This is a genomic window from Streptomyces sp. NPDC058457, assembly GCF_042720695.1.
Classification (GTDB): Bacteria; Actinomycetota; Actinomycetes; order Streptomycetales; family Streptomycetaceae; genus Streptomyces.
This window is the reverse complement of the sequence record NZ_JBHXLU010000023.1, coordinates 57672-114571: the sequence shown is the minus strand read 5'-3', so window position 1 is coordinate 114571 and position 56900 is coordinate 57672. Positions and strand designations below refer to the sequence as shown.

Annotated in this window: 52 protein-coding genes (2 of these 52 cut by a window edge); 30 read left to right on the top strand and 22 right to left on the bottom strand. The window is 71.2% G+C overall.

The window, feature by feature from the left end; all coding sequences use genetic code 11:
- Positions 1-875 carry the 5' portion of a mechanosensitive ion channel family protein gene (locus tag ACFWPS_RS20305; protein WP_383706976.1) on the bottom strand. 244 nt of this gene lie to the left of the window's left edge, so 875 of the gene's 1119 nt are visible here — the first part of the coding sequence; its start codon is at positions 873-875; its stop codon lies off the left edge, out of view.
- A 138-nt stretch (positions 876-1013) separates the two neighbouring features.
- Between ACFWPS_RS20305 and ACFWPS_RS20300 the strand changes: the two genes are divergently transcribed.
- Positions 1014-1583 carry a dienelactone hydrolase family protein gene (locus ACFWPS_RS20300; RefSeq protein WP_383706942.1) on the top strand — a complete coding sequence of 190 codons (570 nt, stop codon included), beginning with the start codon at positions 1014-1016 and terminating at the stop codon, positions 1581-1583.
- A 7-nt stretch (positions 1584-1590) separates the two neighbouring features.
- On the opposite strand, the gene ACFWPS_RS20295 is transcribed toward ACFWPS_RS20300, so the two are convergent.
- From ACFWPS_RS20295 to ACFWPS_RS20275, 5 genes are all read right to left on the bottom strand, one after another.
- The gene (locus ACFWPS_RS20295; protein WP_383706940.1) at positions 1591-1884 is read right to left on the bottom strand and encodes a hypothetical protein; all 294 of its coding nucleotides are present in this window, start codon (positions 1882-1884) and stop codon (positions 1591-1593) included.
- Positions 1885-1927: 43 nt separating this feature from the next.
- Positions 1928-3598, bottom strand: a complete 1671-nt coding sequence (locus ACFWPS_RS20290) for an alkaline phosphatase D family protein (RefSeq protein ID WP_383706938.1) — start codon at positions 3596-3598, stop codon at positions 1928-1930.
- A gap of 105 nt (positions 3599-3703) precedes the next feature.
- Complete coding sequence (locus ACFWPS_RS20285) at positions 3704-4522, bottom strand: thioredoxin domain-containing protein (protein WP_383706936.1); 819 nt, start codon at positions 4520-4522, stop codon at positions 3704-3706.
- A 100-nt stretch (positions 4523-4622) separates the two neighbouring features.
- Entirely contained in the window at positions 4623-5315 is a 693-nt protein-coding gene (locus ACFWPS_RS20280) for a hypothetical protein (RefSeq protein WP_383706934.1), read from the bottom strand.
- 67 nt (positions 5316-5382) lie between these two features.
- Positions 5383-6732, bottom strand: coding sequence for a DUF2252 domain-containing protein (locus ACFWPS_RS20275; protein ID WP_383706932.1), 1350 nt, complete (start codon positions 6730-6732; stop codon positions 5383-5385).
- Between the two features lie 328 nt (positions 6733-7060).
- On the opposite strand from ACFWPS_RS20275, the gene dnaE reads away from it, so the two are divergent.
- Entirely contained in the window at positions 7061-10600 is a 3540-nt protein-coding gene (gene dnaE / locus ACFWPS_RS20270; RefSeq protein WP_383706930.1) for a DNA polymerase III subunit alpha, read from the top strand.
- Between the two features lie 112 nt (positions 10601-10712).
- Here the strand turns inward: dnaE and ACFWPS_RS20265 are convergent, their stop codons facing one another.
- Positions 10713-10889, bottom strand: coding sequence for a hypothetical protein (locus ACFWPS_RS20265; protein ID WP_167449920.1), 177 nt, complete (start codon positions 10887-10889; stop codon positions 10713-10715).
- A gap of 220 nt (positions 10890-11109) precedes the next feature.
- Here ACFWPS_RS20265 and ACFWPS_RS20260 point away from each other — a divergent pair, with 220 nt between their 5' ends.
- The 4 genes from ACFWPS_RS20260 (at position 11110) to ACFWPS_RS20245 (ending at position 15147) form a co-directional block, all read left to right on the top strand.
- The gene (locus ACFWPS_RS20260; protein ID WP_383706928.1) at positions 11110-12330 is read left to right on the top strand and encodes an NYN domain-containing protein; all 1221 of its coding nucleotides are present in this window, start codon (positions 11110-11112) and stop codon (positions 12328-12330) included.
- 226 nt (positions 12331-12556) lie between these two features.
- Complete coding sequence (locus ACFWPS_RS20255; RefSeq protein WP_383706926.1) at positions 12557-13531, top strand: ABC transporter ATP-binding protein; 975 nt, start codon at positions 12557-12559, stop codon at positions 13529-13531.
- A gap of 88 nt (positions 13532-13619) precedes the next feature.
- On the top strand, positions 13620-14447 hold the full coding sequence (locus tag ACFWPS_RS20250; protein ID WP_383706924.1) for an ABC transporter permease: 828 nt from the start codon (positions 13620-13622) through the stop codon (positions 14445-14447).
- 34 nt (positions 14448-14481) lie between these two features.
- On the top strand, positions 14482-15147 hold the full coding sequence (locus ACFWPS_RS20245; protein WP_383706922.1) for an AAA family ATPase: 666 nt from the start codon (positions 14482-14484) through the stop codon (positions 15145-15147).
- A gap of 888 nt (positions 15148-16035) precedes the next feature.
- Here ACFWPS_RS20245 and ybaK read toward each other — a convergent pair.
- From ybaK to ACFWPS_RS20225, 4 genes are all read right to left on the bottom strand, one after another.
- Complete coding sequence (gene ybaK / locus ACFWPS_RS20240) at positions 16036-16542, bottom strand: Cys-tRNA(Pro) deacylase (protein WP_383706920.1); 507 nt, start codon at positions 16540-16542, stop codon at positions 16036-16038.
- A gap of 17 nt (positions 16543-16559) precedes the next feature.
- Positions 16560-17300 carry an LON peptidase substrate-binding domain-containing protein gene (locus tag ACFWPS_RS20235; RefSeq protein ID WP_383706918.1) on the bottom strand — a complete coding sequence of 247 codons (741 nt, stop codon included), beginning with the start codon at positions 17298-17300 and terminating at the stop codon, positions 16560-16562.
- 11 nt (positions 17301-17311) lie between these two features.
- Entirely contained in the window at positions 17312-18364 is a 1053-nt protein-coding gene (locus ACFWPS_RS20230; protein ID WP_383706917.1) for a hypothetical protein, read from the bottom strand.
- A 174-nt stretch (positions 18365-18538) separates the two neighbouring features.
- The gene (locus ACFWPS_RS20225; RefSeq protein WP_383706915.1) at positions 18539-20116 is read right to left on the bottom strand and encodes an oxidoreductase; all 1578 of its coding nucleotides are present in this window, start codon (positions 20114-20116) and stop codon (positions 18539-18541) included.
- 234 nt (positions 20117-20350) lie between these two features.
- Here ACFWPS_RS20225 and hisD point away from each other — a divergent pair, with 234 nt between their 5' ends.
- Genes hisD through hisF form a run of 8 tightly spaced genes read left to right on the top strand, consistent with a single transcriptional unit; the run spans position 20351 to position 26063 of the window.
- Entirely contained in the window at positions 20351-21676 is a 1326-nt protein-coding gene (gene hisD / locus ACFWPS_RS20220; RefSeq protein WP_383706913.1) for a histidinol dehydrogenase, read from the top strand.
- Entirely contained in the window at positions 21673-22782 is a 1110-nt protein-coding gene (locus ACFWPS_RS20215) for a histidinol-phosphate transaminase (RefSeq protein ID WP_383706911.1), read from the top strand. The genes hisD and ACFWPS_RS20215 overlap by 4 nt, the downstream gene beginning before the upstream one ends.
- Positions 22779-23372: an imidazoleglycerol-phosphate dehydratase HisB gene (hisB, locus tag ACFWPS_RS20210; RefSeq protein WP_089101053.1), complete on the top strand. Its 594-nt coding sequence runs from the start codon at positions 22779-22781 to the stop codon at positions 23370-23372. The genes ACFWPS_RS20215 and hisB overlap by 4 nt, the downstream gene beginning before the upstream one ends.
- Positions 23373-23376: 4 nt before the next feature.
- Complete coding sequence (locus ACFWPS_RS20205) at positions 23377-23541, top strand: hypothetical protein (protein ID WP_383706909.1); 165 nt, start codon at positions 23377-23379, stop codon at positions 23539-23541.
- Positions 23538-24179 (top strand): imidazole glycerol phosphate synthase subunit HisH, encoded by a 642-nt coding sequence (gene hisH, locus ACFWPS_RS20200; RefSeq protein ID WP_383706907.1) that lies wholly within the window; start codon positions 23538-23540, stop codon positions 24177-24179. Before ACFWPS_RS20205 ends, hisH begins: the two co-directional genes overlap by 4 nt.
- The gene (priA, locus tag ACFWPS_RS20195) at positions 24176-24910 is read left to right on the top strand and encodes a bifunctional 1-(5-phosphoribosyl)-5-((5-phosphoribosylamino)methylideneamino)imidazole-4-carboxamide isomerase/phosphoribosylanthranilate isomerase PriA (RefSeq protein WP_383706905.1); all 735 of its coding nucleotides are present in this window, start codon (positions 24176-24178) and stop codon (positions 24908-24910) included. Before hisH ends, priA begins: the two co-directional genes overlap by 4 nt.
- A complete protein-coding gene (locus ACFWPS_RS20190) occupies positions 24907-25311 on the top strand; it encodes a RidA family protein (RefSeq protein ID WP_383706903.1) in 405 nt (134 codons plus the stop codon). Before priA ends, ACFWPS_RS20190 begins: the two co-directional genes overlap by 4 nt.
- Entirely contained in the window at positions 25308-26063 is a 756-nt protein-coding gene (gene hisF / locus ACFWPS_RS20185; protein WP_351704910.1) for an imidazole glycerol phosphate synthase subunit HisF, read from the top strand. Before ACFWPS_RS20190 ends, hisF begins: the two co-directional genes overlap by 4 nt.
- 250 nt (positions 26064-26313) lie before the next feature.
- On the opposite strand, the gene ACFWPS_RS20180 is transcribed toward hisF, so the two are convergent.
- Both ACFWPS_RS20180 and ACFWPS_RS20175 read right to left on the bottom strand, forming a co-directional pair.
- Entirely contained in the window at positions 26314-26712 is a 399-nt protein-coding gene (locus tag ACFWPS_RS20180; protein WP_383706901.1) for a VOC family protein, read from the bottom strand.
- Between the two features lie 10 nt (positions 26713-26722).
- Positions 26723-27358 carry a TIGR03085 family metal-binding protein gene (locus ACFWPS_RS20175; RefSeq protein ID WP_383706899.1) on the bottom strand — a complete coding sequence of 212 codons (636 nt, stop codon included), beginning with the start codon at positions 27356-27358 and terminating at the stop codon, positions 26723-26725.
- 73 nt (positions 27359-27431) lie between these two features.
- On the opposite strand from ACFWPS_RS20175, the gene hisI reads away from it, so the two are divergent.
- The 11 genes from hisI (at position 27432) to lgt (ending at position 36548) form a co-directional block, all read left to right on the top strand.
- Complete coding sequence (gene hisI / locus ACFWPS_RS20170) at positions 27432-27872, top strand: phosphoribosyl-AMP cyclohydrolase (RefSeq protein ID WP_383706974.1); 441 nt, start codon at positions 27432-27434, stop codon at positions 27870-27872.
- 11 nt (positions 27873-27883) lie between these two features.
- A complete protein-coding gene (locus tag ACFWPS_RS20165; protein WP_383706897.1) occupies positions 27884-29362 on the top strand; it encodes an anthranilate synthase component I in 1479 nt (492 codons plus the stop codon).
- Positions 29363-29434: 72 nt separating this feature from the next.
- Positions 29435-30079 (top strand): TIGR02234 family membrane protein, encoded by a 645-nt coding sequence (locus ACFWPS_RS20160; RefSeq protein WP_383706895.1) that lies wholly within the window; start codon positions 29435-29437, stop codon positions 30077-30079.
- A gap of 296 nt (positions 30080-30375) precedes the next feature.
- Positions 30376-30636, top strand: a complete 261-nt coding sequence (locus ACFWPS_RS20155; protein WP_383706893.1) for an HGxxPAAW family protein — start codon at positions 30376-30378, stop codon at positions 30634-30636.
- Positions 30637-30715: 79 nt separating this feature from the next.
- Complete coding sequence (locus ACFWPS_RS20150; RefSeq protein ID WP_383706891.1) at positions 30716-31165, top strand: DUF2752 domain-containing protein; 450 nt, start codon at positions 30716-30718, stop codon at positions 31163-31165.
- Positions 31166-31304: 139 nt separating this feature from the next.
- Positions 31305-32114 (top strand): indole-3-glycerol phosphate synthase TrpC, encoded by an 810-nt coding sequence (gene trpC, locus ACFWPS_RS20145; protein WP_383706889.1) that lies wholly within the window; start codon positions 31305-31307, stop codon positions 32112-32114.
- 21 nt (positions 32115-32135) lie between these two features.
- Positions 32136-32363: a tryptophan biosynthesis modulator TrpM gene (gene trpM, locus ACFWPS_RS20140; RefSeq protein WP_383706887.1), complete on the top strand. Its 228-nt coding sequence runs from the start codon at positions 32136-32138 to the stop codon at positions 32361-32363.
- A gap of 76 nt (positions 32364-32439) precedes the next feature.
- Positions 32440-33723 (top strand): tryptophan synthase subunit beta, encoded by a 1284-nt coding sequence (trpB, locus tag ACFWPS_RS20135; protein WP_383706885.1) that lies wholly within the window; start codon positions 32440-32442, stop codon positions 33721-33723.
- The gene (trpA, locus tag ACFWPS_RS20130; RefSeq protein WP_383706883.1) at positions 33720-34538 is read left to right on the top strand and encodes a tryptophan synthase subunit alpha; all 819 of its coding nucleotides are present in this window, start codon (positions 33720-33722) and stop codon (positions 34536-34538) included. The genes trpB and trpA overlap by 4 nt, the downstream gene beginning before the upstream one ends.
- A gap of 131 nt (positions 34539-34669) precedes the next feature.
- The gene (locus tag ACFWPS_RS20125; protein ID WP_383706881.1) at positions 34670-35446 is read left to right on the top strand and encodes a thioredoxin domain-containing protein; all 777 of its coding nucleotides are present in this window, start codon (positions 34670-34672) and stop codon (positions 35444-35446) included.
- Positions 35447-35537: 91 nt separating this feature from the next.
- Positions 35538-36548 carry a prolipoprotein diacylglyceryl transferase gene (gene lgt / locus ACFWPS_RS20120; protein ID WP_383706879.1) on the top strand — a complete coding sequence of 337 codons (1011 nt, stop codon included), beginning with the start codon at positions 35538-35540 and terminating at the stop codon, positions 36546-36548.
- A gap of 149 nt (positions 36549-36697) precedes the next feature.
- On the opposite strand, the gene ACFWPS_RS20115 is transcribed toward lgt, so the two are convergent.
- From ACFWPS_RS20115 to ACFWPS_RS20085, 7 genes are all read right to left on the bottom strand, one after another.
- On the bottom strand, positions 36698-37519 hold the full coding sequence (locus ACFWPS_RS20115) for an HpcH/HpaI aldolase/citrate lyase family protein (RefSeq protein ID WP_383706877.1): 822 nt from the start codon (positions 37517-37519) through the stop codon (positions 36698-36700).
- On the bottom strand, positions 37516-38730 hold the full coding sequence (locus ACFWPS_RS20110) for a CaiB/BaiF CoA transferase family protein (RefSeq protein ID WP_383706972.1): 1215 nt from the start codon (positions 38728-38730) through the stop codon (positions 37516-37518). The genes ACFWPS_RS20115 and ACFWPS_RS20110 overlap by 4 nt, the downstream gene beginning before the upstream one ends.
- A 71-nt stretch (positions 38731-38801) precedes the next feature.
- Positions 38802-39695 carry a ribokinase gene (rbsK, locus tag ACFWPS_RS20105; RefSeq protein WP_383706875.1) on the bottom strand — a complete coding sequence of 298 codons (894 nt, stop codon included), beginning with the start codon at positions 39693-39695 and terminating at the stop codon, positions 38802-38804.
- Positions 39692-41257 (bottom strand): ADP-ribosylglycohydrolase family protein, encoded by a 1566-nt coding sequence (locus ACFWPS_RS20100; protein WP_383706873.1) that lies wholly within the window; start codon positions 41255-41257, stop codon positions 39692-39694. Before ACFWPS_RS20100 ends, rbsK begins: the two co-directional genes overlap by 4 nt.
- Positions 41245-42420: an ADP-ribosylglycohydrolase family protein gene (locus ACFWPS_RS20095; RefSeq protein ID WP_383706871.1), complete on the bottom strand. Its 1176-nt coding sequence runs from the start codon at positions 42418-42420 to the stop codon at positions 41245-41247. The genes ACFWPS_RS20100 and ACFWPS_RS20095 overlap by 13 nt, the downstream gene beginning before the upstream one ends.
- An 8-nt stretch (positions 42421-42428) precedes the next feature.
- Complete coding sequence (locus ACFWPS_RS20090) at positions 42429-43547, bottom strand: ADP-ribosylglycohydrolase family protein (protein WP_383706869.1); 1119 nt, start codon at positions 43545-43547, stop codon at positions 42429-42431.
- Positions 43544-44926 carry an ADP-ribosylglycohydrolase family protein gene (locus ACFWPS_RS20085; protein ID WP_383706867.1) on the bottom strand — a complete coding sequence of 461 codons (1383 nt, stop codon included), beginning with the start codon at positions 44924-44926 and terminating at the stop codon, positions 43544-43546. Before ACFWPS_RS20085 ends, ACFWPS_RS20090 begins: the two co-directional genes overlap by 4 nt.
- Positions 44927-45223: 297 nt before the next feature.
- Here ACFWPS_RS20085 and ACFWPS_RS20080 point away from each other — a divergent pair, with 297 nt between their 5' ends.
- The 5 genes from ACFWPS_RS20080 (at position 45224) to ACFWPS_RS20060 (ending at position 55078) form a co-directional block, all read left to right on the top strand.
- The gene (locus ACFWPS_RS20080) at positions 45224-45955 is read left to right on the top strand and encodes a VIT1/CCC1 transporter family protein (protein ID WP_383706865.1); all 732 of its coding nucleotides are present in this window, start codon (positions 45224-45226) and stop codon (positions 45953-45955) included.
- A gap of 431 nt (positions 45956-46386) precedes the next feature.
- On the top strand, positions 46387-50952 hold the full coding sequence (gene gltB, locus ACFWPS_RS20075; RefSeq protein WP_383706863.1) for a glutamate synthase large subunit: 4566 nt from the start codon (positions 46387-46389) through the stop codon (positions 50950-50952).
- On the top strand, positions 50945-52405 hold the full coding sequence (locus tag ACFWPS_RS20070; RefSeq protein ID WP_383706861.1) for a glutamate synthase subunit beta: 1461 nt from the start codon (positions 50945-50947) through the stop codon (positions 52403-52405). Before gltB ends, ACFWPS_RS20070 begins: the two co-directional genes overlap by 8 nt.
- 181 nt (positions 52406-52586) lie before the next feature.
- On the top strand, positions 52587-53312 hold the full coding sequence (locus tag ACFWPS_RS20065) for a vWA domain-containing protein (protein WP_383706859.1): 726 nt from the start codon (positions 52587-52589) through the stop codon (positions 53310-53312).
- Positions 53313-53416: 104 nt separating this feature from the next.
- Entirely contained in the window at positions 53417-55078 is a 1662-nt protein-coding gene (locus ACFWPS_RS20060; RefSeq protein WP_383706857.1) for a cytochrome bc complex cytochrome b subunit, read from the top strand.
- Positions 55079-55190: 112 nt separating this feature from the next.
- Here ACFWPS_RS20060 and ACFWPS_RS20055 read toward each other — a convergent pair whose 3' ends face one another.
- The gene (locus ACFWPS_RS20055) at positions 55191-56150 is read right to left on the bottom strand and encodes an acyl-CoA dehydrogenase family protein (RefSeq protein WP_383706855.1); all 960 of its coding nucleotides are present in this window, start codon (positions 56148-56150) and stop codon (positions 55191-55193) included.
- 1 nt (position 56151) lies between these two features.
- On the bottom strand, positions 56152-56900 hold the 3' portion of the coding sequence (locus ACFWPS_RS20050) for an acyl-CoA dehydrogenase family protein (protein ID WP_383706970.1). Its footprint extends 391 nt past the window's final position; the window shows 749 of its 1140 coding nt (coding positions 392-1140); the start codon falls outside the window, past its right edge; the stop codon is at positions 56152-56154.

The following is a 56900-nucleotide window of genomic DNA, read 5'->3' as shown; positions in this document are numbered from 1 at the left end:
GTGCTGTCGGTGACCACCAGGCCGTGGTCCCGCCCGTCCCAGGCCGGGCACTCCCGCAGGATGTCCCGGAGCTTCTCGCGCATCGGCCCGATCGGCGCCGAGTGGTCGAGGTGCCAGAAGACAGTCCCGGTCATCTGCGGGGTGCCCCGCGACCAGTTCTCGAAGGGTTTGGAGGTGAAGTACGAGACCGGCATGGTGATCCGGCGCTCGTCCCAGGTCCGTACCGTCAGAAAGGTCAGGGTGATCTCTTCGACCGTGCCCCACTCGCCGTCGACCACGACCGTGTCACCGAGGCGCACCATGTCGCCGAAGGCGATCTGCAGACCGGCGAACATGTTCGCCAGCGTGGACTGGGCGGCCACACCGGCGACGATGCCGAGGATTCCGGCGGAGGCCAGCAGCGAGGCACCGGCCGCGCGCATCGCCGGGAAGGTCAGCAGCATCGCCGCCACGGCCATCACGCCGACGATCGCCGTCACCACCCGCATGATCAGCGACACCTGGGTGCGCACCCGGCGGACCCGGGCCGCGTCGTGGTGGACGCGGGCATAGCGGTCGTAGGTCGACTCCACGACAGCCGCCGTGATCCGCACCACCAGCCAGGCTGCCGACCCGATCAGCACCAGGGTCAGGACCTGGCCGACGGCCACCTGGTGCTCCCGGATCAGCTCGGCCTGGTCGTAGGACCCTCTGAGCAGGGCAGCGCACAGCACCAGCTGGTAGGGGACGCGGCCGCGGCGCAGCAGGCCCCACAGGGGCGTCTCGCTGTGCCGTGCGTCGGCCTTGCGCAGCAACAGGTCGGTCGCCCAGCCGATCAGCAGGGTGAGGACGACGGCGCCGCCGACCACGATCAGCGGGCGGAGTACGTTCTCCATCTCCATGGATCCGAACGTAACCGGATCTGCGGGGTCCTGAACACGCCGTCCGGTGACAAGGGCGTCACGGTCGTGGCCGGGACCGTCGGCGCGCCGGGTACGGCGGGCGTTGTCGGTGGTGGCTGGCACCATGGGCGCATGAACATCATGCTCTTTCACTCGACCTATGGCCTCAGGCCAGCGGTGCGCGAGGCCGCCGACCGGCTGCGTGCCGCCGGGCACGAGGTGTGGACGCCGGACCTGTTCGAGGGGCGCACGTTCGACACGGTCGAGGAGGGCATGGAGTTCAACGAGTCCATCGGAAAGGACGAGCTGCTGAAGCGGGCCGTGCTGGCGGCGGCGCCGTACTCGGAGCGCGGGCTGGTGTACGCGGGGTTCTCGCTGGGTGCCTCGATCGCACAGACGCTGGCGCTGGGTGACGAGCGGGCGCGGGGGCTGCTGCTTCTGCACGGCACGTCGGACATCGCGCCGAGCGCGTCGGTGGACGACCTGCCGGTGCAGCTGCATGTGGCCGAGCCGGACGCCTTCGAGACGGACGACTGGCTGAGCGCCTGGTATCTGCAGATGGGCCGGGTCGGCGCCGATGTGGAGATCTACCGGTACGCGGGGGCCGGTCACCTCTACACCGACCCCGGTCTGCCGGACTACGACGAGGAGGCCGCCGAGGCCACCTGGCGGGTGGCACTCGGCTTCCTCGAGACCCTCTAGAGCGCTGTCAGCACGCCTTCGGCGGGTTCACCAGCGACTGGAAGTGACCGGACCACACCCAGGACACCGGCAGGGAGTCGTAGATCCTGAACCACCGCTCCCCCGAGGGGGTGTCGGTGGTCGAGCACGCGATCCGCAGGGTGGTGCCCCTCGGCTCCACGCGGTACCTCGTCGACGAGGACGTGGGCTGGGCGTATATGGGGGCGCTCTCCAGCGTGGTCAGGTTGACGTAGGCCGGTGCCGCGGAGGTCCTCGACACGATTGACGGGCCGCCCGATTGACGGCCCGTCAGTCCGGTCATGCTAACCACGCGTGATCGGAAACGTGATCGATTATTGGGGGCCCTACACCGGGTCGTAGGTGCGCTCGACCTTCTGGGTGCCGCTGCGAGTGCGGTACGACCGCTCCCAGGACGAGGTGGCGTCGGCCTTCGTCTTGTCGGAGAGGACGTAGTAGTCCATCTGCGCCCGGTCGGCGGTGATGTCCAGGACGCCGTAGCCGTGCCGGTCGGTGTCGACCCAGTGGACATGCCGGTTGGCCAGCTGGATGACCGGCGCGGCGAGCGCGGAGACGACGCCCGGGGAGACCTTGAGGATGTCGTCCAGGTTGTCGGAGGTCACCGAGGTGACCACGAACTCCGTGGCGGCGGAGGCCGACAGCGGGTACGTACCGGCGTCCACCGGCACGTCGTTGGCCCAGGCCATGTGGATGTCGCCGGTCAGGAAGACGGTGTTGGAGATCGCGTTGGAGCGCAGGTGGGCCAGCAGCTCGCGGCGGTCGTCGGTGTAGCCGTCCCACTGGTCGGTGTTGAGGGCGAGGCCGTCCTGCGGCAGCCCGAGCAGCTTGGCGAGCGGCTTGAGCAGGTCGGCGGAGAGCGAGCCGATGGCGAACGGCGAGATCATCACCGAGTTGCCGACCAGCCGCCAGGTGGTGTCGGAGGCCTTCAGTCCGGCCTTCAGCCAGTCGAGCTGGGCGCGGCCGGTGATGGTGCGGTCCGGGTCGTCGACCGAGCCGCTGCCCGTGGACACCTGCTGGGAGCGGAAGGAGCGCAGGTCGAGCAGGGAGAGGTCGGCGAGCTTGCCGAAGCGCAGCCGGCGGTAGGTGGTGCCCGCGATGGCCGGGCGGACCGGCATCCACTCGAAGTAGGCCTGCTTGGCCGCGGCCTGACGGGCCGTCCAGGTGCCTTCGGCGCCCTCGGTGTGGTTCTCGGCACCGCCGGACCAGGAGTCGTTGGCGAACTCGTGGTCGTCCCAGATCGCGATGACCGGCGCCTTGGTGTGCAGGGCCTGCAGGTCGGTGTCGGTCTTGTACTTGCCGTGCCGTATGCGGTAGTCGGCGAGGGTGATGATCTCGTGGGTGGGCGCGTGCTCACGGACGACCGTGTCGCGGGTGCCGTACTCGCCGGTGCCGTACTCGTAGATGTAGTCGCCCAGGTGCAGCCAGGCGTCCAGGTCGTTGCGGGCGGCCAGATGGCGGTATGAGGCGAAGTAGCCGGCCTCCCAGTTGGCGCAGGAGACCACGCCGAAGCGCAGGCCCGGGACGGTGGCGTCCGTCGCCGGCGCGGTGCGGGTACGCGCCACCGGGGAGTCCGTGGAGCCGGCCGAGAAGCGGAACCAGTAGTCGGTGGCCGGGGCCAGACCGCGGATGTCTGCCTTGACCGTGTGGTCGGAGGCGGCGGTAGCGGTGGTGGAGCCCTTCGAGACGACGTTCGTGAGCGCCTTGTCGGTGGCGACGACCCAGCTCACCTCGGTGTCCGGGCCGACCCCGGAGCCGGGCGTCGCGTCGGCGGTCGGCGTCACCCGGGTCCACAGCAGGATGCCGTCGGGCAGCGGGTCGCCGGAGGCGATGCCGTGCAGGAAGGCGGGCGCGTCCGAGGCGGCCCGGGCCGGCAGCGCGGCGGCCAGCGGGGCGGCCAGGACAGCGGTCGCCGCCGCGGCCTTGACGACCGTACGGCGGCGGGGGAAGAGGGGGTTGGCACCCTCGGAGGCCTGAGTTGATCGGTATCGACTGGTCACGTCCGATGAGGTTACTGACCAGTATGGACAAGAGCAGGCGAACGAAAGAAAGTTCGCCTGCTCTTCACGCGGAGGTGCTCCGGTCCCTGTGCGCAGGGACCCGGGTCACGCCTTGAGCGCCGCGTCCACCACGGTGTTGAAGGCGTCGACCGTCATCGGCGGGTTGCCGCTGGAGTCGGCCGTCAGCATCTTGCCGTTCATGACGAAGCTCGGGGTGCCCGTCACGCCGTCCTTGTTGGTGTTGAAGAGGTTCGACATGGCCATCGCCCAGGCGTCGTAGGTGCCCTTCTTGACGGCGTCGTCGAACTTCGCGTTGTTCTTCAGCGCGGGAACCGTGTTCGCGACCTTGATGAGGTACGAGTCGTCCTTGAACGTGTCGGTGGTCTCGTCCGGGTGCCACTTGGTCGAGTACAGCGCGGTCTTGTACTCGAGGAACGCCTCGGGGCTGACGTTCAGCGCGGCGCCCAGGGCGCTCAGCGCGTTCTTGGAGCCCTGGCCGTTGTCCTTGTCGTCGATGAACGTGCCACCGATGTACTCGATCTTGAACTTGCCGTCGTCGATGTCCTTCTTCACGGTCGAGCCGACGGTCTGCTCGAACTGGGCGCAGACCGGGCAGCGCGGGTCCTCGTAGATCTTGAGGGTCTTCTTGGCGCTGGCCTTGCCGATGACGACCGTGGTGCCCTTGGTGCCGGTGGTGTTGGCCGGAGTGACGACCTTGGCGTCCTTCAGGCCGTTCCAGTAGCTGGGCTTGTTGGCCTGGACGACGGCGTAGCCTATGCCGCCCGCCGCGGCCAGCACGGCCACGACCGAGCTGGCCACGATGACCTGCCGCCTGACCTTGGCGCGCTTGGCCTGCTTCTCGCGTTCGACGCGCAGCCGCTCCCGGGCCGCGTTCTTGGCAGCTGCGCTGTTCCGCTTGCTCATGTTGGTGATCTCCATAGAGGACGCGCACATGTCGTACGCGGGATACGTGTGGGGGCCTCGTCGTGCTCGGACGAGGGGCGTACTCGGGTGGGAGGGGCGCTCAGGCGAAGGACGGGGCGAGCGCCCCGGAGCACGGCGGTCCACGCCGTCCCAGGGAGTGCACGAGGAGCAGGCCGCGGGCGGCGGCAGGGCGCGGCGCCGGGCGCGGCAGCCGTCGTACCGGAGCCGGCCGGACCGTGCCCGCGGCGACCGCGAGGAGCAGCGGGCGGAAGGTGGTGGCGGCGACGGCGCGCAGCAGCTGGGTCAGGGCGCGCTCGCCACGGCGCAGCCAGGCGGCGGCGAGCAGGCCGACGCAGACGTGCGCGGCGAGCAGCAGCCAGGCGGCGGCCGGGTCGGCGTGCGCGAGGGCCGTGGCGGCGCGGGAGCCGCCGGTCATCCGGGCCAGCGGGGTACCGACCGTGCCGCCGTGACACAGCACGTCGAGGCCGACCGCGCGCAGCGGGCCGGCGACGGGGCCGCCCGCCCGGCCGTAGCAGGCGTGCTGGCCGGTGGTGAAGACCGTGTCGGCGGCCAGCTCCAGCGGGATCAGCAGGGCCGCGATCCGGCCGAAGCCGCGCTCGCGACCCGCCAGCGTGTAAGCCGCGACGAACACGCCGGCGGCGACCGCGGCCACCGTCGTGAACGGCAGCGGGGCCCGGGACAGCAGCACGTGCGACGCGGTGCTGAGCGTCACGACGAAGGCCGTGAACAGCGCCGCGCGCACGGCTCTGAGCTGGGTCCCGGATATGTCCATAGCGGTGGAGAGTCTGTCACGTACTCATGTAAGGGACCCCTAAAAAGGCCCTGAGAATCGGCGAAGGTTACAGCCCTGGAATGCGGCCGTTGCGGAAGAGGTCGACGAAGATCTGGTGGTCGGCACGCGCACGTGCGCCGTAGCTGTGGGCGAAGTCGGTGAGCAGGCCCGCGAAGCCGTCCTCGTCGGCGGCGATCGCCGCGTCGATGGCCCGCTCGGTGGAGAACGGCACCAGGGACTCGCCGGACTGGTCGTCGGCCGCCGAGTGCATGGACGCCGTGGCCCGGCCGAGGTCGGCGACGACCGCCGCGATCTCCTCCGGGTCGTCGAGGTCGCTCCAGTCCAGGTCCACCGCGTACGGCGACACCTCGGCGACCAGCTGCCCCGCGCCGCCCAGCTCGGTCCAGCCCAGCCACGGGTCGGCGTGCGCCTGGAGGGCGCGCTGCGAGATCACCGTGCGGTGGCCCTCGTGCTGGAAGTAGTCCCGGATCGCCGGGTCGGTGACGTGCCGGGAGACGGCCGGGGTCTGGGCCTGCTTGATGTAGATCACCACGTCGTTCTCCAGGGCGTCCGTGGCACCCTCCAGGAGGATGTTGTACGACGGCAGCCCGGCCGAGCCGATGCCGATCCCGCGGCGGCCCACCACGTCCTTCACGCGGTAGGAGTCCGGACGGGACAGCGACGACTCGGGGAGGGTCTCCAGGTAGCCGTCGAAGGCGGCCAGGACCTTGTAGCGGGTGGCGGCGTCCAGCTCGATGGAGCCGCCGCCTGAGGCGAAGCGGCGCTCCCAGTCGCGGATCTCCGTCATCGAGTCCAGCAGCTCGAAACGGGTCAGCGAGCGGGCCGTGCGCAGCGCGCCGAGCAGCGGGCCCTCGGCGGTGTCCAGGGTGAACGGCGGCACCTCGTCGCTCTTCGCGCCCGTCGCCAGGGCGTGGATGCGCTCGCGGTACGCCTCCGCGTACACCTCGACCAGCTCGGTGATCTGCTCGTCGCTGAGCGCCTTCGCGTACCCGATCAGCGCGACGGAGGCGGCGAAGCGCTTCAGGTCCCAGGTGAACGGGCCCACGTAGGCCTCGTCGAAGTCGTTGACGTTGAAGACCAGGCGCCCGTTGGAGTCCATGTAGGTGCCGAAGTTCTCCGCGTGCAGGTCGCCGTGGATCCACACGCGCGAGGTGCGCTCGTCCAGGTACGGGCCGGTGTATATCCGCCCACCGCCCAGCCCGGCGTGCTCCACGTCCAGGTCGTGGTAGAAGAGCGCGGCCGTGCCCCGGTAGAAGGCGAAGGCCGAGGCCGCCATCTTCCGGAACTTCACGCGGAACGCGGCCGGGTCGGCGGCCAGGAGCTCGCCGAAGGCGGTGTCGAAGACGGCGAGGATCTCCTCGCCGCGCTGCTCGCCGTTGAGCTGGGGGACCGGCATCGCTGGGTGCCTCCTGGTACGGGTGGTGCCTGACATGTGGCGCGGATCTCTCGCCCGGACCAACGCGCGAAGGTCCCCGGGAGTGCCCGCTTTCTCCGCACGAAGGTACGCGGGGGAGCCCGCCGGGTGTCAGTGCCGAGGCATAGGATTCCGCTGTCCCACCAGACTGTCCGCAGCCGGTCGGAAGATCGTCGACGCCTGCCCACCCGCCGCCCGACCACTGCCCCGCAACGAGGCGCTTCGCGCCGCACCCGCCCACCCGCCGCCCGACCACCGCCCCTCAACGAGGCGCTTCGCGCCGCACCCGCTTAATTTGGAGGCCGAAACCGTGTCAAAGCCGCCCTTCACGCACCTGCACGTCCACACCCAGTACTCGCTGCTGGACGGTGCCGCGCGGCTCAAGGACATGTTCAACGCCTGCAATGAGATGGGCATGACGCACATCGCCATGTCCGACCACGGCAACCTGCACGGGGCGTACGATTTCTTCCACACGGCGAAGAAGGCCGGGGTCACCCCGATCATCGGGATCGAGGCGTATGTCGCCCCCGAGTCCCGGCGCAACAAGCGCAAGATCCAGTGGGGTCAGCCGCACCAGAAGCGGGACGACGTGTCCGGTTCGGGTGGTTACACCCACAAGACGATGTGGGCCGTGAACAAGACCGGCCTGCACAACCTCTTCCGGCTCTCCTCCGACGCCTACGCCGAGGGCTGGCTGCAGAAGTGGCCCCGGATGGACAAGGAGACGATCTCCCAGTGGTCCGAGGGGATCGTCGCCTCCACCGGCTGCCCCTCCGGCGAGCTCCAGACCCGGCTCCGCCTCGGGCAGTACGACGAGGCACTGAAGGCGGCCGCCGACTACCAGGACATCTTCGGCAAGGACCGCTACTTCCTGGAGCTGATGGACCACGGCATCGAGATCGAGCACCGGGTCCGCGACGGCCTCCTGGAGATCGGCAAGAAGCTCGGCATCCCGCCGCTGGTCACCAACGACTCGCACTACACGTACGCGCACGAGGCGACCGCCCACGACGCCCTGCTGTGCATCCAGACCGGCAAGAACCTCTCCGACCCGGACCGCTTCAAGTTCGACGGCACCGGCTACTACCTGAAGTCCACGGACGAGATGTACGCCGTCGACTCCTCGGACGCCTGGCAGGAGGGCTGCGCCAACACCCTCCTGGTCGCCGAGATGGTCGACACCACCGGCATGTTCGAGGCGAAGAACCTCATGCCGAAGTTCGACATCCCCGACGGCTACACCGAGGTCACCTGGTTCAAGGAGGAGGTCCGCCGGGGCATGGCGCGCCGCTTCCCCGGCGGCGTCCCGGACGACCGCCAGAAGCAGGTCGAGTACGAACTGGACGTCATCATCCAGATGGGGTTCCCCGGCTACTTCCTCGTGGTCGCCGACTTCATCATGTGGGCCAAGAACAACGGCATCGCGGTCGGCCCCGGCCGAGGCTCCGCGGCCGGCTCGATCGTCGCCTACGCGATGGGCATCACCGACCTCGACCCGATTCCGCACGGCCTGATCTTCGAGCGGTTCCTCAACCCCGAGCGCGTCTCCATGCCCGACGTCGACATCGACTTCGACGAGCGTCGGCGCGTCGAGGTGATCAGGTACGTGACCGAGAAGTACGGCGCCGACAAGGTCGCCATGATCGGCACCTATGGCAAGATCAAGGCCAAGAACGCGATCAAGGACTCCGCGCGCGTGCTGGGCTACCCGTACGCGATGGGCGACCGGCTCACCAAGGCGATGCCCGCCGACGTCCTGGGCAAGGGCATCGACCTCGACGGCATCACCAACCCCTCGCACCCGCGGTACAACGAGGCGGGCGAGATCCGCGGGATGTACGAGAACGAGCCGGACGTCAAGAAGGTCATCGACACCGCGAAGGGCGTCGAGGGCCTGGTCCGGCAGATGGGTGTGCACGCCGCCGGCGTGATCATGTCCAGCGAGCCCATCGTCGACCACGCCCCGATCTGGGTGCGGCACACCGACGGCGTGACCATCACCCAGTGGGACTACCCGCAGTGCGAGTCGCTCGGCCTGCTGAAGATGGACTTCCTCGGCCTGCGCAACCTGACGATCATGGACGACGCCGTCAAGATGGTGAAGTCCAACAAGGGCGTCGACCTCGACCTGCTGGCCCTGCCGCTCGACGATCCGAAGACCTTCGAGCTCCTCCAGCGCGGCGACACCCTGGGCGTCTTCCAGTTCGACGGCGGCCCCATGCGCTCCCTGCTGCGCCTGATGAAGCCCGACAACTTCGAAGACATCTCCGCCGTCTCCGCGCTGTACCGTCCGGGCCCGATGGGCATGGACTCGCACACGAACTACGCGCTGCGCAAGAACAAGCTCCAGGAGATCACCCCGATCCACAAGGAGCTGGAAGCGCCCCTCGAAGAGGTGCTCGCGGTCACCTACGGCCTGATCGTCTACCAGGAGCAGGTGCAGAAGGCCGCCCAGATCATCGCCGGGTACTCGCTCGGCGAGGCCGACATCCTGCGCCGCGTGATGGGCAAGAAGAAGCCCGACGAACTGGCCAAGAACTTCACCATCTTCCAGGCCGGCGCCAAGAAGAACGGCTACAGCGACGAGGCCATCCAGGCCCTGTGGGACGTGCTGGTCCCGTTCGCCGGATACGCCTTCAACAAGGCGCACTCGGCCGCGTACGGCCTGGTGTCGTACTGGACCGCCTACCTGAAGGCGAACTACCCCGCCGAGTACATGGCCGGTCTGCTCACCTCGGTCAAGGACGACAAGGACAAGTCGGCCGTCTACCTCAACGAGTGCCGCCGCATGGGCATCAAGGTGCTCCCGCCGAACGTCAACGAGTCGGTGCACAACTTCGCCGCGCAGGGCGACGACGTGATCCTCTTCGGCCTCGAAGCCGTACGCAACGTCGGCACGAACGTGGTGGATTCGATCATCAGGAGCCGCAAGGCCAAGGGCAAGTACGGCTCCTTCCCCGACTACCTCGACAAGGTCGAGGCGGTCGCGTGCAACAAGCGCACCACGGAATCACTGATCAAGGCGGGCGCCTTCGACGCCCTGGGACACACCCGCAAGGGCCTCACCGCGCACTTCGACTCGATGATCGACAACGTGGTCGCGGTCAAGCGCAAGGAGGCCGAGGGCCAGTTCGACCTCTTCGGCGGGATGGGCGAGGAGGAGAGCGACGAGCCGGGCTTCGGACTGGACGTCGAGTTCACCACCGAGGAGTGGGACAAGACCTACCTGCTCGCCCAGGAGCGGGAGATGCTCGGTCTGTACGTCTCCGACCACCCGCTCTTCGGCCTGGAGCACGTGCTCTCCGACAAGGCCGACGCGGGTATCGCCCAGCTCACCGGCGGCGAGCACGCCGACGGCGCGGTGGTCACCATCGGCGGCATCATCTCGGGTCTCCAGCGCAAGATGACCAAGCAGGGCAACGCCTGGGCGATCGCCACCGTGGAGGACCTCGCGGGTTCCATCGAGTGCATGTTCTTCCCGGCGAGCTACCAGCTCATCTCGACCCAACTCATCGAGGACGCGGTGGTGTTCGTCAAGGGCCGCCTCGACAAGCGCGAGGACGTGCCCCGGCTGGTGGGGATGGAGCTGGCGGTCCCGGATCTCTCCAACGCCGGCACCAACGCGCCCGTGATCCTCACCATCCCGGCCACCAGGGTCACTCCGCCCATGGTCAGCCGACTCGGCGAGATCCTCAGCCACCACAAGGGCGACAGCGAGGTCCGGATCAAGCTCCAGGGCCCGACCAAGACCACCGTGCTGCGCCTCGACCGGCACCGGGTGAAGCCGGACCCGGCGCTGTTCGGCGACCTCAAGGTGCTGCTCGGCCCGTCCTGCCTGGCCGGATAGGTCCTCACCCGGTACGGACGGTCGTACGCGCGCGGAAGGGGCGCACCCGCATCGGGTGCGCCCCTCCTGTGTGCCTGGGCTTCAACAGCCCGGTGGGACCTGGTCAGTCCGCTCAGTTGTGACCGAAGCTCTTCTGCTTCTTCTTCGCAACGTCCGCAGGGCTGCCCTGGATGTGCGACACCGGCGAGTCCTGGGACTCCGTCGACGTACGCTGCGGGTGCTCGTGGGTCTGCTCGGTCTGCGAGGTGCGGTTCTGAGAGCCACCCTTGCGATTCTTGTTCTTGGCCATGGTGATCTGCCTCCTGTGGGGGATCTAGGGGCCGAATTCAGATTCACATAGGCTGACAACGGACGCATTTCGGATAATTACCGTGTGTGACGCGGCTTGTCGGAGAGCGAGGTCCCGAAACGCCACGCCGAAGATCGAGTTCGGGCCGTTAACGCCCGCGTGGTCGGGCAGACTCGAAGGAAGCCCCGAAAGCAAACCTCCCGGAAAGAGGGTGAGTCGCGTGGACCGCTGCATCGTCCTGGTGGACGCCGGGTATCTGCTGGGTGCCGCCGCCAGTCTCCTCGCCGGTGAGCCCTCCCGATCCCGGATCACCGTCGACCACGCCGCGCTGATCCAGGCGCTGCGCGACCGCGCGGAGTCCGACACCGAGCGTCCACTGCTGCGCATCTACTGGTTCGACGGCGCCCCCGACCGTGTCCCCCAGCCGGAACACCGTCGGCTGCGCGTGATGCCCCGGGTGACCGTCCGGCTCGGCGCGCTGACCCGCAGCGACGGACGCTGGGCACAGAAGGGCGTGGACGCGGCCATGCACGCCGAGCTGACCGAGCTGGCCAGGAACCGGGCTTGCTCCGACGTCGTCCTTGTGACCGGCGACGGGGACCTGCTGCCGGGCATGATGGCCGCCAAGGAGCACGGGGTCGCCGTACACCTGTGGGCCGTGCAGGCCGCCGACGGGGACTACAACCAGTCCGAGGACTTGGTCGCCGAGGCCGACGAGCGGCGGGTCCTGGACCGGGCGTGGATCACCCAGGCGGTACGGGCCAAGGAGCTGACCGCGGTCTGTGCGCCGCCGCCGGTGCCGCGGCCGGAGATCGCCGCGATTCTCTCGGCGCCGCCCGAGTCGTCGCTGGCGTCAGCGGCGGAGGCGGTGTCCGAGGGCGCCGACCGGGCGCCGGTGGCGGGCGTGGCGGAGAACGGGGCGCCGGAGCGGATGCCGGCGCCGAAGGGGGTGCCGACGCCCAAGGATCTCGCCGCGCTGCGGGCGCCGGGCGCGCAGCCGGTCCAGAGTCCCGCGACGACGGCCACACTGCGGTGGTCCTCCGACAAGGGGTGGGTGGACCGGCCGGGGGGTGCGGCGGAGTCGGCGGAAGCGGCCTCGATGCCGACGCTGGCGCAGCTGACCACGGCGGAGCAGCGGTGGGCCGACCGGGAGGAGGACATCACGACTGTCGGCGGGGATCCGTACGAGGTCGGGCAGGTGTTCGCCAAGCGGTGGATGTCGCGGCTCGGGGACCAGAGCCATCTGCACAAGCTGTCGGGGATGTATCCGCGGATTCCGCACCGGATCGACGGGGAGCTGCTGCGGTACGCGGCGCGGTTCGGGTTGCTGGCGCACAAGGACGACCAGATCGACGAGCATGACCGGTACGCCATTCGGGCGGGGTTCTGGAGAGAGTTCGATGTTCCGGCGGGGGCCGGGGAGCATGCGTCGGTGGAGTGATCGAGGGAGGGCGGAGGGATGATTTCGGCTGCGGGCCGGTGGGGGTCGTTCGCGCCCACGCGGCGGCAGCCGCAAATTGACACGGCCCCGCGCCCCTTACGGGGCGCTGTACCTCGCGGGGGCACAAGCTGGGGCGCCCCAAAGGCGAGTAAACGGGGGCGACCCCGTAGTCTCGTCCCTTGTGAGTACGGGCGTGGGTCGGGCACTTCGGCAGCAGGGTGACGTCGTGTGTGCCGTGCGTGGGCTGACCAAGACCTACGCCGCGGTCAGAGGGCGGCGTGGCGCCCCCGCCGTGCCCGAGGTACGGGCCACCGACGGGGTGGAGCTCGATGTCCGGCGTGGGGAGATCTTCGGGCTGCTCGGGCCGAACGGGGCCGGCAAGTCGACGCTCGTACGGCAGCTCACCGGGCTGCTGCGGCCCGACGCGGGCTCCGTGGAGATCCTCGGGCACGACATCGTGCGGCACCCGGAGCGGGCCGCGCGGATCCTCGCCTACCTCGGGCAGGAGTCCAGCGCCCTCGACGAGCTGACCGTGTCCCTCGCCGCCGAGACCACCGGGCGGCTGCGCGGACTGGACGTACGGCAGGCCCGGAGCGAGCGCGACGCCGTGCTGGAGGAACTGGGCCTGACGCCCATCGCCGGGCGGGCGCTCAAGAAGCTCTCCGGAGGACAGCGGCGGCTGGCCTGTTTCGCCGCCGCGCTGGTCGGGGAGCGGCCGTTGCTCGTGCTCGACGAGCCGACGACCGGGATGGACCCGGTGGCCCGGCGGGCCGTGTGGGCCGCAGTGGACCGGCGGCGGGCCGAGCAGGGAGCCACCGTGGTGCTGGTCACCCACAACGTCATCGAGGCCGAGACGGTGCTCGACCGGGTCGCCGTCCTCGACCAGGGACGGGTCATCGCCTGCGACACCCCGGCCGGGCTCAAGGAGCGGGTCGCCGGTGAGGTGCGGGTCGACCTGGTGTGGCGGGAGCGGGCGCCGCTGGAGGTGCCCGAGGTGGCCGTCCTGCGGGAGCGTGCCGTCGAGTCCGGCCGGCGCTGGACGCTGCGGCTCGCGCCGGAGGAGGCGCGTGCCGTCGTCGCCACGGTGACCGGCGGGGCCGCCTTCGCCGCCCTCGACGACTTCACCCTCGCCACGCCCAGCCTGGAGGACGTATACCTGGCGCTGGGCGGCGCCGCACGGCAGGGGCTGGTGAAGGCGTGAGGGTGAACAGGACGGCGGCCGTGCGCGTACGGAAAGACGCGGCAGCGGTACGGGCCGCAGGTGCCGCACGGAAAGGGAGCAGCGCGACGTGAGTGTCGTACCCGCGGAGGTTCTGCCGGGCGGTGCCCTGGCCGTGGAGGAGACGGCGCCGGACGCCCCGGTGGCCGAGCTGGGCCCGCGTGCGCGGCTGTGGCCGTCGCTGGCGGCCGTCTACCGGGCGCAGCTGTCCCGGGCCCGGGTGGCGCGGATCCCGCTGCTGTTCGTCGCGACCTTCCAGTCCGTCGGCATCATGATCATGATGCGCGGGGTGGTGGACTCGCGGGGCGAGGCCCAGTCCGTGGTGGCGGGCTCGGCGGTGGTCGTGGTGGCCTACGTGGCGCTCAACCTGCTCGCGCAGTACTTCGGGCAGCTGCGGGCGAGCGGCGGGCTCGACCACTACGCCACGCTGCCCGTGCCGCCGGCCTCGGTGGTGCTCGGGGCGGCCGCCGCGTACGCCTCCTTCACCGTGCCGGGGACGCTGGTGACCGCCGTCTTCGGATGCGTGCTGTTCGGGCTGCCGCTGGCGAACCTGTGGATCCTGGTCGCCGTGATCCCGCTCGCGGGAGCGGCCCTGGCGGGGCTGGGCGCGGCCTGTGGGCTGCTCGCGCCCCGGCCCGAGATCGCCACGCTGCTCGGGCAGTTGGGCATGTCCGCGGCGCTGCTGCTCGGGGTGCTGCCGCCGGACCGGATGCCGGGGATCATCCAGTTCGCGCGTGACCTGCTGCCTTCGACGTACGGCGTCGAGGCCTTCGCCCGGACCTTCGGGGCGCAGCCCGACTGGGCCGTCGTCCTCGCTGACCTGGGCGTGTGCGCCGGGGTGGGGGTCGTCTCGCTGGCCGTCGCCACCTGGGCGTACCGCAGGGCCGCCGTCCGGTGACGCGCCCCACAGGCCGACCTGGCACGATGGCATCGTGACCGCACCGCTGACGCCGCCTCCGCCGCCGCACGACCAGCCCTCGCATCAGGCCTGGCAGGCGCCGCCGCCTGCCGGGGAGGCCGCGGGAGAGTACGGACAGTACGGACAGGACGGTCCCGGGATGAAGACCGAGCTGCGGGAGGGCGCCGTGATCGCCGTCGCGGTGGCGGTGAGCGGTGTGCTGCTCGGGCTGCTGTGGCTGTGGCTGGCGCCGCACGTGCCGCTGGTGGGGGACCAGTCCGGCAAGAGCTGGGCGGTCTACCTCAAGGACAGCGAAGGGGAGCAGGCGGCGGGGGTGGACGGGACGTTCACGCTGCTGGCGCTGGCCTTCGGGGTTGTGAGCGCGGTCGTGGTCTTTCTGTGGCGGCGGCGTGGGGGTGTGCCGTTGGTGGTGGGGCTGGGGGTCGGGGGGCTGCTCGCGTCTGTGCTGGCCTGGCGGCTGGGGGTGTGGCTGGGGCCGGAGCAGGATGTGATCGCCCATGCGAAGGCGGTGGGCAAGGGGGTGACGTTCTCGGCGCCGCTGAAGCTCGGGGCGATGGGGGCGTTGCTGGCGTGGTCGTTGTCGGCGTTGGTGGTGCATCTGGGGTTGACGGCGCTGTTCGGTCCGCGGGACCCGGAGCCGACGTACGAGGACGGACCGTACGCCGCTCCACCGGCCTAGGTTTCCCGCCCCCGCCGCCCCTACCCGTCCCATCCTCCAGGGGGTGGGCCCCCTTCGACCGCCCGCTCTTCGGGGGCTGCCGCCCCCGGACCCCCGCTTCGGCCTGAACGGCCTCGTCCTCAAACGCCGGACGGGCTGGAGAGTGGGGGTGCAGACCGGTTCGCGTCCTCGGACGCCGGACGGGCTGGAGGGTGGGGGTGCGCACCGGTTCGCGTCCTCGGACGCCGGACGGGCTGAGTTGTGCGGGAGTCCTCGAACGGCGGACGGGCTGGTGGGCGGGGGCGTGCACCGGCTTTCGTCCGCACACGCCGGAAAGACGGCAGGGGGCGCGGACCGGCTCTCATCCTCAAGTGCCGGACGGGCTGGGCGGTGGGGTGCAGGCCGCGTTCGGTGACTGGGAAGCGGGGGCGGCAGCCGAAGAGTCAGGGGCGCGGAGAACTGCGCGACCAGCCCGTGGCGGTCCGCAGCCGGCCTGCCACCTGGTGCCCGCGGTCGGCCTGTCATCTGGCGCGTTACGGGTAGACATCGTCAGGGGCGCGGGGAACTGCGCGACCAGCCCGTGGCGGTCCGCGGTCGGCCTGTCGCCTGGTGCCCGTGGTGGTCCGCGGTCGGCCTGTCGCCTGGTGCCCGTGGTGGTCCGCGGTCGGCCTGTCGCCTGGTGCCCGTGGTGGTCCGCGGTCGGCCTGTCAGCTGGAGTGTTACGGGTGGACACGGTCAGGGGCGCGGGGAACCGTGCGGTCGGGCATGTGTCTTGCCCGCGCCCCGCGTATCCCTATGCCGGACGGCGACCGTGGTTCGAGCGGGCCTTCTTCAGGCGCCACTTCCTTTTCCGTGTCTTCTTCGACATGTCTTCCGTACTTAACCGAGCACGGAGACTTCGTCGAGGGGTCACGCACGTCCGATGGGGGCCAGGGTCGCGTTCGTGAGGGTGGCGAGGGCGGTCGGTGCGAGTTCGACTTCGAGGCCACGGCGGCCCCCCGAGACGCAGATCGTGGGGTGGGCCGAGGCCGAGGCGTCCAGGACCGTGGGGAGCTTTTTGCGCTGGCCAAGCGGGGAGATGCCGCCGCGGACGTAGCCCGTCGTGCGCTCGGCCAGGGCCGGGTCCGCCATCGCCGCGCGTTTGCCGCCGACGGCTGTTGCGAGGGCCTTGAGGTCCAGGGTGCCGGCGACCGGGACCACCGCCACCGTGAGCGCGCCGTCCACGTCTGCGACCAGGGTCTTGAAGACACGGTCCGGGGACACGCCCATCGCCTCGGCCGCCTCCTCGCCGTAGGACGGGTGGGCGGGGTCGTGGTCGTAGGAATGGACCGTGAAGTCCACCCCCGCGGCCGTCAGGGCCACCGTCGCCGGGGTGCCGCCGCCCCCGGACTGCTGCTTCTTCGGCTTCTTCGGCATGTCAGGAAAACCCCGGCTCAGTTCAGACTCGTCGGCGCCCGCGTCAGCTCCGCCGCGGGCAGTGACGGCAGGTTACGGATGATCGCCGTCTCGGAGCGAAGGAGTTTCAGCTCGTCGCGGAGGCGGGAGGCGGTGTCGGGTGCCTGGAGCAGCCGCTGCTTGGTGGGGATGTCGTGCATCATCGCGGCCGCGACCAGGTAGGAGACGACGGACGGTTCGTCGGGGAGGTCCACGCCGGAGGACAGTGAGCGCTCACGTGCGCCCGCCAGGCGCTTCTGGTACTGGCGGAAGGCCCGCAGGACCCCCTCGGCCAGCGCGCCCGCCTCGTCGCCCTGCTCCTCGGGCAGCTCCTCCAGCTCCGCCGTCAGGAACGGGCCCGACGTGTCGACGGAGAGCAGCCGCACCCGGCTCGTACCCGTGGCCAGCACCTCGAACGTGCCGTTCGCCCGCTCCCGGATCGTCGCCGCGTCCGCCACACAGCCCACCCGGTGGAAGGACTTGAGCGGGTCGGGGCCGAAGCCGGCCGCCGAGCCCTTCTCGGGCTGGGCCGTCGGGTCCGGCATGCCCGGCGCGCTCGGCGCCACTTCGTGGCCGTCGCGGATCGCCACGACGGCGAACCGGCGCGGTTCCTCCTCGGGCGTCTTCAGCAGGTCGCGCATCATGGCGCGATAGCGCTCCTCGAAGACGTTCAGCGGCAGCACCAGCCCCGGGAACAGCACCGAGTTCAGTGGGAAGAGAGGGAGACGGACGGTGGTCACGGCGCCACAGCCTAGTGGTCATCGGCGGTGACATGTCCGCCGTGCTCGGTCCGTGGGCGCCCCGCGGCCCTCGGCGAGGCGATCGGTTCGGCCTCGGGCGGCGGTTCCGTACCGGCCAGCAGGTGGGTGCGCAGGCGCAGAAAATGGCCCAGCGGGTCGTCGGAGAGGCGGTCCCAGGGGAAGGACGTGACGTACGGGCCGATCAGGTGCAGCTGGGTGCGGGCCGCCTCCCGGCGTTCCAGGCGGACCAGCAGGTACATCAGCTGGTTGCGGACCTCGGCCGGCCAGGGGTCGGCCGCCGGGAACCGCGCGGAGAGGGCGATCGCCCGGTCGGCCGCCGCGTCCAGGCGGGCGCGCGGCACCTCGGGGCCGCAGCCGTCGGTGAGGTAGGTGAAGGCGGCGCGGGCCGGCAGGGCCTGGACGAGCGAGTCCGGCGGGGCGTCCTGCGCGGCCAGGTCGGCGAAGTCGAAGCACTCGTGGTGCGAGCCGTGCCAGTACGTGGCCAGATAGCGCAGCGCCGCCACATGGCAGCCGGAGTGGTGCGGGGCGCGGCGGACCGCCGCCTCCCACAGCTCCTCGAAGTACTTGTGGCCGGCGTTCGTCCCGCGGGCGTGGTCGAGCGCGATCCGCCACGGCACCGGGTCCCGGTCGTCGCCGCGCGCGGCCGCCGTGATCAGCGGGCTGAGCGGGCGCAGCAGTTCCGCGCGGGCGGGGGAGTCCCAGGCGTGGTCGACCGCGAGCTGGGCCTGGACCGGCAGCAGGTCCGGGTCCTGGGCGGCGGCCGCGGCCCACTGGTCGAGCCACTCGGTGCGGGAACGCGCGAAGAGGGCGAGCCGGCGCACGTACCGGTCCCGTTCCTCCCACTCGGCCGCGTCCCTGGTGCCGGCCAGCAGCTTCGCGGCGGGTTCGTACTCGCCCCGGCCGGCCGCGACCAGCGCGGGGGCGAGCCGTTCGTCGGGCGCGTCGAGAAACACCTCGTCGTCGGCCGGGAGCGGCCCGGCGGCGAGAGGCGAAGCGGTCGTTGTCCTCCGAGCGGAACGGAAGAGCGCGCGCAGCGATGCCATGGTGTCGACTATTGAAAGTCCGCAGGTCGGGGCAGCGCCAGACGGTATGACCAACTCCACGAAAGTTGTACGGCCGCCGGTCAAGGACGTGTAAAAGGTGACTGTTGCTCACCTGTTCGGTACCTGTCAGAGGTGGTGCCCAAGGTGGCTCGGGTGCCTCCGTGGCACCGGTCGTCACCCCCGCCTCAGCAGCCTCGTCGCCCCCGCCGCCACCGTCGTCGCCAGGATCCAGCCCAGCAGGATCATCACCGCCGCCGCCCACTGCCAGCCGCCGGTGAGCCGCCACTGGCCGACCTGGCCCAGGTCGATCACCGGCAGCAGCAGGTCCAGGACGAACAGCGCCGGATCCCAGGCCGGGTGGCCGCCGGAGTTCATCGGCGGATGCGGGGCATGCGTGAACGCGAGCGTGCCCGCCGCCCACAGCACCGCCATCCACACGGCCGCCCGGCCCGGCCGGTAGCCGTAGGCCACCGTCAGGTCCTGCGCGTACCCCCAGAGCTTGGCGGCCGGCGGCAGCGTCTCGCGCCGCCGCCGCTGCTTGGCGAGCAGCACCTCGCGCGCGTCCTCGTCCTCGCCGGCGGCCCGCAGCACGGTCGCGAGCCGCTCGTACGGCTCCGGGTTGTACTCGGCGGTCGCCGCCGCCACCCAGTCCAGCCGCCGGGTGAGCGGGAACGGGCCCTGCGGGACCAGGTTCTCGTAGACGAACCCGCCCATGTGCAGCCGCCCCGGGCCCGGCCAGCTGGTCGCCTGGTCGACCAGGTTGGTGGTCCGGGCGCCCGACAGCAGCACCCCGCCGCGCTGCGGCTCCTCGCCGAGGAACCGCAGCTCCGGCGTCTGTACCCGGCGCAGCGACAGGTTCTGGTCGTCCCTGAAGCCCAGCCGCGCCCGCTCCAGGTCCAGCGCGTCCCCGAACCGCCCGTCGTCCAGCCGGATCCCGCCCTGGCACTCGAACCGCTGGATCCGCGTGCCGCGCGCCGGGGTCGTCCCGCTCTGCCAGGGGCCGCCCACCCCGGCCGGGGTGAGGTACAGGGTCCGGCCGACGGTCAGCTGGGGCGCGTTCAGCGCGAACCGCCCGTCGGGGTTGCGCAGCCGGGCACCGCGCAGGCTCAGCGAGACGCCCACCTTGGCGCTGCGCAGGCTCAGCTCCCCGTGCGACTCAAGGAGCTCCGCCTGCAGGTCCTGGCCGACGGTCATGCCGTCCGCCGCGATCGACCGCCCGCTGCGGTCCCGGTACACCACCGCCTGGTTCAGCAGCAGGTCGGTGCCGATGTGCGCGTCGGTCAGCCGGATCCCGCCGAGGAAACGGCAGCGCGGCAGGTGCAGGTCGCCCTCCGTGTGCACGCGGGCCGCCTCCAGGCGTGGTGCCGCGCAGTCCACGAAGCGCACGGTCGTGAAATGCGCCTCCGGCAGCAGGATCTCGTCGTCGAACCGGCACCCGCGCAGCTCCACGTACGGCGTGACCGTGCCGCCCGCCAGGTCCAGGGGGCCGGTGATCCGCACGCCGACCAGCTTCAGCGAGGCCACCCGGCCCGCCAGCGCCGGCGGCCCGTCGAGCAGCAGCCAGCAGACGATCCGGGCCCGCACGGTCCGCTCGGGCCCCCACGGGTGGCCGCCGTGCGGGTCGTCCACGCGCATGTCGCCGCTGCTCAGGTCGTACACACTGCCGTTGCGGAACGCCTGCCACATACCGGCCTCGGCCGCGGTCAGATCGTCCGGCAGATCCCCGACCCGGACGCCGTCCCCCTCGGTCACGGCTCTTCCTTCTTCCTCAACTACTCGTGAGTCATGTTCGGTACAACCGGTGATGCCCGCTGTGTGAGACCTCGAACACCGTAGGTGAACGCGATCTTCCGGGTTCCGGCCAGGCTATGTACCGGCCGTTGCCCCGCGTCCCGTATCAGCCACCGGCGGCCGTCGGTTCACGTTCTGTATCAGCCATTGATACGCGCGGACGGGCCGTGAGTGCCGTCTGAGAGAATTGATTCCGTGATCTCCCGAATCGATCTGCGCGGCGACGCCCTCCCCGAGGGTCCCGCCCTGCGCGACCTGCTGCCCCGAGCCGACTTCGACGTCTCGGCCGCCCTGGAGAAGGTGCGTCCGATCTGCGAGGCCGTGCATCATCGGGGCGACGCGGCGCTGATCGACTTCGCGGAGAAGTTCGACGGGGTGAAGCTGGACCAGGTGCGGGTGCCGGCCGAGGCGCTCGACAAGGCCCTGGCGGAACTCGACCCGGCCGTGCGCGCGGCCCTGGAGGAGTCCATCCGGCGTGCCCGCCTCGTCCACCGCGAGCAGCGTCGTACGAACCGCACGACCCAGGTCGTACCCGGCGGCTCGGTGACCGAGAAGTGGGTGCCGGTGGAGCGGGTCGGGCTCTACGCGCCCGGCGGCCGGTCCGTCTACCCCTCGTCCGTGGTCATGAACGTGGTGCCCGCGCAGGAGGCCGGTGTCGAGTCCATCGCGCTCGCCTCCCCGCCGCAGGCCGAGTTCGGTGGCCTGCCGCACCCGACGATCCTCGCCGCCTGCGCCCTGCTCGGCGTCGACGAGGTGTACGCGGCCGGCGGCGCCACCGCCGTCGCGATGTTCGCGTACGGCACCGAGTCCTGCCCGCCCGTCAACATGGTCACCGGCCCCGGCAACATCTGGGTGGCCGCCGCCAAGCGCTACTTCACCGGCAGGATCGGCATCGACGCCGAGGCGGGACCGACCGAGATCGCCGTTCTCGCGGACGCCACCGCCGACCCGGTGCACGTCGCCGCCGACCTGATCAGCCAGGCCGAGCACGACCCGCTGGCCGCCGCCGTCCTGGTCACCGACTCGGCCGAGCTGGCGGACGCGGTGGCGAAGGAGCTGGAGCCGCAGGTCGCGGCCACCAAGCACGTCGAGGACCGGATCGTCCCCGCCCTGAAGGGCCGGCAGTCCGCGATCGTCCTGGTCGACGGCGTCGAGGAGGGCCTGCGGGTCGTCGACGCGTACGGCGCCGAGCACCTGGAGATCCAGACCGCCGACGCCGCCGCCGTGGCCGACCGGGTCAGGAACGCGGGCGCGATCTTCATCGGCCCCTGGGCGCCGGTCTCCCTCGGCGACTACGCCGCCGGGTCCAACCACGTGCTGCCCACCGGCGGCTGCGCCTGCCACTCCTCCGGGCTGTCCGTCCAGTCCTTCCTGCGCGGTATCCACGTCGTGGACTACACGCAGGACGCGCTGGCCGAGGTCGCGCACCACGTGGTCACGCTGGCGGAGGCGGAGGACCTGCCCGCGCACGGCGCGGCGATCAAGGCAAGGTTCGGGTGGAAGGTACCGGCGAGCAAGTGAACCTCGGAATCGACGATCTCCCCGTACGGGACGAGCTGCGTGGCAAGTCCCCCTACGGCGCGCCCCAGTTGGACGTCCCGGTACGGCTGAACACCAACGAGAACCCGTACCCGCTGCCCGAGCCGCTGGTCGAGCGGATCACGGAGCGGGTGCGCGAGGCCGCCCGCGACCTGAACCGCTACCCCGACCGGGACGCGGTCCAGCTCCGCACCGAACTCGCCAAGTACCTGACGAAGACCGGCAACCACCCGCTCTCCGTCGAGAACGTGTGGGCGGCCAACGGCTCCAACGAGGTCATCCAGCAGCTGCTGCAGACCTTCGGCGGCCCCGGCCGCACGGCGATCGGCTTCGAGCCGTCGTACTCGATGCACTCGCTCATCTCGCGCGGCACCGGCACCGGCTGGATCTCCGGTCCCCGGAACGAGGACTTCACGCTCGACGTCGAGACCGCCTCGCGCGCCATCGCCGAGCACAAGCCGGACGTCGTCTTCATCACCACCCCCAACAACCCCACCGGCAACGCGGTTCCGCCCGAGACGGTCCTCGCGCTCTACGAGGCCGCCCAGGCCGCGAAGCCCTCGATGGTGGTGGTGGACGAGGCCTATATCGAGTTCAGCCACGGCGCCTCGCTGCTGCCCCTGCTCGAAGGTCGGCCGAATCTCGTCGTCTCCCGGACCATGTCGAAGGCCTTCGGCGCGGCCGGCCTGCGCCTCGGCTACCTCGCCGCGCACCCCGCGGTGGTGGACGCCGTCCAGCTCGTACGGCTGCCGTACCACCTGTCGGCGATCACCCAGGCGACCGCGCTGGCCGCCCTGGAGCACACCGACACGCTGCTGAAGTACGTCGAGCAGCTGAAGGCCGAGCGGGACCGGCTGGTCGCCGAGCTGCGCGCGGCGGGCCTCGAAGTCACCGAGTCGGACGCCAACTTCGTGCAGTTCGGGCGGTTCGCGGACCCGCACGCGGTGTGGCAGAAGATCCTCGACCGGGGAGTCCTCGTCCGCGACAACGGCGTGCCCGGGTTCCTGCGGGTGTCCGCCGGAACCCCCGAAGAGAACGACGCGTTCCTCGACGCGGTACGTGAAGTCAAGAAGGAGCTGGACGCATGACCCGCGTAGGGCGCGTGGAGCGCACCACCAAGGAGACCTCGGTCCTCGTCGAGATCGACCTCGACGGCACCGGCAAGACCGACGTCAAGACCGGCGTCGGCTTCTACGACCACATGCTCGACCAGCTCGGCAGGCACGGTCTGTTCGACCTCACCGTGAAGACCGACGGCGACCTGCACATCGACTCGCACCACACCATCGAGGACACCGCCCTCGCCCTCGGCGCCGCCTTCAAGCAGGCCCTCGGCGACAAGGTGGGCATCTACCGCTTCGGCAACTGCACGGTCCCCCTGGACGAGTCCCTCGCCCAGGTCACGGTCGACCTGTCCGGCCGCCCGTACCTCGTGCACACGGAGCCGGAGAAGATGGCGCCGATGATCGGCGAGTACGACACCACGATGACCCGGCACATCCTGGAGTCCTTCGTCGCCCAGGCGCAGATCGCCCTGCACGTGCACGTGCCGTACGGGCGCAACGCGCACCACATCGTGGAGTGCCAGTTCAAGGCGCTCGCGAGGGCGCTGCGCTACGCCTCCGAGCGCGACCCGCGCGCGGCCGGCATCCTCCCCTCGACGAAGGGCGCGCTGTAAAGCCATGACCAGTCTGTCCTCCCTGCTGATCGTCGTCGGTCTCTTCCTGGTCGGCGGAATCGTCTCCTTCGTCAAGCAGAAGATGCCCACCAGCCTGATCGTGCTGCTCTCGATCGGCGCCGCGATGTGCCTGGTGGCGGGCGTCATGAGGCTGGAGGTGTGGAATTGACCGCTCCCAAGCGTGTGGTGGTCTTCGACTACGGCTTCGGCAACGTCCGGTCCGCCGAGCGCGCCCTCGCCCGGACCGGGGCCGACGTCGAGATCACCCGTGACTTCGACAAGGCCATGAACGCGGACGGCCTGCTGGTGCCCGGCGTGGGCGCCTTCGCCGCCTGCATGGAGGGCCTGCGCGGGGCGCGCGGGGACTGGATCATCGACCGCCGGCTGTCCGGCGGGCGGCCGGTGATGGGCATCTGCGTCGGCATGCAGATCCTGTTCGCGCGCGGCATCGAGCACGGCGTGGAGACCGACGGCCTCGACGAGTGGCCCGGCTCGGTGGAGCCGCTCCAGGCCGAGATCGTCCCGCACATGGGCTGGAACACCGTGGACGCACCGGCCGGCTCCGAGCTGTTCGCCGGCCTGGACGCCGACGCGCGCTTCTACTTCGTGCACTCCTACGCCGTCCACGACTGGTCTCTGGAGACGCACAACGCGGCGTTGCGGGCCCCGCTGGTGACCTGGTCGACGCACGGCAGGCCGTTCGTGGCCGCCGTGGAGAACGGCGCCCTGTGGGCCACCCAGTTCCACCCCGAGAAGTCCGGCGACGCCGGCGCCCAGCTCCTCACCAACTGGATCGGAACACTGTGAGCACGCTCGAACTCCTCCCCGCCGTCGACGTCCGCGACGGCCAGGCCGTCCGCCTCGTGCACGGCGAGTCCGGGACCGAGACCTCCTACGGCTCCCCCCTGGAGGCCGCCCTCGCCTGGCAGCGGTCGGGCGCCGAGTGGCTGCACCTGGTCGACCTGGACGCGGCGTTCGGCACCGGCGACAACCGCGCGCTGGTCGCCGGGGTCGCGGATCGCATGAAGGAACTGCACATCAAGGTCGAGCTCTCCGGAGGCATCCGCGACGACGCCACCCTGGCCGCGGCCCTCGCCACCGGCTGCACCCGGGTGAACCTGGGCACGGCCGCCCTGGAGGCCCCGGAGTGGGTCGCCAAGGTCATCGCCGAGCACGGCGACAAGATCGCGGTCGGCCTGGACGTACGCGGTACGACCCTGCGGGGCCGCGGCTGGACCCGCGACGGCGGCGACCTCTACGAGACGCTCGCCCGCCTCGACAAGGAGGGCTGCGCCCGCTACGTCGTCACCGACATCGCCAAGGACGGCACCCTCCAGGGCCCGAACCTGGAGCTCCTGAAGAACGTGTGCGCCGCTACGGACCGGCCGGTCGTGGCCTCCGGCGGCGTGTCGTCGCTGGACGACCTCCGTGCGCTGTCCGGCCTGGTACCCCTCGGTGTCGAGGGCGCCATCGTCGGAAAGGCGCTGTACGCCAAGGCGTTCACCTTGGAAGAAGCACTGGAGGCAGTGTCACCATGACGTCCGATGCCGTACGGCGCGTGCAGAGCGGAAGTCCCTGGGAGGAGACCTTCGGTTTCGCCCGCGCCGTCGCGGCGGGCGACCGCGTGGTGGTGGGCGGTACGACGTCCTTCAAGGGCACCGTGCTGTACGGGGAGGGCGACCCGTACGAACAGGCCAGGGTGGCCTTCACCACCGCCCTGGAGGCGATCGCCGAGTTCGGGCTCGGGCCGGAGTCCGTGATCCGCACCCGCCTGTTCCTCGCGCACGCGCGCGACATGGACGCGGTGGGACGCGCCCACAAGGAGGTCTTCGACCAGGTGCGCCCGGTGACCACGTTCGTCGTGGTGACCGGCTTCGTCGACCCGCGCATCCTGGTGGAAGCAGAGCTAGAGGCATACAGAGGAGCCGTGGATTCATGACCCTGGCGGTCCGAGTCATCCCCTGCCTGGACGTGGACAACGGCCGGGTCGTCAAGGGCGTCAACTTCCAGAACCTGCGTGACGCGGGCGACCCGGTCGAGATGGCCAAGGTGTACGACGCGGAGGGCGCCGACGAGCTGACCTTCCTGGACATCACCGCGTCCTCCGGCAACCGGGAGACCACCTACGACGTGGTGCGCCGCACCGCCGAGCAGGTGTTCATCCCCCTGACGGTCGGCGGCGGCGTCCGCACCGCCGAGGACGTCGACAAGCTGCTCCGCGCCGGCGCCGACAAGGTGGGCGTCAACACGGCGGCCATCGCCCGCCCGGACCTGATCCGCGAGATCGCGGAACGCTTCGGCCGCCAGGTCCTGGTCCTGTCGGTCGACGCCCGCCGCACCGAATCGGGCTCCTTCGAGGTCACCACACACGGCGGCCGCCGCGGCACCGGCATCGACGCGGTCGAGTGGGCCCACCGGGCCGCCGAACTGGGCGCGGGCGAGATCCTGCTCAACTCGATGGACGCGGACGGCACCAAGGACGGCTACGACCTGGAGATGATCACCGCCGTCCGCAAGCACGTCACGGTCCCGGTCATCGCCTCCGGCGGCGCCGGCGCACTCGCCCACTTCCCCCCGGCCGTCACAGCGGGCGCGGACGCGGTCCTCGCCGCCTCCGTCTTCCACTTCGGCGACCTGAGGATCGGCCAGGTGAAGCAGACCCTGCGCGAGGCGGGACACCCGGTGCGGTAAGCAGGTCGGACGAAGTCAGCCGAGTTCGGCAGCGCCCCAAAGGGGCGCGGGGCTGTATCGGATGTGCGTCGAGGCGGGACACCCGGTGCGGTGAGCAGGTCGGACGATGCCTGCCTCGTGCGGCTGCCCCCTACTGGGGCCCGGGGCTGTATCGGATGTGCGGCTACCGCCGCGTGGGCGCGACCAGCCACGACGGCGCCGCAGACGATCGACGACATGACGCGGCACTTCCGGCGGAGCGCTTGGCGCTTCAGCCCTTCGGCTGGGTCAGCTGGATCAGGTTGCCGACCGTGTCGTCCAGGACGGCGGCGACCACCGGGCCCTGGTCCTGCGGCTCGTGCGGGAAGCGGACGCCCAGGGTGCGCAGGCGGTCGTACTCCGAGCGGATGTCGTCCACGGAGAAGACGATGGCCGGCAGGCCCGCCTCGTACACGGCTCTGCGGTACGGGTCCGCGATAGGGCCCCGGCCGGGTTCCAGCAGGAGCTGGAGGTCGGGCTGGGCGCCCTGCGGGGCGCCGACCGTGATGAACAGGGTGCCGCCGCCCAGGTCCAGCCGGGTGCGGGTCTCGAAGCCGAGGACGTCCGTGTAGAAGGCGTGCGCCTTCGGCACGTCGTCCACGTACACGCTGGTCATCGCGACCCTGATCATCGGGGGCTCCTCAGATGCCCAGCGTCCTGGACTCGCGCAGCTTGGCGATCGCGTTCTCGTCGCCGGCCACCTCGACCTTCGCCGTGCTCTGCCGGCCGAACGCGAACATCAGCAGTTCGGAGGGCTCGCCGGTCACCGTCACCACCGGGGCGCCGCGATGGGCGACCGCCGTCTGGCCGTCCGGGCGGCGCAGCACCAGGCCCGTCGGCACACCCCGGCCGAGCAGCCGGGCGGTGCGCTCCAGACGGGACCACAGGGCGTCCTGGAAGACCGGGTCCAGCTCCCGCGCCGACCAGTCCGGCTGGGCCCGCCGGACGTCCTCGGTGTGCACGTAGAACTCGACCGTGTTGGCCGCCTCGTCCACCTGCTTGAGCTGGAACGGCGAGAACCGCGGCGGACCGGTGCGGATCAGCTGGATCAGCTCCTCGTACGGCTTCGCCGCGAACTCGGCCGTCACCTTCTCGAGGCGTGGCGCCAGCTGCTTGATCATCGTGCCCCCGGCCGCGTCCGGCCGGCGTTCGCGCACCACCACGTGCGCGGCCAGATCACGGGTCACCCAGCCCTCGCAGAGGGTCGGTGCCTCGGGACCGGCGGTCTCCAAGAGGTCGGCGAGCAGAAGCCGTTCACGCTTGGCGAAGGTCGACATACCGCCAGCCTAAGGCCACACCCACCGTCCGGACAGTGGACACGGACCGTGACTGTCGGTGCCACGCGGCACAATGGCACCCATGACCAGTACGACCGGTACGACGGGTACGCCCCCGTCCAGTGGCCTCGCCCCGGAGATCGCCGCCCGCCTCAAGCGCAGCGCCGACGGACTCCTCCCCGCCATCGCCCAGCAGTACGACACCGGCGAGGTGCTGATGCTCGGCTGGATGGACGACGAGGCGCTGCACCGGACCCTCACCACCGGCCGCTGCACCTACTGGTCGCGCAGCCGCCGGGAGTACTGGGTCAAGGGCGACACCTCCGGGCACTTCCAGTGGGTGAAGTCGGTCGCCCTCGACTGCGACGCCGACACCGTGCTGGTCAAGGTCGACCAGGTCGGCGCCGCCTGCCACACCGGCGACCGCACCTGCTTCGACGCCGACGTGCTGCTGAAGGACGCCGAGCACGGTCATGAGGGCGCCGATTCCGGCGTACCCGCCTCCGGTCAGTAAGGTCTGCCGCCATGGACCTCGAGACCTTCCGCAAGCTCGCGACCGACCGGCGTGTCATCCCGGTCACCCGCAAGCTCCTCGCCGACGGCGACACCCCGGTCGCGCTCTACCGCAAGCTCGCCGCGGAGCGCCCCGGCACCTTCCTGCTGGAGTCCGCCGAGAACGGCCGCTCCTGGTCCCGGTACTCCTTCGTGGGCGTCCGCTCCGCCGCCACCCTCACCGCCCGCGACGGCCAGGCCCACTGGCTCGGCACCCCGCCCGTCGGCGTGCCCGTCGACGGCGACCCGCTGGCCGCCCTGCGCGCCACCATCGAGGCCCTGCACACCCCGCACGACCAGGAGCTGCCCCCCTTCACCGGCGGCATGGTCGGCTACCTCGGCTACGACATCGTGCGCCGCCTGGAGAAGATCGGCCCGGGGGAGTGTGACGACCTGCAGCTCCCCGAGCTGACCATGCTCCTCACCAGCGACCTCGCCGTCATGGACCACTGGGAGGGCTCGGTCCTGCTGATCGCCAACGCGATCAACCACAACGACCTCGACACGGGCGTCGACGAGGCCCACGCGGACGCCGTGGCCCGCCTCGACGCCATGGAGGCCGACCTCTCCCGCCCGGTCGCCCAGCCGCCCGCCGTGCTGCCGCCCTCCGAGCTCCCCGAGTACACCGCCCTGTGGGGCGGCCCCGACTTCCAGGTTGCCGTCGAGGACATCAAGGAGCGCATCCGCGCGGGCGAGGCCTTCCAGGTCGTCCCCTCCCAGCGCTTCGAGACCCCGTGCACGGCCAGTGCGCTGGACGTGTACCGGGTCCTCAGGGCCACCAACCCGTCCCCGTACATGTACCTCTTCCGCTTCGACGGCTTCGACGTCGTCGGCTCCTCCCCGGAGGCCCTGGTCAAGGTCGAGGACGGGCGGGCCATGGTGCATCCCATCGCCGGCACCCGGCCGCGCGGGGCCACCCCGCAGGAGGACCAGGCCCTAGCCGACGAGCTGATGGCCGACCCCAAGGAGCGCGCCGAGCACCTCATGCTCGTCGACCTCGGGCGCAACGACCTGGGACGGGTCTGCGAGCCCGGCTCCGTCGAGGTCGTCGACTTCATGTCCGTCGAGCGGTACTCGCACGTCATGCACATCGTCTCGACGGTCACCGGAAAGGTCGCCGAGGGCCGCACCGCCTTCGACGTCCTCACCGCCTGCTTCCCGGCCGGCACCCTCTCCGGCGCCCCCAAGCCCCGGGCGATGCAGATCATCGACGAACTGGAACCGTCGAGGCGGGGGCTGTACGGCGGCTGCGTCGGCTACCTCGACTTCGCCGGCGACTCCGACACGGCCATCGCCATCCGCACCGCCCTGCTCCGCGACGGCACGGCCTACGTCCAGGCGGGCGCCGGCATCGTCGCCGACTCCGACCCGGTCGCCGAGGACCAGGAGTGCCGGAACAAGGCGGCGGCGGTCCTGCGCGCGGTGCACACGGCCAACAGACTGGGCAAGTAGGCGCACGGACCAGGCAAGTGGGGCGCTTCTCACCCGACCCCGGGTGACCGTTCGCGCGGGGTTCAAGCGATAGTGGAGTACGTGACTGCTGTTCCTCACCCCCGTTCCGAAGCAGGCGAACCCACCGGGTCCGGCCGCCGCAGCCTCGCCGTCGCGCTGCTGTTCGGCGCGCTCGGCGCGGCCGTGGCCCTGCTGTCCAGCCGGCAGCGCTGGGCGGAGGGCACCGCGACGGTGGCCGGTGGCGCCTTCCCGCTGACCGCCAGAGGCAGCGACGTCACGGGCGTCCCCGCGGCCCTCGCCATAGTGGGCCTCGCCGCGCTCGTCGCCGTCTTCGCCGTCCGCAGGGCCGGCCGCTTCCTGGTCTCCGGGCTGCTCGCGCTCTCCGGCGCCGGCATCGCCGCCGCGGCCCTGCTCGGTGCCTCCGACGGCTCCGCGCTCGACGACAAGGCCGCCGAGGCCAGCGGCGACACGTCCGCAACGGTCGACGCCCTCAGCCACACCGGCTGGCCGTACGTCGCCGCGGCCGGCGGTGTGCTCATCCTGGTCGCCGGGCTGCTGGCGCTGCGCTACGGCCGGCTGTGGCCCGCCATGTCCGGCCGCTACGAACGCGGCACGGGGGCGGAGCGGCCGCGCCGTGCGCCGAAGCCGGTCGATCCCGACCGGCCCGAGGACATCTGGAAGGCGCTGGACCGGGGGGAGGACCCCACCGGCGCGTAGCGCTTCGCTGGGGGCGCCGAAGAGGGGGCGGTCGGGCGTGGTGGGAGTGTGCGGCACCGTCGTGGTTGCTCGCGCCCATGCGGCGGAGCCGCATATCAAACACAGCCCCGCGCCCCTTTCGGGGCGCTGAAGTTCGCGGCGCTGGAATTCGGGGCGCCGAGCTTCGGGCGATGAACAGAGATGTGGCGTATCAGACGCGTGTGATGGGCCACCCCCCGCCCCACGCACCCCGATGCGTGCGGGACAATCGGGAGTGAGCGTCCGGAAGGACACGTACGAGCAACGAGGAGCAAGTCATGGCGGGCAACAGCCACGGTCACACCCCGGCCGCCTGGACCGGCGTCACCATCGCCATCATCGGTTTCTGCGTCGCGGGCGCCTTCATGGTGATGGCGCAACCGGTGGGATTCTGGGCCGGCATGGTGATCGTGGTCCTCGGTGGTGTGGTGGGCGGCATCATGAGTGCCATGGGCCTCGGCATGCCGAAGCGGGCCCCCCTGGTGACGTCCCACAGCGCCCCGGTCGCGACCCGGGAGCCGGTCGGCGCCGAGAGCTGACCGCCCGCGTTCTTCGAGGGGCGCCCCGGACCTGGGCGGGGGCGCCCCTCGCGCGCGTGTGCCGACCGTACGGGGCACAATGCGAGGCGTGAACGCCGACAGCCACAGCGCAGCCGTACCACCGGTGACGGCCTCCCTCCGGGGCCGGCTGGCCGTGCCCGTCTCCGTGCTGGGCGCCGTCGTCGGGGCCTTCGCCTACGTCGGCACCGTCGATCCCAACGAGCCCGGCCACTACCCGGTCTGCCCGCTCTACCGGCTCACCGGCCTGTACTGCCCCGGCTGCGGGGGCCTGCGCAGCGCACACGCGTTCGTCCACGGCGACTTCCTGGCCGCGCTGCGGGACAACGCGGCGGGCGTGATCGCCTATCTGGCCTTCGCCGTGGTGTGGACCGCCTGGGTGGTGCGCGCGGCACGCGGCCGACCTGCCCGGATCGAGCTCAGGCCGGTGGCGATGTGGAGCCTCGGCGCATTGCTGCTGGTCTTCACCGTTGTCCGGAACCTGCCCTTCGGCGGCTGGTTGCATCCTTGATCAACTGGCGAACGTCCAGGTAGAGGGGGCCGGCGCCGGCTGGATGCGAGGCATGCGCCGTCCTGCGGATACCATCGATATGACCATGGGTTTTGACCCGACTGGAAGAACCGTCCGGAACCGGAAGGGGACCGCTCGCGTGAGTGTGCTCGACGAGATCATCGACGGAGTCCGTGCCGACCTCGCGGAGCGGCAGGCGCGCGTCAGCCTCGACGAGCTCAAGGAGCGCGCGGCGAAGGCACGGGCCGCCAAGGACGGCGTGGCCGCGCTGCGCGGTGAGGGCGTCAAGGTCATCTGCGAGGTCAAGCGCTCCAGCCCGTCCAAGGGCGCGCTGGCCGCGATCGCCGACCCGGCCGGGCTCGCCGCCGACTACGAGGCGGGCGGCGCGGCCGTCATCTCGGTCCTGACCGAGCAGCGCCGCTTCGGCGGCTCGCTGGCCGACCTGGAGGCGGTCCGGGCCCGGGTGGACATCCCGGTGCTGCGCAAGGACTTCATCGTCACCTCTTACCAGCTGTGGGAGGCCCGTGCGTACGGTGCCGACCTCGCGCTGCTGATCGTCGCCGCCCTCGACCAGCCGGCCCTGGAGTCGCTGATCGAGCGTGCCGAGTCCATCGGCCTCACCCCGCTCGTCGAGGTCCACGACGAGGACGAGGTCGAGCGTGCGGTGGACGCGGGCGCCAAGGTGATCGGTGTCAACGCGCGCAACCTGAAGACCCTGGAGGTCGACCGCTCCACCTTCGAGCGGGTCGCCCCCGAGATCCCCGACCACATCGTCAAGGTCGCCGAGTCCGGCGTCCGCGGCCCGCACGACCTGATCGCGTACGCCAACGCGGGCGCCGACGCGGTCCTGGTCGGCGAGTCCCTGGTGACCGGCCGCGACCCCAAGTCGGCGGTGGCCGACCTGGTGGCGGCGGGCGAACACCCCGCACTCCGGCACGGCCGGGGCTGATCACCCGGTAGGCTGATCCCGATGACTCTCACGGTGACGACAGCAGTGGACCGGTACGCCCGCCTGGCGCGCGGCTGCCGTCCCCGCGGTTGCCGTGCGCCGGCGCGGCGCGTCCACGGCCGCAGGGTGCGATACGTCATCGGTGCCGAACCCGGGCAGGTGAACGGACGTCGATGGCAGCGCGCCCTCAGGGGCGCGGGGCTTCATCTGATTATGCGACTCCGTCGCGCGAGCGCGATCAGCCACTGACGGCAGTCAGCCGACAGGCAACCCCTCGCCCCACGGCGAATAGTGTCGTTTCACACACTCACCGTGAGGTTTCCGCATGCCCAGCGACTACTTCTTCCCTGACCCCGAAGGCCAGGTGCCCTCTCCCGAAGGCTACTTCGGCGCCTTCGGCGGCAAGTTCATCCCGGAGGCTCTCGTCGCCGCCGTGGACGAGGTCGCCGTCGAGTACGACAAGGCCAAGCACGACCCCGAGTTCGCCCGCGAACTCGACGACCTGATGGTCAACTACACCGGCCGCCCCAGCTCCCTCACCGAGGTGTCCCGCTTCGCGGAACACGCCGGCGGCGCCCGGATCTTCCTCAAGCGCGAGGACCTGAACCACACCGGCTCGCACAAGATCAACAACGTGCTCGGCCAGGCCCTGCTCACCAAGCGCATGGGCAAGACCCGTGTGATCGCGGAGACCGGCGCCGGCCAGCACGGCGTGGCGACGGCCACCGCCTGCGCGCTGTTCGGCCTCGACTGCACCATCTACATGGGCGAGATCGACACCCAGCGCCAGGCCCTCAACGTGGCCCGGATGCGCATGCTCGGCGCCGAGGTCATCGCCGTGAAGTCCGGCAGCCGCACGCTCAAGGACGCCATCAACGAGGCGTTCCGCGACTGGGTGGCCAACGTCGACCACACCCACTACCTGTTCGGTACGGTCGCAGGACCGCACCCCTTCCCGGCGATGGTCCGCGACTTCCACCGGGTCATCGGCGTCGAGGCCCGGCGCCAGATCCTGGAGCGGGCCGGCCGGCTCCCCGACGCCGCGATCGCCTGCGTCGGCGGCGGCTCCAACGCCATCGGCCTCTTCCACGCCTTCATCCCCGACGAGGGCGTCCGCCTCATCGGCTGCGAGCCCGCGGGGCACGGCATCGAGACCGGCGAGCACGCGGCCACCCTCACCGCCGGCGAGCCCGGCATCCTGCACGGCTCCCGGTCGTACGTCCTCCAGGACGACGAGGGCCAGATCACCGAGCCGTACTCGATCTCCGCCGGTCTGGACTACCCGGGCATCGGCCCGGAGCACTCCTACCTCAAGGACTCCGGCCGCGGTGAGTACCGCGCGGTCACCGACGACGCGGCCATGCAGGCCCTGCGCCTGCTCTCCCGCACCGAGGGCATCATCCCGGCCATCGAGAGCGCCCACGCCCTCGCCGGCGCCCTGGAGGTAGGCAGGGAGCTCGGCAAGGACGCGCTCATCGTCGTCAACCTGTCCGGGCGCGGCGACAAGGACATGGACACCGCCGCGCGCTACTTCGGCCTGTACGACACCGACGCCGAGGTCGCCGCCGACGCCACCGCCACCGCCGAGATCGAGGGGGACGCCAAGTGAGCGGGAACATTCAGCTGCTGTCCGACACCCTCGCCGGCGCCAAGGCCGAGGGCCGCAGCGCCCTGATCGCCTACCTCCCGGCCGGGTTCCCGACCGTGGACGGCGGCATCGAGGCGATCAAGGCCGTGCTCGACGGCGGCGCGGACGTCGTCGAGGTCGGGCTGCCGCACAGCGACCCGGTCCTCGACGGCCCGGTCATCCAGACCGCCGACGACATCGCCCTGCGCGGCGGCGTGAAGATCGCGGACGTCATGCGCACGGTCAAGGAGGCCTACGAGGCCACCGGCAGGCCGATCCTCGTCATGACGTACTGGAACCCCATCGATCGCTACGGCGTCGAGCGCTTCACCGCGGAGCTCGCCGAGGCGGGCGGCGCGGGCTGCATCCTGCCGGACCTGCCGGTCCAGGAGTCGGCCCTCTGGAGGGAGCACGCCGAGAAGCACGGTCTCGCGACGGTCTTCGTGGTGGCGCCGAGCAGCAAGGACGAGCGGCTCGCGAAGATCACCGCGGCGGGCAGCGGCTTCGTCTACGCGGCCTCGCTGATGGGTGTCACCGGTACGCGTGAATCGGTCGGGGCGCAGGCCCAGGACCTGGTGGAGCGCACCCGCGCCACCGGCACCGCGCTCCCCGTCTGCGTCGGCCTCGGCGTCTCCGACGCGGCCCAGGCCGCCCAGGTCGCAGGCTTCGCCGACGGTGTGATCGTCGGTTCGGCCTTCGTGAAGCGGATGCTGGACGCGCCGGACCACGCGGCCGGCGTGGCGGCCGTCCGCGAACTCGCCGGGGACCTGGCGAAGGGCGTGCGCGGACAGGCGTAGACCCGCAGGCGTAGACCCGCGGGGGCAGATCCGCGGGAGCGCTGCCGGAAACAACAGAACATTCGGTCACTCGAACGGGTGGACCTGGGATCGGGGAGGCGCGGTGCGCCTCCCCGGTTCGTTCTGGGGGTGTGAGCGAGAAGAATCGTGACGGAAAGCGGATGGCCCGTGAGCGGCTGGCGGCCGAGCGCGAGAAGCAGCGGGCCGCGGACAAGCGGCGGCGCGCGCTGATCGTGGGCGCGAGCGTCGTCTGCGTCCTGGGCCTGGCGGCGGTGATCGGCCTGGTCGCCGCGAACGCGGGCAAGGACAAGAGCAGCGAGAGCTCGGGCCCGGTCGTGGCGCCCTCCGGCGCGCAGGGCAAGGACAGCCTCGCGATCCCGGTCGGCAAGGACGACGCCAAGGCGACGCTCACCGTCTGGGAGGACTTCCGCTGCCCGGCCTGCCAGGCCTTCGAGACGGCGTACCGCCCGACGCTCCACGAGCTGGTCGACGCCGGCCAGCTCAGAATCGAGTACCACCTGGTCACGCTGATCGACGGCAACCTCGGCGGCAGCGGCTCCCGGAACGCGGCCAACGCGGCGGCCTGCGCCCAGGACGCCGGGAAGTTCCGCGACTTCCACGACGTGCTGTACGAGAACCAGCCGAAGGAGACCGACGACGCGTTCGCCGGCAACGACAAGCTGATCGAGCTGGCCGGCAAGGTCGAAGGGCTGAATACGCCGGCGTTCCAGAAGTGCGTCAAGGACGGTACGCACAACTCCTGGGTCGTGAAATCCAACCAGGCCTTCCAGGCGGGCAAGTTCAACGGCACCCCGACCGTCCTGCTCGGCGGCAAGAACATCTACGAGGACCAGACCATGACCCCGGCCAAGCTGAAGCAGCTGGTCGAGGACGCGAACAAGCAGTAAGCGGGGTAAGCGTTTCTCACGTCCCCGTTATGGAGCCGTAGCCGGGCTGGTTGCCGTCGGCCCGGTCCGGCACGGTAGCGTCGACCCTGCCATGGAAGAACTTGCCTACATTCCCAGCCCGTCGCGCGGAGTGATCCACCTCGGACCCATCCCGCTGCGCGGCTACGCGTTCTGCATCATCATCGGTGTCTTCGTAGCCGTCTGGCTCGGCAACAAGCGCTGGATCGCCCGGGGCGGGCGGGCCGGCACCGTGGCCGACATCGCCGTCTGGGCAGTGCCGTTCGGCCTCGTCGGCGGGCGCCTCTACCACGTGATCACGGATTACGAGCTGTACTTCAGCTCGGGCCGTGACTGGGTCGACGCGTTCAAGGTCTGGCAGGGCGGCCTCGGCATCTGGGGTGCGATCGCGCTCGGTGCGGTGGGTGCGTGGATCGGCTGCCGGCGCCGGGGGATCCCGCTGCCCGCCTACGCCGACGCCATCGCCCCCGGCATCGCCTTCGCCCAGGCGATCGGCCGCTGGGGCAACTGGTTCAACCAGGAGCTGTACGGCCGCGAGACCCACGTTCCGTGGGCGCTGCACATCACCTCCTCCGAGGGCGGCCGGATCCCGGGCTACTACCACCCGACCTTCCTCTACGAGTCGCTGTGGTGCATCGGCGTCGGCTTCCTGGTCATCTGGGCCGACCGCCGCTTCAAGCTCGGACACGGCCGTGCCTTCGCCCTGTACGTCGCCGCGTACTGTGTGGGCCGCGGCTGGATCGAGTACATGCGCGTCGACGACGCCCACCACATCCTCGGCCTGCGCCTCAACGACTGGACCGCGATGATCGTGTTCCTGCTCGCGGTGCTGTACATGGTGCTTTCTGCCAAGAAGCGGCCGGGCCGGGAGACGGTGGTCGAGCCGGGCGTCTCCGACGGTGAGGCGGACGGTGCCGCGGAGGCCGAAGGTGCCGGTGAGGTCGTCGAGGCCGTTGAGGCGAAGGACGCCGAGGCGAAGGACGCCGAAGCCTCCGGCGACGAGGCCGAAGCCGAGGATGACGCCGACGACGAGGCCAAGGACGAGGTCAAGGACGAGGCCGGGTCGGGGAGCAAGAAGAGCTGACCTGCTGCTGTACGACGAAGAGGGCGCCCGGGATCGAACCGGGCGCCCTCTTCGTGTGCGCACCGACGGGTTGCGCCGAGTCCGGCACCGCCGGACAACGCCGTTGTGGGTCACGCCGCTGCGGCGGAACGAAAATGCCGGGGATGGGGTTAGCGGCGGTTTGTGAGGGAGAGGGTTCTGCGGGCCGCTGCTACCACTGCCGCGTCGATGAAGCTGCCGTCGGGGAGGGCCTGGGCGCCCTGTTCTGTGGTGGCTGCCTTGATGACCGTCTCCGCCTGTTCCAGTTCGGCCTCCGTGGGGAGGTAGGCCCGTTCGATGATCGGGAGCTGGCGGGGGTGGATCGCGGCGCGGCCCAGGAAGCCCAGGGCGCGGCCGTGGGCGCAGGAGGCGGCGAGGCCGTTGAGGTCGCGGGTGTCGGGGTGGACCGACTGGGGCGGTGGGGCGAGGCCCGCCGCCCGCGCTGCGACCACGATCCGGGACCGGGACCAGTCGAGGCCGATGTCGTCCCGTACGCCCAGGTCGGCCCGTAGGTCCGCCTCGCCCAGGGAGATGCCCCGCAGGGCGGGATGGGCGCCGGCGATGGCGTAGGCGTGTTCGATGCCGAGGGCCGATTCGAGCAGGGCGTAGAGGGGGAGGGTGGTGGTCCGGGTGGCGAGGTGGCGGATGTCCTCCGGGCTCGTGACTTTCGGGAGGCGGAGTCCGGCGAGGCCGGGGAGCGAGAGGAGGGCCTTGAGGTCGGTCTGGGCCCAGGGGGTGTCCAGGGCGTTGACCCGGACGTGCACCGGGACCGGCTGGCGGTGGGTGAGGAGGTCGGCGGTGGCGGCGCGGGCGTAGTCCTTGCGGTCGGGAGCGACCGCGTCCTCCAGGTCGATCACCACCACGTCGGTTCCGGAGGCCAGCGCCTTGGCGACGACGTGCGGCCGGTCGCCGGGGACGTACAGCCAGGTCAGGGGGAACGGCAGGGTGGTCATACGGCGCCCTCCTCGCGCAGCGCCCGCACCTGGGCCGGGGTCAGGCCCAGCTCGGTCAGGACCTCCTCCGTGTCGGCACCGTGCGGGCGGCCGGTCCAGCGGATCGCGCCGGGGGTGGCCGAGAGGCGGAACAGGACGTTCTGCATGCGCAGCGGGCCCAGCTCGGGGTCGGGGACGGTCGTGATCGTGTTCAGCGCCTGGTACTGGGGGTCCTCCATGACGTCCCGTACGTCCTGGATCGGAGCCACCGCCGCCTCCGCCTTCTCGAACTCGGCCAGCACCTCGGCGCGGGAGCGGGTGGCGACCCAGTTGCCGACGGCCGCGTCGAGGACGTCGGCGTGCGCGGCCCGGCCGGCACCGGTCGCGAACCACGGCTCGTCGATCAGCTCCGGGCGCCCGACCAGCCGCAGCACGCGTTCCGCGATCGACTGGGCCGAGGTGGACACCGCGACCCAGCTCCCGTCCGCCGTGCGGTAGGTGTTGCGCGGGGCGTTGTTGGCGGACCGGTTGCCGGTGCGTTCCTGGACATAGCCGAGCTGGTCGTACCAGGTGGCCTGGGGGCCGAGGACGGCCAGGATCGGCTCGATGATCGCCATGTCGACGACCTGGCCCTCGCCGGTACGGTCCCGGGCCGCGAGCGCGGTCATGACGGCGTACGCGGTGGTCAGCGCCGCGATGGAGTCGGCGAGCCCGAACGGGGGCAGCGTCGGCGGGGCATCCGGTTCGCCGGTGATCGCCGCGAAGCCGCTCATCGCCTCGGCGAGGGTGCCGAAGCCGGGGCGGTGGGCGTAGGGGCCGAACTGGCCGAAGGCGGTGACCCGGGTCAGGACCAGCCGGGGGTTGGCGGCGGACAGCTCCTCCCACCCCAGGTCCCATTTCTCCAGGGTGCCGGGGCGGAAGTTCTCGATGATCACGTCGGCGGTGGCGGCGAGCCGGAGCAGGGTGGCGCGGCCGCCGGGCTTGGACAGGTCCAGGGTGAGGGTGCGCTTGTTGCGGCCGAGCAGCTTCCACCACAGGCCGACGCCCTGTTTCGCCGGGCCGTGGCCCCGGGAGGGGTCGGGCTTGGCAGGGTGCTCGACCTTGATGACCTCGGCGCCGAAGTCACCGAGCAGGGTGGCGGCGAGCGGACCGGCGAAGAGGGTGGCGAGATCGAGGACGCGCAGACCGGTGAGGGGCGGGGGAGGGGGCGGGGACTCGGGGTGCCCCGCCATGCTGGTGGCTGTGGTGGCTGTGGTGGCTGTGGTGGCTGTGGTGGCTGTCGCGGGTGTCACGGGTGTCGTACTCATGCGGTGTACTGGGCCTCGATCTCCGGGCGGTACGGCATCGACTCCGTCGCCCCCTCCCGCTGTACGGAGATCGCGGCCGCGGCGGCTGCCCAGGACAGGGCCTCGCGGATCGGTTTCTCCTCGGCCAGGGCCACCGCGAGGGCGCCGACGAAGGTGTCGCCCGCGCCCGTCGAGTCGACGGCGGTCACCCGGGGCGCGGGGATGACGAGGGGTACGGCGTCGCGGGTGAGGTAGAGGCTGCCGGCCGCGCCGAGCGTGACCACCACCTGCGGTACCCGGTCGAGGAGCGCGGCCGCCGCGTCGCGCGGGTCGGCGCGGTCGGTGAGGGTGGCCGCCTCCCGCTCGTTCGGCACCAGCAGGTCGATGTTGTGGAGGAGTTCGTACGGGAGCGGGTGGGCGGGGGACGGGGTGAGGATGGTCCGGACGCCGTGCCGGCGGGCGGCCTGCGCACCGGCCACCACCGCCGCGAGGGGGATCTCCAGCTGGAGCAGGAGCGTGTCGGCGGAGGCGATGACGCCCTCGTCGCCGGGGGCGAGATGGTCGACGGTGCCGTTCGCGCCGGGGACCACGACGATCGCGTTGCCGCCCTCGTCGTCCACGACGATGTGCGCGGTGCCGGAGGGGCCCTCGATCGTGCGCAGCGAGTCCGTGTCCACGCCGGAGTGTTCGAGGGTCTCGCGCATCCGGGCGCCGTAGACGTCATGGCCGACCGCGCCGATCATCGAGACGGTGGCGCCGGCGCGGGCGGCGGCGATCGCCTGGTTGGCGCCCTTGCCGCCGGGGATCGTGCGGAACGCCCGTCCCGTCACGGTCTCGCCGAGCTGCGGGGCCTTCTCGGCGTACGCGACGAGGTCCATGTTCATGCTGCCTAGTACGGCGATGTGGGTCATGAGCGGGTCGCCTCCAGGTGGGTGAGGTGGGCGAGGGTGTCGAAGCCGGTGCCGTCGAAGCCGGCGACGGAGGTGGCGAGTCGGTTCTTGAGCGGGGTCGTCCAGCGGTCGGGGAGCGCGTCGGGGTCGCCCGCGAGCAGACCGGCGACCGAGCCGGCGGTCGCGCCGTTCGAATCGGTGTCCCAACCGCCGCTCACCGCGCGGCAGACGGAGCCGGTGAAGTCGCCGTCGGCGTGGGTGAGGGCGGCGGCGATCAGAGCGGTGTTGGGGATGGCGTGCACCCAGTGATGGGTGGGGGAGTGGGCGGCGTGGAGTTCCGCCACGACGGTGTCGAAGTCGTCGTGTTCTCCGGCGATCCGGATCGCGTGGTCGACGGCGTGGGCCAGCCGGGAGTGGGGCGGGATCACCGCGCGGCCGGTGCGCAGACAGGCGTGGACGTCGTGGGTGCCGGTGGCGGCGGTGGCGATGACGGCCGCCGTGAACATCGCCGCGTAGACGCCGTTGGCCGTATGGGTGAGGGCGGCGTCGCGGTGGGCCTGTTCGGCCGCGGCGGCCGGGTCGCCGGGGTTGGTCCAGCCGTGCACGTCGGCGCGGATGAGGGCGCCGATCCACTCGCGGAAGGGGTTGCGGTGGCGGGCGGTGTGCGGGGGCTCGATGCCGGTGAGGAGGTTGCGGTATGCGACGCGTTCGGCGGTGAAGGTGCGGCCGGCGGGGAGTTCGTCGAGCCAGAGGGCGGCGACGTCGGCGGTGGCGAACTCCCTGGTGTGGCGTTGGAGCAGGAGGAGGTTGAGGAGGGGGTAGTTGAGGTCGTCGTCCTCGGGCATGCCGTCGATGTTCTCGGCGAGGGAGGTGGGGGCCGAGCGGCGGTTCCAGGGGTGGGCGGAGAGGAGTTCGGCGGGGACGCCGTCGGCGGTGAAGTAGTGGTTCAGGGGCCAGTTGCCGGTGGCGCGGGCGAGTTCGCGGATGGCGTGCAGGGGGAGCTTCTCGACGGGTTTCCCGAGGAGACAGCCGACGGCTCGGCCGAGCCAGGCGGCGTGGTAGGCGCGGGCGGATGGGGGCTGGGGGCGGGGGGTTTCGCTTACCGGCGCTGGCCGGGTGCCGCTGCGCCCAACCGTGCCGCCCGGGGGTCCCCCCAGGCCCTTCGGGCTCTGGGGGAGGCACGACTGCCCGCAGCTATGTAGGAAGCGGCTGGACGGCGCCCCGTCAGGGGCGCGGGGAACTGCGCGATCAGCCCCCGCGCACCCGCAGTCGCACGACGGTCCGCACCGCCCTCTCCGCTGCGCAGACGGCCACTCGGGACACAGCGCCTTGATGTCGGCCAGATCCGTCGGCTCGTTCAACCTGCTCGGCAGGTCCGCGAGTTCGTCGAGCAGGTCCTCCGCCAGTTGACGCAGATAGCGGGAGGCCCGTCCCTCCGACGCGCCTGCCCGGTCCGGCGCGTCCGCGCCTCCGGCCGACCGCCAGCGCGCAGCGATCGCCGACGGTTCCCGGCCGTCCTGCCGGGCCTGGCGCAGCTCGTGGCCCAGCAGATCCTCCGGCTGGACCCAGGTCAGGCGGAGCAACTCGGTCCTCCGAGGCGGGCGAAGGACTCCTCGTGGGCGCGGCGGCGTTCCATGTCGAGGGCGTAGACCTCCCGGGCCACCGCGGCCAGCGTGCGGGGCGGTGCCCAGAGGTCGAGGCGGCTGGCCTCCGCGACCCGCTTCGACCAGTCCTCCGGAACCGGCGAGCCCAGCGCGCCGGCGATCGCGCCCGCCATCGTCGCGATGGAGTCGCAGTCCCGGCCGTAGTTGACCGAACCGAGCACGGCCTGGCGGTAGTCGCCGTCGGCCACCAGCAACATGCCCAGGGCGACGGGGAGTTCCTCGATGGCGTGCAGGCGGGAGGGTCGGCGGGCGCCGAGGGAGGGGGACCGGTAGTCGGGGCCGACCGTGTCGTAGGGGGCGATCGCGTCGCGGAGGGGGGTGAGCGCCGACTCGAAGTCGGAGTACCGTGCCGCCGTTTCACAGACGCGTTCGATCGCCTCGCGGGTGCCGTCCTTCGCCATGGACAGGCAGACGCCGACCACGGAGTCCGGTGTCGCGCCGGGCGCCGTCGCCGCCGCCACCGCCGCCGCGAAGACGCCCGCGGCCTCCCTGCCGTACGACGACTGGTGGGCGCCCGCCACGTCCAGCGCCTCGGCGTACGCGGCCCGCGGATGCGCCGCGTTGACCAGGCCGACCGGGGCCATGTACATCGCCGCACCGCAGTTGACGATGTTGCCGACGCCGGCTTCCCGGGGGTCGGCATGGCCGTAGTGAAGGCGGGTCGCCAGCCACTTCTCCGCGAGGAAGATCCGGTGGAGGGGGATGGTCTCCGTCTCCAGTTCCGGGATCCAGCGGGGGTTGGTCATCAGGTCGGGGACCAGGTGGTCGGCGATAGCGTATGCGTCGAGGTGGTCGCGGACCCGGTCGTACACCCGTACCAGCGCATGGGTCATCAAGGTGTCGTCGGTGACGTGCCCGTCGCCCTTGTGGTAGGGCGCGATGGGGCGGGCGGTGCGCCACTCGTCGCCGTTCCAGGGGCCGACGATGCCGTGGACGCGGCCGCCGTGTCGTTCGAGGATCTGGTCGGGGGAGTAGCCCTCGACCGGACCGCCGAGGGCGTCGCCGACGGCGGCCCCGACCAGTGCTCCGGTGATCCGGTCGTCGAGCGAAGCTCCGGCGCTTTCTTCTCCTTTGGGCGTCATGTACCGAATCATCCACCTGGACGGGCCGGTTGTGTGGCTTCCAGGAGTTCGGCGAGTTCCACGAGGTCCGTGCCGGTGAGGCGGGGGAGGGCACAGCCGGAGAGGGTGCGGCAGGCGTCCCGCCAGGACTGCGGGATCGAATCGGCGCCGCCGAGAGCGCCGGTGAGCGCGCCGGCGAGGGCGGGGGCCGAGTCGGCGACCCGGGAGAGGCAGGCGGCGGCGGGTACGGCCTCGGCGATCCGGCCGCGCGCTGCGGTGGCGAGGGCGAGGGCGACCGGGACGGTCTCGGCTGCGGCGATGCCGTAGCTGTAGACGTGGTCGACGATTTGGTGTTCGAGGAGGGGGACGAGGGCGAATGCCGTGTCCGCGGCGCCGGTGAGGGCCAGGGCGTGGCGGGCGTTGCGGCCGATCTCGGTGGATTCGGGGAGTTCGGTGAGGGCTGCGGCCACGCAGGTCTCGACCTCGGCGCCGACGAGGGCGAGCGCGAGGGCCGCGGCCATGGCGCGGGCGCCGTGCACGCCGTCGCCGTCCTGGGTGTAGCGGGCGTCGAACTCGGCGAGGTCGGCGGCGCGTTGGGGGTCGCCGGGGTGGGCGACGGCGAGCGCGCAGGCGCGGACGCAGGCGGCGTCGTCGAAGTAGTGCGGGTTGTCGTGGCCGGTGGCGGGCGGGCGCAGGCCGGCGGCGAGGTTGCCGAGGCCGGCGCGGACGGAGATGCGGGCGCGCAGGGGGAGTACGGCCGACTCGACCTCCGGGGCGCGTTCCGCCGCGGCGGCGACCTCGGAGGCGACCGCGGTCCAGGTGAGGTCGATGGCGGCGCGGGTACGGAGCTCACGGCTGAGGTCGCCGAGAGCGGTGTCGTCGCCGGCGCGCAGGACGGCTTCCGCGGCGAAGGCCGCCCACTCGGCGTCGTCGGAGGGGCCGAGGCGGAGGGGCTCGGGGGGTTGGTTGAGAGCGATGGGGACGGGAAGGGTGGTGGTCGCGTTCTGTTCGGCGAAGGTGTCGAGTTCGCGGGTGAGGCGGCGGGTCCATTCCGGCATGCGGGATGCGCGGTGCCGTGCGGAAGGCCAGCCGGCGGCGTCGCCCGCGGCGAGGCCGAGGAGGAGCCCCTCGATGTGCCGCCGGTTCACCGGCCCCCCTCACCACAGCCGACGCCCAGGGGGCTCCGCCCCCTGGACCCCCGGAACCCCGCCCACCCACCACCCGACTCGCTTGGCAGAAAGGCTGGTGTGGAGGGGTGTGGGTTGGTGGGTGGGAGGGCTGGTGTGGAGGGGTGTGGGTTGGTGGGTGGGAGGGCTGGTGTGGAGGGGTGTGGGTCGGTGGGTGGGAGGGCTGGTGTGGAGGGGAGTGGCTCCGTTGGCAGGAAGGCCGGCCTGGAACGTTGCGGCTCGGTCGGGATCAGGCCGGGTGGTTCGGGGTGTGGATCGCTCGGTGGATCGGCTGGTACCCATGGCCGCAGTTCGGTCGGTAGATGTGCCGGTGTCGACGGCTGCCGCTCGGTCCGTGGTGAAGCCGCCGCCGTCAGGAGTTCCGCCACCTCCAGTACGTGCTGTCCCGCCATCGACGGCAGGCAGCTGCCTCGCGCCGGGCCGATCGCCGCTGCCCACTCCGGCGGGATCGACGTCTCTCCCATCGTCGCGCCCGCCAGCGCGCCGGCCACCGCGGCCGTCGTGTCCGCGTCGCGCCCCATGTTCACGGCCGTCAGCACCGCGTCCCGGAAGTCGCCGTCCGCCGCCGCGTACGCGCCGAAGGCCAGGGCCACCGCCTCCGGGGCCAGGTCGGTCCACGGGTAGCCGCCGATGACCACCGCTGAGCGCACCGCCCGTTCGCCGCGGTGGGCCACCGACACCGCGCGGCGCAGGGAGCGGGCCGTCCAGGAGTCGTCGGGGACGACGGCGAGCGCGGCCGCCACCACCGCAGTCGGCGGGGCCCCGGCCATCGCCGCCGCGACCCCCGCCGCCACCGCCTGGCCGCCGTAGATGCCCTCGCCCTCGTGGCTCACCGAGCCGTCGACGGCGACGAGCCGGGCCGCCTCGGCGGGGCGGCCCGCCGCGAAGACGCCGAAGGGGGCCGCCCGCATGGCCAGGCCGTCGCTCCAGGCGTGCCGGTGCTGGGCGGAGATGGGGGCGGCGAGTCCCCGGCGGAGGTTCTCCAGGGTGCCGCGTTCGCTGAAGCCCGCGCCCTTGAAGGGGCCCTCGGCACGGTCGGCGATCCACTCGTGCCAGGCAGCCTCGGCATGGGCCGGGGTGAGTGCCGAGCCGTGCCGGGCGAGGAGAAGGCCGGAGAAGATCGCGTACTCGGTGTCGTCGGTACCGGCGGGGCGGTCGGTCACGTATCCCGTGATGCGGCCCCAGCGGGCGCGGATCTCGGAGGGCTTCATGTTCTCCGCCGGCGCCCCGAGCGCGTCGCCCACGGCCAGGCCCAGCAGCGCGCCCCGAGCCCGGTCGCGCAGTTCGGGGGCGGGCTCCCCGGGAGCGGGGACCGGCGGGGAGAAGACGATCGATGACATGGGCGGGCCTCTCCGGGAGGGGCTTCGCGCGGGGGCGCGGAACCGTTTGCGGATGTGTCCCACCAACGGCGGTTGACCGCAGCCTGAAGAGCCTCCACATCACCCGGTCGACATCTGTGCAGTGCCTCGCACGTGTGAGCGGAGGAGGGTAAAGCCGCAGGTTAGCCCAGCCTTTCCTTGCTGGCGGCCAGGAATGCCCCGGCGTACTGTCAGCGTTGTCGAAAGATAGAACTTGTCCAAAGTTAGCTTTGCCTCAGCTTATCGGGGCGCGCTGCGAGACCTTTTGGGGGACCCCTCATGGCCGTGATCGAGACCCGGGCGACCCTGCACGAAGCCCACCGTGACAACCACACCCACCGGGATGTGAACGGGGGCTGGCTGCGGCCCGCCGTCTTCGGCGCCATGGACGGGCTCGTCTCCAACCTCGCCCTGATGACCGGTGTGGCCGGCGGGGCCGTCGGTCATCAGACCATCGTGATCACCGGGCTCGCGGGGCTGGCCGCCGGCGCCTTCTCGATGGCCGCAGGCGAGTACACCTCCGTCGCCTCGCAGCGCGAGCTCGTCGAGGCCGAGCTGGACGTGGAGCGCGGGGAGCTGCGCAGACACCCGCAGGACGAGGAGGCCGAGCTGGCCGCGCTGTACGAGGCGCGGGGTGTCGAACCGGAGCTGGCCCGGGAGGTCGCCCGGCAGCTGTCCGCCGACCCCGAGCAGGCGCTGGAGATACACGCCCGCGAGGAGCTCGGGATCGACCCCGGCGACCTGCCCTCGCCGCTGGTCGCCGCCGTCTCGTCCTTCGGGTCGTTCGCGCTGGGCGCGCTGCTGCCCGTGCTGCCGTTCCTGCTCGGCGCGACCGCGCTCTGGCCCGCCCTGCTGCTGGCGCTCGCCGGGCTGTTCGGGTGTGGTGCCGTGGTGGCCAAGGTGACCGCGCGGAGCTGGTGGTTCAGCGGTCTGCGGCAGCTCGCGCTGGGCGGCGCGGCGGCCGGTGTGACGTACGCCCTGGGCGTCCTGTTCGGGACGGCCGTAGGATAGTGCGACTGGTAGCTATGCGTTGGGCCGCATAATTACCCGTTACTCGCTGGTTTCGAATGCTTAACCACTGGGCATGAGCCGTAAGCGCCGCAGGCAATGAGGCCTGCCATGCACCTGTGGGGTGGCGCGACGCTCACCCCCGCCCCTGCGGACCGATGGACACGGATCTGTCCGGATCGGTCCCCCACCACCTTCACCGCTTTGAGCGGTACCTCGCCGTAAACCCCTGCGGCGTCCGCATGTTGGAACGGTGTATCCAGTTCCCGAGAATCGCTCCATCATGTAACCTGCGTGAAATTTCGCAACAAAAACGCAGAGGGCCAGCGTCGTCCCTCGGCACCTGCTATACGCCACTGACGACGACGGGAGAGCCGATGCGTACGCCGCGCCAGCCGTCCCAGCACTCCACGAACGGCCGAAACTGGTCGTTCATGGATGCTCGCCCTGCTGCGCAGGGTATGTACGACCCCCGCAACGAGCGCGATGCCTGTGGCGTCGGCTTCGTGGCCACCCTCACCGGCGAGGCGAGCCATGCGCTGGTCGAGCAGGCGCTCACGGTTCTGCGCAACCTTGAGCACCGCGGCGCGACTGGCTCCGAGCCCGACTCCGGTGACGGCGCGGGCCTGCTCTGCCAGGTGCCCGACGCCTTCTTCCGCGAGGTGGCCGGATTCGAGCTGCCGACGGCCGGTTCCTACGCCGTCGGTATCGCCTTCCTCCCGGAGGACGGCACCCAGGACGCCGTCTCGAGGATCGAGACGATCGCGGACGAGGAGGGCCTCACCGTCCTCGGCTGGCGCGAGGTTCCGGTCGCCCCGGGGCTGCTCGGCGCCACCGCCCGCTCCACCATGCCGGTCTTCCGGCAGGTCTTTGTCACTGGGGGCACCTCCCAGACGGAGTCCGGGGGAGGCGCCAGCGAGGGCATCGCGCTGGACCGCAAGGCGTTCGTGCTGCGCAAGCGCGCCGAGCGCGAGGTCGACGTCTACTTCCCGTCGCTGTCCGCGCGGACCATCGTCTACAAGGGCATGCTGACCACCGGCCAGCTGGAGCCCTTCTTCCCGGACCTGTCCGACCGCCGCTTCGCGTCCGCGATCGCGCTCGTGCACTCCCGGTTCTCCACGAACACCTTCCCGTCGTGGCCGCTCGCCCACCCCTACCGGTTCGTCGCCCACAACGGTGAGATCAACACCGTCAAGGGCAACCGCAACTGGATGGTGGCCCGCGAGTCCCAGCTGGTCTCCGACCTGTTCGGGCCGCAGGAGAAGCTGGACCGCGTCTTCCCGATCTGTACGCCCGACGCCTCCGACTCGGCGTCCTTCGACGAGGTGCTGGAGCTCCTGCACCTGGGCGGGCGTTCGCTGCCGCACTCCGTGCTGATGATGATCCCGGAGGCGTGGGAGAACCACGACTCCATGGACGCCGCCCGGCGCGCCTTCTACGGCTTCCACTCCACGATGATGGAGCCCTGGGACGGCCCCGCCTGTGTCACCTTCACCGACGGCTCCCAGGTCGGCGCCGTTCTCGACCGCAACGGTCTGCGTCCCGGCCGCTACTGGGTCACCGACGAGGGCCTGGTCGTCCTCGGCTCCGAGGTCGGCGTCCTCGACATCGACCCCGCCAGGGTCGTCCGCAAGGGCCGGCTGCAGCCCGGCAGGATGTTCCTCGTCGACACCGTCGAGCACCGCATCATCGAGGACGACGAGATCAAGGCGGGCCTCGCCGCCGCGCAGCCGTACGCGGAGTGGCTGGAGGCCGGGGAGATCGAGCTCTCCGACCTGCCCGAGCGCGAGCACATCGTGCACACCCACGCCTCGGTCACCCGCCGCCAGCAGACCTTCGGCTACACCGAGGAAGAGCTGCGCGTCATCCTCGCGCCGATGGCCAAGGCCGGCGCCGAGCCGATCGGCTCCATGGGCACCGACTCGCCCATCGCCGCGCTGAGCGAGCGCCCGCGCCTGCTCTTCGACTACTTCACCCAGCTGTTCGCGCAGGTCACCAACCCGCCGCTGGACGCGATCCGGGAAGAGCTCGTCACTTCGCTGCGCTCGTCCCTCGGCCCCTCGGGCAACCTGCTCGACCCGACCGCCGCGTCCTGCCGCTCGGTCGTGCTGCCCTTCCCGGTGATCGACAACGACGAGCTGGCCAAGCTCATCCACATCAACGCCGACGGCGACATGCCCGGCTTCAAGGCCGCGACCCTGTCCGGCCTGTACCGGGTCTCCGGCGGCGGCGACTCCCTCGCCGCGCGGATCGAGGAGATCTGCGCCGAGGCCGACGCTGCCATCGAGAACGGCGCCCGGCTGATCGTCCTGTCGGACCGGCACTCGGACGCCGAGCACGCGCCGATCCCGTCGCTGCTGCTCACCGCCGCCGTCCACCACCACCTCATCCGCACCAAGCAGCGCACGCAGGTGGGCCTGCTGGTCGAGGCCGGTGACGTCCGCGAGGTCCACCACGTCGCCCTGCTGATCGGCTTCGGCGCCGCCGCCGTCAACCCCTACCTGGCCATGGAGTCCGTCGAGGACCTGACCCGCGCGGGCACCTTCCTGCCGGGCATGGAGTCCGAGCAGGCCATCCGCAACCTGATCTACGCCCTCGGCAAGGGCGTCCTGAAGGTCATGTCCAAGATGGGCATCTCGACGGTCGCCTCCTACCGCGGCGCCCAGGTCTTCGAGGCCGTCGGTCTCGAAGCGGGCTTCGTCGACAAGTACTTCAACGGCACCGCCTCCAAGATCGGCGGCGTCGGCATCGACGTCATCGCCAAGGAGGTCGCCGCCCGCCACGCCAAGGCCTACCCGGCCTCCGGCATCGCCCCGGCGCACCGCGCCCTCGACATAGGCGGCGAGTACCAGTGGCGCCGCGAGGGCGAGCCGCACCTGTTCGACCCGGAGACGGTCTTCCGCCTCCAGCACTCGACCCGCGCCAACCGCTACGACATCTTCAAGAAGTACACGGACCGCGTGAACGAGCAGTCCGAGCGGCTGATGACGCTGCGCGGCCTCTTCGGCTTCAAGAGCGACCGGGAAGCCATCTCCGTCGACGAGGTCGAGCCGGTCTCCGAGATCGTCAAGCGGTTCTCGACCGGTGCCATGTCCTACGGCTCCATCTCGCGCGAGGCGCACGAGACCCTCGCCATCGCCATGAACCAGCTGGGCGGCAAGTCCAACACCGGTGAGGGCGGCGAGGACCCGGACCGCCTGTACGACCCGGCGCGGCGCAGCGCCATCAAGCAGGTCGCGTCCGGCCGCTTCGGCGTCACGTCCGAGTACCTGGTCAACGCCGACGACATCCAGATCAAGATGGCCCAGGGCGCCAAGCCCGGCGAGGGCGGCCAGCTGCCCGGCCACAAGGTCTACCCGTGGGTCGCGAAGACCCGGCACTCCACCCCGGGTGTCGGCCTGATCTCCCCGCCGCCGCACCACGACATCTACTCCATCGAGGACCTGGCCCAGCTGATCCACGACCTCAAGAACGCGAACCCGCAGGCGCGGATTCACGTCAAGCTGGTCTCGGAGGTCGGCGTCGGCACGGTCGCGGCGGGTGTGTCCAAGGCACACGCGGACGTCGTGCTCATCTCCGGCCACGACGGCGGCACCGGCGCCTCCCCGCTGACCTCGCTGAAGCACGCGGGCGGCCCCTGGGAGCTCGGCCTCGCCGAGACCCAGCAGACGCTGCTGCTCAACGGCCTGCGCGACCGGATCGTCGTGCAGACCGACGGCCAGCTGAAGACCGGCCGTGACGTGGTGATCGCCGCGCTGCTCGGCGCCGAGGAGTTCGGTTTCGCGACCGCGCCGCTCGTCGTCTCCGGCTGCATCATGATGCGCGTCTGCCACCTCGACACCTGCCCGGTCGGCGTCGCCACCCAGAACCCGGTGCTGCGCGACCGCTTCTCCGGCAAGGCCGAGTACGTGGTGAACTTCTTCAAGTTCATCGCCGAGGAGGTCCGCGAGATCCTCGCCGAGCTGGGCTTCCGTACCATCGAGGAGGCCGTCGGCCACGCGGAGGCGCTCGACGTCACCCGTGCCGTCAACCACTGGAAGGCGCAGGGCCTGGACCTGGCCCCGCTCTTCTACGTGCCCGAGCTGCCCGAGGGCGCTGCGCTGCACCAGACGATCGTGCAGGACCACGGCCTGGAGAAGGCCCTGGACAACGAGCTGATCAAGCTCGCCTCCGACGCCCTGGCCGCCTCCAGCGCCACCGACGCCCAGCCGGTGCGCGCCCAGATCAAGGTGCGCAACATCAACCGGACGGTCGGCACCATGCTCGGCCACGAGGTGACGAAGAAGTTCGGCGGTGCGGGCCTGCCCGACGACACCATCGACATCACCTTCACCGGCTCGGCCGGCCAGTCCTTCGGCGCCTTCCTGCCGCGCGGTGTCACGCTCCGCCTGGAGGGCGACGCCAACGACTACGTCGGCAAGGGTCTGTCGGGCGGCCGGGTGATCGTGCGTCCCGACCGGAACGCCGACCACCTCGCCGAGTACTCCACCATCGCGGGCAACACCATCGCGTACGGCGCGACCGGTGGCGAGCTGTTCCTGCGCGGCCGTACGGGTGAACGATTCTGCGTCCGTAACTCCGGTGCGCTGGTGGTCTCCGAGGGCGTGGGCGACCACGGCTGCGAGTACATGACCGGTGGCCACGCGGTGGTCCTCGGCGAGACGGGCCGCAACTTCGCGGCCGGCATGTCCGGTGGCGTCGCGTACGTGATCGACCTGAACGTCGACAACGTCAACGTGGGCAACGTCAGCGCCGTCGAGGCCCTCGACGAAAACGACAAGCAGTGGCTGCACGACGTGGTGCGCCGCCACGCCGAGGACACCGGCTCCACGGTCGCCGAGAAGCTGCTCGCCGACTGGGACGCGGCCGTGCAGCGGTTCAGCAAGATCATCCCCAGCACGTACAAGGCAGTGCTCGCCGCCAAGGAAGCCGCCGAGCGAGCGGGTCTCTCCGAGACCGAGACCCACGAGAAGATGATGGAGGCGGCGATCAATGGCTGACCCGAAGGGCTTCCTGAACCACGGCCGTGAGGTTGCCAAGACCCGTCCCGTCGCCGACCGCGTCAAGGACTGGAACGAGGTCTACGTCCCGGGCTCGCTGCTGCCGATCATCAGCAAGCAGGCCAGCCGGTGCATGGACTGCGGCATTCCGTTCTGCCACAACGGCTGTCCGCTCGGGAACCTGATCCCCGAGTGGAACGACTTCGCCTACCGCAAGGACTGGACGGCCGCCTCGGAGCGTCTGCACGCGACGAACAACTTCCCGGAGTTCACCGGTCGCCTCTGCCCGGCCCCCTGCGAGTCGGCGTGCGTGCTCGGCATCAACCAGCCGGCCGTCACCATCAAGAACGTCGAGGTCTCCATCATCGACCAGGCGTGGGAGGCCGGGACCGTCGCCCCGCAGGCCCCCGAGCGCCTGTCCGGCAAGACCGTCGCCGTCATCGGCTCGGGCCCGGCCGGTCTGGCCGCCGCCCAGCAGTTGACCCGGGCCGGCCACACCGTCGCCGTCTACGAGCGCGCCGACCGCATCGGCGGCCTGCTCCGCTACGGCATCCCCGAGTTCAAGATGGAGAAGCGGCACATCAACCGCCGTATCGAGCAGATGCGCGCGGAGGGCACCCGCTTCCGTACCGGCATCGAGATCGGCATCGACCTCAAGGCGACCGACCTGAAGAAGCGGTACGACGCGGTCGTCATCGCCGCCGGCGCCACCACCGCCCGTGACCTCCCGGTCCCCGGACGCGAGCTCAAGGGCGTCTACCAGGCGATGGAGTACCTGCCGCTGGCCAACAAGGTCCAGGAGGGCGACTACGTGGTGTCGCCCATCTCGGCCGAGGGCAAGCACGTGGTCGTGATCGGCGGCGGCGACACCGGCGCGGACTGCGTGGGCACCGCCCACCGCCAGGGCGCGGCCTCGGTCACCCAGCTGGAGATCATGCCCCGTCCGGGCGAGGACCGGGCGCCGAACCAGCCGTGGCCGACCTTCCCGATGCTCTACAAGGTCACCTCGGCGCACGAGGAGGGCGGCGAGCGGGTCTACTCCGTCTCCACCACCCACTTCGAGGGCGACGAGGACGGCAACGTCCAGTGGCTGCACCTCACCGAGGTGGAGTTCATCGAGGGCAGGCTGACCCCGAAGCCGGGCACCGAGCGCAGGATCCCGGCCCAGCTGGTGACGCTGGCCATGGGCTTCACGGGCACCGACCGGGTGAACGGTGTCGTGGAGCAGTTCGGACTTGACCTCGACGAGCGCGGCAATGTCGCCCGTGACGCCGACTTCCAGACCAACGTCCCCGGTGTCTTCGTCGCCGGTGACGCCGGCCGCGGCCAGTCCCTGATCGTCTGGGCGATCGCCGAGGGCCGCTCGGCCGCCAAGGGCGTCGACCGCTTCCTCACCGGAGCGAGCGACCTCCCGGCCCCGATCCGCCCGACGGACCGCTCGCTGATGGTCTGATCCACACCTCAACAGACGTCCCGTACAAAGGCGTACGGGCTGGTTGTCTGGGGGGTATCCCCCAGACCCCCCGTGACGGCGCCTGCCCCACAGTCCCCGACCGGACGACGGGCAGGCGCCGCCGCCTTTCGCCGATCAAGTAACCTCGGCCTCCTGAACCACGGGTGAGGGGGAGCAGGGGATGGCCGCGATCAGTCTCAGCAAGGTGGAGCGGACCTCGCCCGCGCTCGTCGAGTCGTACAAGTCGGCCGGGATCTCCCTGACCAAGCACGGCCTGGACGGACTCCGCGCCGCCGTCTACCTGGTGGTCGACTACTCCGGTTCCATGAAGCCGTACTACGGGGACGGCAGTGTGCAGGCCCTCGCCGACCGGGTGCTGGGGCTCTCCGCGCATCTGGACGACGACGGCCGGGTCCCCGTCGTCTTCTTCAGCACCGACGTCGACGCGGTCACCGACATCGAACTGGCCGACCACACGGGCCGGATCGAGAAGATCGTGGCCGGGCTCGGGCACATGGGCAAGACCAGCTACCACCTGGCCATGGACGCCGTGATCGACCACTACCTCGACAGCGGCGCCACCGACCCCGCGCTGGTCGTCTTCCAGACCGACGGCGGCCCGATCAACAAGCTCGCCGCGGAACGCTACCTGTGCAAGGCGGCCAGGCTGCCGCTGTTCTGGCAGTTCGTCGGCTTCGGCGACCCGCACAGCAAGCAGTTCGACTTCCTGCGCAAGCTCGACGAACTGGCGGTGCCGGGCAGACGGGCGGTGGACAACGCGGGCTTCTTCCACGCCGGTTCGCACCCGGCCAAGGTGCCGGACGGCGAGCTGTACGACCGTCTCGTCGGCGAGTTCCCGCAGTGGCTGGCGGCGGCACGGGCGGCGGGCATCGTAGGCGCCGGCTGAACCGGTCTGGCCGCCGGCTCGGCCGACTTTACGTGGCACCGTTGGCTGTCGGGGTCCTGTCGTGCCACCCTGAGGGGTGATCCGGCGGGGAGGCGACGCGACGTATGGACGACGCGGCACGAACGGTGAACGGTCAGGCACGGGCGGGGAGTTCGGCACAGCGAGCGGAGCCGCCCGGCAAGGGTGAGAAGCTCGCGGACTGGGCCGACAGCCGGCTGGGGATCTACGGCCTGGCCAAGGCGAACATGCGCAAGGTGTTCCCGGACCACTGGTCCTTCATGCTGGGCGAGATCTGCCTCTACAGCTTCCTCATCCTCATCCTCACGGGCATCTACCTCACCCTGTTCTTCGAGCCCAGCGGCGCCGAGGTCGTCTACCACGGCACCTACCAGCCGTTGAACGGCATCATCATGACCAAGGCGTACGAGTCGACGCTGCACATCAGCTTCGACGTGCGCGGCGGCCTGCTGATCCGGCAGATCCACCACTGGGCGGCGCTGGTCTTCGTGGCCGGCATGCTCGTCCACATGATGCGGGTGTTCTTCACCGGCGCCTTCCGCAAGCCCCGCGAGGTCAACTGGCTGTTCGGCTGGCTTCTGCTGTTCCTCGCCATCCTCACCGGCCTGACCGGCTACTCGCTCCCCGACGACCTGCTCTCCGGCACCGGCGTCCGGTTCGCCGACGGCGCGATCCTGTCGATCCCGATCGTCGGGTCGTACATCTCGATGTTCCTGTTCGGCGGGGAGTTCCCGGGCCACGACATCATCTCGCGGTTCTTCCCGATCCACGTGCTCCTGCTGCCCGGGATCATGCTGGGCCTGGTCGTCGCCCACCTGATCCTGGTCTTCTACCACAAGCACACCCAGTACCCGGGGCCCGGACGCGACCAGAAGAGCGTGGTCGGCATGCCCTTCCTGCCGGTCTACATGGCCAAGGCCGGGGGCTTCTTCTTCCTCGTCTTCGGCATCCTCGCGATCATCGGCGGCATCGCCACCATCAACCCGGTGTGGGCCTTCGGCCCCTACCGCCCCGACCTGGTGACCACCGGCGCCCAGCCCGACTGGTACCTGGGCTTCTCCGAGGGCCTGATCCGCGTCATGCCCGGCTGGGAGATCAACGCCTGGGGCCACACCCTGGAGCTGGGCGTCTTCATCCCCTTCTCGCTCTTCCCGCTGTTCATGCTGGCCATCGGCGTCTACCCGTTCATCGAGGCGTGGATCACCGGCGACAAGCGCGAGCACCACATCCTCGACCGGCCGCGCAACACGCCCGTCCGCACCGGCCTCGGCGTGGCCTGGCTCAGCGAGTACTTCGTGCTGCTGATCGGCGGCGGCAACGACGTCGTGGCCACCCATCTCCATCTCTCCATCAACTCGATCACCTGGTTCGTCCGGATCTCCGTCTTCGTCGTCCCCGTCCTCGCCTTCATCGCCACCAAACGGATCTGCCTCGGCCTGCAGCGCCGGGACCGCGACAAGGTCCTGCACGGCAGGGAGACCGGCCTCATCAAGCTGCTTCCGCACGGCGAGTACGTCGAGGTCCACGAACCCCTCAGCCAGGGAAGCCTGTTCGTCCTGACCCAGCACGAACAGAACCCGCCCTACGAAATAGGGCCGCTGGAGGACGCGAACGGCGTACGGCGCAAGGTCACCGTCGCCCAGCGGGTACGGGCGAGCCTGGCGAAAGGGATGTTCGGCCCGGACACCCACATCCCGAAGCCGACGAAGGAGGAGTACCGGGAGATCACGAGCGGGGATCACCACTAGATCCCGTGAGGGGAAACGCCCCGTCCTTTGCTTTTTTCTTTTGGGGGCGCGGGGCTGTTCTCGATATGCGGCTGCCGCCGCGCGGGCGCGACCAGCCACACACAACCTGCGGCTAACGACGCTCCAGAACCACCCTTCTGCAATCCTCCGGCGCCCCCCAAGCACCCCGCAGCGCCCGCGCCTTGGTCACCCACAACGACAGGTCGTACTCCGCCGTATAGCCGATCGCCCCATGCAGCTGCAGCGCGGCCCGAGCCCCGGCATACGCCGCCTCGCACGCGCGCAGCTTGGCCGCGGCCACATCCGACGGAGTCATCGTCACCGCCGCCCCGAAGACCAGCGGACGGGCGAACTCCAGCGCGATCTTCACGTCGGCCAGCCGATGCCTGACCGCCTGGAACGACCCGACGGGCACGCCGAACTGGGTCCGCTGTCTCACGTACGCCACCGTTCTGTCGAGCAGGGCCAGCCCCACCCCCAGCGCCTGCGCGGCCGTGGCCAGCCGGGCCCAGGTCAGTGCCTCGGCCCACGGCGGCTCCGTGCTGATCAGCTCACCGACGGGAAAGAGCGGGGTGAGCCGGCGGGCGGGGTCCAGGGACCGGCGTACCGCCCCGGCGCCGGGGGACAGCCGCAGGCCCTCCGGTGTGGTCGCGAGCCGCACGTCGGCCGCGTCCCCGTCCGGCGCGAACCCGTACCCGTGTTTCTCGAACGCGACCGTCGCCACCGTCTCGCCCGACGCGATCCCCGGCAGGAACCGCTTGGCGAGGCCCTCGCCGTCATCGAGCAGCACGGCCGCCGCCACCGTCTCCGCCAACGGTCCCGGCACCGCGAACCGCCCCAACTCGGTGAAGGCCACGGCGAGTTCGACAGGCCGGCAGCCCATCCCGCCGTACTCCTCCGGCACCGCAAGGCCGAACACCCCCGCCTCGCCGATACGGCCCCACAACGCCCGCCCGCCCGCATGCTCGCCACGGCTCCAGTCCCGTACCACCGCAGGTGTGTCCGCTGCCGTCAGCAGCGCCCGCAGGGCGTCGGCGAAGTCCCGCTGCTCGGTGTCGAGGAGGAAACGCATGTCAGCGGCGTCCCTTCGGCAGGCCGAGCAGCCGCTCGGCGATGATGTCGCGCTGGATCTCGTTGGTGCCCGCGTAGATCGGACCGGCGAGGGAGAAGACATAGCCCTCCGACCACGGCGTGTCCGCCAGCTCGCCCTCGGCGCCCAGCAGATCGAGCGCCGCCTCGTGCAGAGCCAGGTCCAGCTCCGACCAGAACACCTTGTTCAGACTGGACTCCGGGCCGAGCGACTCGCCGTCCAGGAAGCGGGCCGCGGCCGCGTAGGTGAACAGCTGGTACGCGCGGGCGCCGGCGACGGCGTCGGCCACCCGGGCGGCGGCGGACTCCGGTTCGCCCCGTGCCTGCCAGAGGTCCCGCAACCGGTCGGCGGCGGCCAGGAACCGTCCCGGCGACCGCAGCGTCAGCCCCCGCTCGTTCCCCGCCGTCGACATCGCGATCCGCCAGCCCTGGCCCGGCTCGCCGATCACGTCCTTGTCGGGCACGAACACCTCGTCCAGGAACAGCTCCGCGAACGCCGGCTTCCCGTCCAGACGGCCGATCGGACGCACGGTCACCCCCGGCGCGCGCAGGTCGAACATCAGGTAGGTGAGCCCCTGATGCGGCCTGGGCAGGTGCGGCTCGCTGCGGAAGAGGCCGAACGCGCGGTCGGCGAACGCCGCCCGCGACGACCAGGTCTTCTGACCGGTGAGCAGCCAGCCGCCGTCCGTCCGCACGGCTCTGGAGGCGAGGGCGGCCAGGTCGGAACCGGCCT

Coding starts and splice junctions, on each gene's coding strand:
- ACFWPS_RS20300 (WP_383706942.1), top strand. CDS start 1,014: ATGAACATCATGCTCTTTCACTCGACCTATGGCCTCAGGCCAGCGGTG.
- ACFWPS_RS20295 (WP_383706940.1), bottom strand. CDS start 1,884: ATGACCGGACTGACGGGCCGTCAATCGGGCGGCCCGTCAATCGTGTCG.
- ACFWPS_RS20285 (WP_383706936.1), bottom strand. CDS start 4,522: ATGAGCAAGCGGAACAGCGCAGCTGCCAAGAACGCGGCCCGGGAGCGG.
- ACFWPS_RS20280 (WP_383706934.1), bottom strand. CDS start 5,315: ATGGACATATCCGGGACCCAGCTCAGAGCCGTGCGCGCGGCGCTGTTC.
- ACFWPS_RS20275 (WP_383706932.1), bottom strand. CDS start 6,732: ATGCCGGTCCCCCAGCTCAACGGCGAGCAGCGCGGCGAGGAGATCCTC.
- ACFWPS_RS20265 (WP_167449920.1), bottom strand. CDS start 10,889: ATGGCCAAGAACAAGAATCGCAAGGGTGGCTCTCAGAACCGCACCTCG.
- ybaK (WP_383706920.1), bottom strand. CDS start 16,542: ATGCCGAAGAAGCCGAAGAAGCAGCAGTCCGGGGGCGGCGGCACCCCG.
- ACFWPS_RS20230 (WP_383706917.1), bottom strand. CDS start 18,364: ATGGCATCGCTGCGCGCGCTCTTCCGTTCCGCTCGGAGGACAACGACC.
- hisB (WP_089101053.1), top strand. CDS start 22,779: ATGACCCGCGTAGGGCGCGTGGAGCGCACCACCAAGGAGACCTCGGTC.
- ACFWPS_RS20205 (WP_383706909.1), top strand. CDS start 23,377: ATGACCAGTCTGTCCTCCCTGCTGATCGTCGTCGGTCTCTTCCTGGTC.
- ACFWPS_RS20190 (WP_383706903.1), top strand. CDS start 24,907: ATGACGTCCGATGCCGTACGGCGCGTGCAGAGCGGAAGTCCCTGGGAG.
- hisF (WP_351704910.1), top strand. CDS start 25,308: ATGACCCTGGCGGTCCGAGTCATCCCCTGCCTGGACGTGGACAACGGC.
- ACFWPS_RS20180 (WP_383706901.1), bottom strand. CDS start 26,712: ATGATCAGGGTCGCGATGACCAGCGTGTACGTGGACGACGTGCCGAAG.
- ACFWPS_RS20175 (WP_383706899.1), bottom strand. CDS start 27,358: ATGTCGACCTTCGCCAAGCGTGAACGGCTTCTGCTCGCCGACCTCTTG.
- hisI (WP_383706974.1), top strand. CDS start 27,432: ATGGCACCCATGACCAGTACGACCGGTACGACGGGTACGCCCCCGTCC.
- ACFWPS_RS20165 (WP_383706897.1), top strand. CDS start 27,884: ATGGACCTCGAGACCTTCCGCAAGCTCGCGACCGACCGGCGTGTCATC.
- ACFWPS_RS20155 (WP_383706893.1), top strand. CDS start 30,376: ATGGCGGGCAACAGCCACGGTCACACCCCGGCCGCCTGGACCGGCGTC.
- ACFWPS_RS20150 (WP_383706891.1), top strand. CDS start 30,716: ATGCGAGGCGTGAACGCCGACAGCCACAGCGCAGCCGTACCACCGGTG.
- trpM (WP_383706887.1), top strand. CDS start 32,136: ATGACTCTCACGGTGACGACAGCAGTGGACCGGTACGCCCGCCTGGCG.
- trpB (WP_383706885.1), top strand. CDS start 32,440: ATGCCCAGCGACTACTTCTTCCCTGACCCCGAAGGCCAGGTGCCCTCT.
- lgt (WP_383706879.1), top strand. CDS start 35,538: ATGGAAGAACTTGCCTACATTCCCAGCCCGTCGCGCGGAGTGATCCAC.
- ACFWPS_RS20115 (WP_383706877.1), bottom strand. CDS start 37,519: ATGACCACCCTGCCGTTCCCCCTGACCTGGCTGTACGTCCCCGGCGAC.
- ACFWPS_RS20110 (WP_383706972.1), bottom strand. CDS start 38,730: ATGGCGGGGCACCCCGAGTCCCCGCCCCCTCCCCCGCCCCTCACCGGT.
- rbsK (WP_383706875.1), bottom strand. CDS start 39,695: ATGACCCACATCGCCGTACTAGGCAGCATGAACATGGACCTCGTCGCG.
- ACFWPS_RS20095 (WP_383706871.1), bottom strand. CDS start 42,420: ATGACGCCCAAAGGAGAAGAAAGCGCCGGAGCTTCGCTCGACGACCGG.
- ACFWPS_RS20085 (WP_383706867.1), bottom strand. CDS start 44,926: ATGTCATCGATCGTCTTCTCCCCGCCGGTCCCCGCTCCCGGGGAGCCC.
- ACFWPS_RS20080 (WP_383706865.1), top strand. CDS start 45,224: ATGGCCGTGATCGAGACCCGGGCGACCCTGCACGAAGCCCACCGTGAC.
- gltB (WP_383706863.1), top strand. CDS start 46,387: ATGGATGCTCGCCCTGCTGCGCAGGGTATGTACGACCCCCGCAACGAG.
- ACFWPS_RS20070 (WP_383706861.1), top strand. CDS start 50,945: ATGGCTGACCCGAAGGGCTTCCTGAACCACGGCCGTGAGGTTGCCAAG.
- ACFWPS_RS20065 (WP_383706859.1), top strand. CDS start 52,587: ATGGCCGCGATCAGTCTCAGCAAGGTGGAGCGGACCTCGCCCGCGCTC.
- ACFWPS_RS20060 (WP_383706857.1), top strand. CDS start 53,417: ATGGACGACGCGGCACGAACGGTGAACGGTCAGGCACGGGCGGGGAGT.
- ACFWPS_RS20055 (WP_383706855.1), bottom strand. CDS start 56,150: ATGCGTTTCCTCCTCGACACCGAGCAGCGGGACTTCGCCGACGCCCTG.